General features: G+C 64.0%; 48 protein-coding genes and 4 pseudogenes (2 of these 52 only partly in view). 33 read left to right on the plus strand and 19 right to left on the minus strand.

All coding sequences use genetic code 11. The features are described from left to right. The 3 genes from GAA2_RS05255 to GAA2_RS05265 form a co-directional block, all read left to right on the plus strand. On the plus strand, window positions 1-1,256 hold the 3' portion of the coding sequence (locus GAA2_RS05255; protein ID WP_182155247.1) for an Hsp70 family protein. Its footprint begins 547 nt before the window's first position; the window shows 1,256 of its 1,803 coding nt (coding positions 548-1,803); its start codon lies off the left edge, out of view; the stop codon is at window positions 1,254-1,256. 111 nt (window positions 1,257-1,367) lie between these two features. Further along, window positions 1,368-1,805 (plus strand): hypothetical protein, encoded by a 438-nt coding sequence (locus GAA2_RS05260; RefSeq protein ID WP_248664704.1) that lies wholly within the window; start codon window positions 1,368-1,370, stop codon window positions 1,803-1,805. Window positions 1,806-1,807: 2 nt separating this feature from the next. Beyond that, window positions 1,808-2,698, plus strand: a complete 891-nt coding sequence (locus tag GAA2_RS05265; protein ID WP_191834768.1) for a universal stress protein — start codon at window positions 1,808-1,810, stop codon at window positions 2,696-2,698. Between the two features lie 7 nt (window positions 2,699-2,705). Here the strand turns inward: GAA2_RS05265 and GAA2_RS05270 are convergent, their stop codons facing one another. Beyond that, on the minus strand, window positions 2,706-5,054 hold the full coding sequence (locus GAA2_RS05270) for a heavy metal translocating P-type ATPase (protein WP_191834976.1): 2,349 nt from the start codon (window positions 5,052-5,054) through the stop codon (window positions 2,706-2,708). Window positions 5,055-5,071: 17 nt separating this feature from the next. Next, complete coding sequence (locus GAA2_RS05275) at window positions 5,072-5,491, minus strand: Hsp20/alpha crystallin family protein (protein ID WP_191834769.1); 420 nt, start codon at window positions 5,489-5,491, stop codon at window positions 5,072-5,074. A gap of 183 nt (window positions 5,492-5,674) precedes the next feature. On the opposite strand from GAA2_RS05275, the gene GAA2_RS05280 reads away from it, so the two are divergent. Continuing rightward, entirely contained in the window at window positions 5,675-6,190 is a 516-nt protein-coding gene (locus GAA2_RS05280) for a flavodoxin domain-containing protein (RefSeq protein ID WP_191834770.1), read from the plus strand. Between the two features lie 25 nt (window positions 6,191-6,215). Here the strand turns inward: GAA2_RS05280 and GAA2_RS05285 are convergent, their stop codons facing one another. Further along, entirely contained in the window at window positions 6,216-6,770 is a 555-nt protein-coding gene (locus GAA2_RS05285; protein ID WP_191834771.1) for a hypothetical protein, read from the minus strand. A 244-nt stretch (window positions 6,771-7,014) separates the two neighbouring features. Between GAA2_RS05285 and ppsA the strand changes: the two genes are divergently transcribed. Next, entirely contained in the window at window positions 7,015-9,336 is a 2,322-nt protein-coding gene (gene ppsA, locus GAA2_RS05290; protein ID WP_024499829.1) for a phosphoenolpyruvate synthase, read from the plus strand. A 16-nt stretch (window positions 9,337-9,352) separates the two neighbouring features. Here the strand turns inward: ppsA and GAA2_RS05295 are convergent, their stop codons facing one another. After that, on the minus strand, window positions 9,353-10,294 hold the full coding sequence (locus tag GAA2_RS05295) for a 1-phosphofructokinase family hexose kinase (RefSeq protein ID WP_024499830.1): 942 nt from the start codon (window positions 10,292-10,294) through the stop codon (window positions 9,353-9,355). A 249-nt stretch (window positions 10,295-10,543) separates the two neighbouring features. Here GAA2_RS05295 and GAA2_RS05300 point away from each other — a divergent pair, with 249 nt between their 5' ends. Then, window positions 10,544-10,924, plus strand: a complete 381-nt coding sequence (locus tag GAA2_RS05300) for a PadR family transcriptional regulator (RefSeq protein WP_024499831.1) — start codon at window positions 10,544-10,546, stop codon at window positions 10,922-10,924. Here the strand turns inward: GAA2_RS05300 and GAA2_RS05305 are convergent. The 3 genes and pseudogenes from GAA2_RS05305 to GAA2_RS05315 form a co-directional block, all read right to left on the minus strand. Further along, window positions 10,918-13,665 (minus strand): cation-translocating P-type ATPase, encoded by a 2,748-nt coding sequence (locus GAA2_RS05305; protein WP_191834772.1) that lies wholly within the window; start codon window positions 13,663-13,665, stop codon window positions 10,918-10,920. The two genes, GAA2_RS05300 and GAA2_RS05305, sit on opposite strands and share 7 nt — an antisense overlap. 12 nt (window positions 13,666-13,677) lie before the next feature. After that, window positions 13,678-14,241 (minus strand): hypothetical protein, encoded by a 564-nt coding sequence (locus GAA2_RS05310; RefSeq protein ID WP_191834773.1) that lies wholly within the window; start codon window positions 14,239-14,241, stop codon window positions 13,678-13,680. Continuing rightward, window positions 14,219-14,905, minus strand: a pseudogene (locus GAA2_RS05315) (DUF4389 domain-containing protein); the annotation flags it as partial. The pseudogene GAA2_RS05315 and the gene GAA2_RS05310, both read right to left, overlap by 23 nt. 336 nt (window positions 14,906-15,241) lie before the next feature. On the opposite strand from GAA2_RS05315, the gene GAA2_RS05320 reads away from it, so the two are divergent. Both GAA2_RS05320 and GAA2_RS05325 read left to right on the plus strand, forming a co-directional pair. Further along, entirely contained in the window at window positions 15,242-15,979 is a 738-nt protein-coding gene (locus tag GAA2_RS05320; protein ID WP_159405508.1) for a hypothetical protein, read from the plus strand. Window positions 15,980-16,045: 66 nt separating this feature from the next. Then, a complete protein-coding gene (locus tag GAA2_RS05325) occupies window positions 16,046-17,182 on the plus strand; it encodes a DNA polymerase IV (RefSeq protein WP_191834774.1) in 1,137 nt (378 codons plus the stop codon). 150 nt (window positions 17,183-17,332) lie between these two features. On the opposite strand, the gene GAA2_RS05330 is transcribed toward GAA2_RS05325, so the two are convergent. Both GAA2_RS05330 and GAA2_RS05335 read right to left on the minus strand, forming a co-directional pair. Further along, window positions 17,333-18,508 carry an alkaline phosphatase family protein gene (locus GAA2_RS05330; protein WP_191834775.1) on the minus strand — a complete coding sequence of 392 codons (1,176 nt, stop codon included), beginning with the start codon at window positions 18,506-18,508 and terminating at the stop codon, window positions 17,333-17,335. Next, entirely contained in the window at window positions 18,505-19,350 is an 846-nt protein-coding gene (locus tag GAA2_RS05335) for a GNAT family N-acetyltransferase (protein WP_191834776.1), read from the minus strand. The genes GAA2_RS05330 and GAA2_RS05335 overlap by 4 nt, the downstream gene beginning before the upstream one ends. Window positions 19,351-19,435: 85 nt before the next feature. On the opposite strand from GAA2_RS05335, the gene GAA2_RS05340 reads away from it, so the two are divergent. The 4 genes from GAA2_RS05340 (at window position 19,436) to GAA2_RS05355 (ending at window position 22,198) form a co-directional block, all read left to right on the plus strand. Then, on the plus strand, window positions 19,436-19,957 hold the full coding sequence (locus tag GAA2_RS05340; protein WP_191834777.1) for a YtxH domain-containing protein: 522 nt from the start codon (window positions 19,436-19,438) through the stop codon (window positions 19,955-19,957). Between the two features lie 83 nt (window positions 19,958-20,040). Beyond that, window positions 20,041-20,763, plus strand: coding sequence for a YcnI family protein (locus tag GAA2_RS05345; protein WP_191834778.1), 723 nt, complete (start codon window positions 20,041-20,043; stop codon window positions 20,761-20,763). Further along, window positions 20,756-21,307 carry a copper resistance protein CopC gene (locus tag GAA2_RS05350; protein WP_191834779.1) on the plus strand — a complete coding sequence of 184 codons (552 nt, stop codon included), beginning with the start codon at window positions 20,756-20,758 and terminating at the stop codon, window positions 21,305-21,307. Before GAA2_RS05345 ends, GAA2_RS05350 begins: the two co-directional genes overlap by 8 nt. A 3-nt stretch (window positions 21,308-21,310) precedes the next feature. Further along, on the plus strand, window positions 21,311-22,198 hold the full coding sequence (locus tag GAA2_RS05355) for a copper resistance D family protein (protein WP_024499842.1): 888 nt from the start codon (window positions 21,311-21,313) through the stop codon (window positions 22,196-22,198). A gap of 100 nt (window positions 22,199-22,298) precedes the next feature. Here GAA2_RS05355 and GAA2_RS05360 read toward each other — a convergent pair whose 3' ends face one another. After that, complete coding sequence (locus GAA2_RS05360) at window positions 22,299-23,216, minus strand: alpha/beta fold hydrolase (RefSeq protein WP_191834780.1); 918 nt, start codon at window positions 23,214-23,216, stop codon at window positions 22,299-22,301. Between the two features lie 30 nt (window positions 23,217-23,246). Here GAA2_RS05360 and GAA2_RS05365 point away from each other — a divergent pair, with 30 nt between their 5' ends. Continuing rightward, window positions 23,247-24,146, plus strand: coding sequence for an alpha/beta fold hydrolase (locus tag GAA2_RS05365; protein WP_191834781.1), 900 nt, complete (start codon window positions 23,247-23,249; stop codon window positions 24,144-24,146). Window positions 24,147-24,598: 452 nt separating this feature from the next. Here GAA2_RS05365 and GAA2_RS05370 read toward each other — a convergent pair whose 3' ends face one another. Continuing rightward, window positions 24,599-25,858 (minus strand): HNH endonuclease, encoded by a 1,260-nt coding sequence (locus GAA2_RS05370; protein ID WP_248664705.1) that lies wholly within the window; start codon window positions 25,856-25,858, stop codon window positions 24,599-24,601. 314 nt (window positions 25,859-26,172) lie between these two features. On the opposite strand from GAA2_RS05370, the gene GAA2_RS05375 reads away from it, so the two are divergent. Beyond that, window positions 26,173-27,408: an ISL3 family transposase gene (locus GAA2_RS05375; RefSeq protein WP_191834435.1), complete on the plus strand. Its 1,236-nt coding sequence runs from the start codon at window positions 26,173-26,175 to the stop codon at window positions 27,406-27,408. An 88-nt stretch (window positions 27,409-27,496) separates the two neighbouring features. Then, entirely contained in the window at window positions 27,497-27,736 is a 240-nt protein-coding gene (locus GAA2_RS23415) for a hypothetical protein (protein ID WP_410471362.1), read from the plus strand. Here GAA2_RS23415 and GAA2_RS05380 read toward each other — a convergent pair. Beyond that, window positions 27,719-28,434, minus strand: a pseudogene (locus GAA2_RS05380) (integrase core domain-containing protein); the annotation flags it as partial. The gene GAA2_RS23415 and the pseudogene GAA2_RS05380 overlap by 18 nt on opposite strands. Before the next feature lie 435 nt (window positions 28,435-28,869). Between GAA2_RS05380 and GAA2_RS05385 the strand changes: the two are divergent. Beyond that, window positions 28,870-29,574, plus strand: a complete 705-nt coding sequence (locus GAA2_RS05385; RefSeq protein WP_191834783.1) for a hypothetical protein — start codon at window positions 28,870-28,872, stop codon at window positions 29,572-29,574. Window positions 29,575-29,632: 58 nt separating this feature from the next. Here the strand turns inward: GAA2_RS05385 and GAA2_RS05390 are convergent, their stop codons facing one another. Beyond that, complete coding sequence (locus GAA2_RS05390; protein ID WP_191834784.1) at window positions 29,633-30,460, minus strand: SGNH/GDSL hydrolase family protein; 828 nt, start codon at window positions 30,458-30,460, stop codon at window positions 29,633-29,635. A 94-nt stretch (window positions 30,461-30,554) separates the two neighbouring features. Further along, window positions 30,555-31,781 carry an alpha/beta hydrolase gene (locus GAA2_RS05395; RefSeq protein WP_262411017.1) on the minus strand — a complete coding sequence of 409 codons (1,227 nt, stop codon included), beginning with the start codon at window positions 31,779-31,781 and terminating at the stop codon, window positions 30,555-30,557. A 66-nt stretch (window positions 31,782-31,847) separates the two neighbouring features. Between GAA2_RS05395 and GAA2_RS05400 the strand changes: the two genes are divergently transcribed. Genes GAA2_RS05400 through GAA2_RS05410 form a run of 3 tightly spaced genes read left to right on the plus strand, consistent with a single transcriptional unit; the run spans window position 31,848 to window position 35,930 of the window. Beyond that, window positions 31,848-33,617: a glycosyltransferase gene (locus tag GAA2_RS05400; protein ID WP_191834978.1), complete on the plus strand. Its 1,770-nt coding sequence runs from the start codon at window positions 31,848-31,850 to the stop codon at window positions 33,615-33,617. Next, complete coding sequence (locus GAA2_RS05405; protein WP_191834785.1) at window positions 33,614-33,796, plus strand: cellulose synthase (UDP-forming), glycosyl transferase family 2; 183 nt, start codon at window positions 33,614-33,616, stop codon at window positions 33,794-33,796. The genes GAA2_RS05400 and GAA2_RS05405 overlap by 4 nt, the downstream gene beginning before the upstream one ends. A 16-nt stretch (window positions 33,797-33,812) precedes the next feature. Next, window positions 33,813-35,930 (plus strand): acyltransferase family protein, encoded by a 2,118-nt coding sequence (locus GAA2_RS05410; protein ID WP_191834786.1) that lies wholly within the window; start codon window positions 33,813-33,815, stop codon window positions 35,928-35,930. 251 nt (window positions 35,931-36,181) lie between these two features. Here GAA2_RS05410 and GAA2_RS05415 read toward each other — a convergent pair whose 3' ends face one another. Together GAA2_RS05415 and GAA2_RS05420 are read right to left on the minus strand one after the other, a co-directional pair. Further along, window positions 36,182-36,472, minus strand: coding sequence for a hypothetical protein (locus GAA2_RS05415; protein WP_191834787.1), 291 nt, complete (start codon window positions 36,470-36,472; stop codon window positions 36,182-36,184). A 62-nt stretch (window positions 36,473-36,534) separates the two neighbouring features. After that, window positions 36,535-37,539, minus strand: coding sequence for a glycoside hydrolase family 26 protein (locus tag GAA2_RS05420; protein ID WP_191834979.1), 1,005 nt, complete (start codon window positions 37,537-37,539; stop codon window positions 36,535-36,537). A 646-nt stretch (window positions 37,540-38,185) separates the two neighbouring features. Here GAA2_RS05420 and GAA2_RS05425 point away from each other — a divergent pair. From GAA2_RS05425 to GAA2_RS05450, 6 genes are all read left to right on the plus strand, one after another. Beyond that, window positions 38,186-39,703, plus strand: coding sequence for a sugar transferase (locus tag GAA2_RS05425; RefSeq protein WP_191834788.1), 1,518 nt, complete (start codon window positions 38,186-38,188; stop codon window positions 39,701-39,703). A gap of 123 nt (window positions 39,704-39,826) precedes the next feature. Next, the gene (gene gmd / locus GAA2_RS05430) at window positions 39,827-40,852 is read left to right on the plus strand and encodes a GDP-mannose 4,6-dehydratase (protein ID WP_191834789.1); all 1,026 of its coding nucleotides are present in this window, start codon (window positions 39,827-39,829) and stop codon (window positions 40,850-40,852) included. Further along, a complete protein-coding gene (locus tag GAA2_RS05435; RefSeq protein ID WP_191834980.1) occupies window positions 40,852-41,832 on the plus strand; it encodes a GDP-L-fucose synthase family protein in 981 nt (326 codons plus the stop codon). The genes gmd and GAA2_RS05435 overlap by 1 nt, the downstream gene beginning before the upstream one ends. A gap of 28 nt (window positions 41,833-41,860) precedes the next feature. Continuing rightward, window positions 41,861-43,141 carry an O-antigen ligase family protein gene (locus GAA2_RS23420; protein WP_410471357.1) on the plus strand — a complete coding sequence of 427 codons (1,281 nt, stop codon included), beginning with the start codon at window positions 41,861-41,863 and terminating at the stop codon, window positions 43,139-43,141. A gap of 196 nt (window positions 43,142-43,337) precedes the next feature. Continuing rightward, complete coding sequence (locus GAA2_RS05445; protein WP_191834791.1) at window positions 43,338-44,744, plus strand: polysaccharide biosynthesis tyrosine autokinase; 1,407 nt, start codon at window positions 43,338-43,340, stop codon at window positions 44,742-44,744. Between the two features lie 168 nt (window positions 44,745-44,912). Continuing rightward, window positions 44,913-45,989 (plus strand): glycosyltransferase family 4 protein, encoded by a 1,077-nt coding sequence (locus GAA2_RS05450; protein ID WP_191834792.1) that lies wholly within the window; start codon window positions 44,913-44,915, stop codon window positions 45,987-45,989. A gap of 365 nt (window positions 45,990-46,354) precedes the next feature. Here GAA2_RS05450 and GAA2_RS05455 read toward each other — a convergent pair whose 3' ends face one another. After that, window positions 46,355-47,809, minus strand: a complete 1,455-nt coding sequence (locus GAA2_RS05455; protein WP_191834793.1) for an oligosaccharide flippase family protein — start codon at window positions 47,807-47,809, stop codon at window positions 46,355-46,357. A 293-nt stretch (window positions 47,810-48,102) separates the two neighbouring features. On the opposite strand from GAA2_RS05455, the gene GAA2_RS05460 reads away from it, so the two are divergent. From GAA2_RS05460 to GAA2_RS05495, 8 genes and pseudogenes are all read left to right on the plus strand, one after another. Continuing rightward, window positions 48,103-48,858 (plus strand): SGNH/GDSL hydrolase family protein, encoded by a 756-nt coding sequence (locus tag GAA2_RS05460; RefSeq protein ID WP_191834794.1) that lies wholly within the window; start codon window positions 48,103-48,105, stop codon window positions 48,856-48,858. A gap of 42 nt (window positions 48,859-48,900) precedes the next feature. After that, the gene (locus GAA2_RS05465) at window positions 48,901-50,163 is read left to right on the plus strand and encodes a WecB/TagA/CpsF family glycosyltransferase (protein WP_191834795.1); all 1,263 of its coding nucleotides are present in this window, start codon (window positions 48,901-48,903) and stop codon (window positions 50,161-50,163) included. A 141-nt stretch (window positions 50,164-50,304) separates the two neighbouring features. After that, entirely contained in the window at window positions 50,305-51,240 is a 936-nt protein-coding gene (locus tag GAA2_RS05470; RefSeq protein WP_191834796.1) for a polysaccharide pyruvyl transferase family protein, read from the plus strand. Between the two features lie 622 nt (window positions 51,241-51,862). Further along, window positions 51,863-52,474 (plus strand): glycosyltransferase, encoded by a 612-nt coding sequence (locus GAA2_RS05475; RefSeq protein WP_191834797.1) that lies wholly within the window; start codon window positions 51,863-51,865, stop codon window positions 52,472-52,474. Between the two features lie 533 nt (window positions 52,475-53,007). Then, complete coding sequence (locus GAA2_RS05480; protein WP_191835045.1) at window positions 53,008-53,316, plus strand: hypothetical protein; 309 nt, start codon at window positions 53,008-53,010, stop codon at window positions 53,314-53,316. 95 nt (window positions 53,317-53,411) lie between these two features. Beyond that, a complete protein-coding gene (locus tag GAA2_RS05485) occupies window positions 53,412-54,758 on the plus strand; it encodes a Mu transposase domain-containing protein (protein WP_024498618.1) in 1,347 nt (448 codons plus the stop codon). Further along, complete coding sequence (gene istB / locus GAA2_RS05490) at window positions 54,755-55,615, plus strand: IS21-like element helper ATPase IstB (RefSeq protein WP_024498619.1); 861 nt, start codon at window positions 54,755-54,757, stop codon at window positions 55,613-55,615. Before GAA2_RS05485 ends, istB (GAA2_RS05490) begins: the two co-directional genes overlap by 4 nt. A 770-nt stretch (window positions 55,616-56,385) precedes the next feature. Next, window positions 56,386-56,725, plus strand: a pseudogene (locus tag GAA2_RS05495) (transposase); the annotation flags it as partial. 62 nt (window positions 56,726-56,787) lie between these two features. Here the strand turns inward: GAA2_RS05495 and istB (GAA2_RS05500) are convergent. Together istB (GAA2_RS05500) and GAA2_RS23095 are read right to left on the minus strand one after the other, a co-directional pair. Continuing rightward, entirely contained in the window at window positions 56,788-57,552 is a 765-nt protein-coding gene (gene istB / locus GAA2_RS05500; protein ID WP_191834798.1) for an IS21-like element helper ATPase IstB, read from the minus strand. 6 nt (window positions 57,553-57,558) lie between these two features. Then, window positions 57,559-57,671: pseudogene (locus GAA2_RS23095) on the minus strand (IS21 family transposase) (its annotated part continues 58 nt past the right edge of the window); the annotation flags it as partial.

Consider the following 57,671-nt stretch of genomic DNA (forward strand, 5'->3'; position numbering starts at 1 on the left):
CCTGTGACGTCGCCGTCCTCATCCGCGCCGGGGCCGACGGCTTCACGGTCACCGGGTCCGGCGGCGACAACAACCTCGGTGGCCGCGATCTCGACGCCCGCATGACGCGCTGGGTTCTCGAGGAAGCGGCCGAACTGGACCCCGAACTCCCGGCCCGACTCCGCGCCCCGGCCGCCGCCATCGCGCTGGCCGACCACGTCCGCTCGGCCAAGGAAGCCCTGTCCGACACCGCGCAGGCCGTCATCGAACTGCCCGGCACCCGGCACACGCTGTTGCTGACCCGCCGCGAGTTCGAGTCGATGATCGCGCCGTTCGTGGAGCGGGCGGTCGAACTCACCCGGGACGCCATCGCCCGCGCCGACGCCGCCGGCACCGGCCCGAAGGGACCGGTCATCGTCTACGTCACCGGCGGCACCAGCAGCATCCCGATGCTGCAGTCGGCCTTGTCGTCGGTGGGACGCGTCGCCCGGATCGGCGACCCGAAGGTCGTCGTCGCCCAGGGCGGCCTGCTGCGCTCGACCAACGTCGTGCCCGGCGCCGAGACGGGGAAGGTCGGAGCCCGACAGCACCGGGCCCAGCCGTACGAGCCGCGCCCGAACGACCAGCCGTCGGCGACCGCGGTGGACGCCTCGGCACGCCGGATCGCCTTCCCCGCACTGCCGCCCGGCTCGGTGATCAGCGGCGTCCTCGCCCGCACCGGCCAGATGGTGCGGGCCGGCGAACCGCTCGCGACGCTCGAATCGGCGTCCGGCCGGCTGACGGTCGACGCCCCGGCGGCGGGCGTACTGCACGGACTCGATCTGCGTCCCGGGGTCGTCGGCCAACCCGGCGTCGTCTTCGGTGCGGTCGGTCCGGCCGATCTCCGCCCCGAGCAGTGGGCGCAGCTTCACCGCGCGCCGGCCGGGGTGTCCGCGGCCCCACCGGTCGCGCCGCCCCAGCCGGTCCACGCGCCATCCCGACCGCCGTACCCGCCCCCGCCCCCGCAGCCCGGTTATCGTCCGATGGAACTCGCTGGGGCACAGCCGGTTACGGCGTCCTCGTCGGGTGTCGACACCTACGGCCTGGCGGGACTGATCGTGGGCATCCTCGGGTTCCCGATCTGTCTCGGCACCATCGTCGGCATGGCACTGACCGTCATCGGCATCAACCGGACGGAGGGCCGCCGCGATGCCCTGCTGATGGCGGCGCTCGGCGTCAACATCCTCGGCACCATCGCCTGGGTCGGGTTTCTCATCTGGATCCTCGTCAGCGGCTGAGGGAACCCGCGCCGGTACAGGACTTTCCGCCCGACACCGGTGACCTTCGACTACGGTGTCGGTATCGGCGCCACAGCGACGATGAGAGGTGCCGGAGAGGAAGGGCTGACCGTGACCACCTCGGAGTCTTTGTCGCACCACCGGCCGGACGCCATGCGACGGCGGGTCGGTTACTCGGTGAGCATCGTCGTGAACTCCGTTCTGCTGGTTGCGATTCTCGGGGTGCCCGGGTGGGATGTGCTTCCCTTCCTCACCGATGATTTCCGTCAGGTCCTCGGCTGGGTGGTCGCCGGGCTGATCGCCGGGGTGGTCGCCAATGCGATCTACGTCGTCGCCGACCCGCCGGCGGTCAAGACCCTCGGTGATCTGGTCATCGACGCGCTCGGACTGGTCGCCCTGATCCGGCTCTGGCAGGTTTTCCCATTCGACTTCGGGGACAGCACCTTCCCGTGGTCGACGATCGTCCGCGTCGTGCTCATCGTGGGTATGGCCGGCACCGCGGTGGCGATGATCGTCCTCATCGTCCAGACGGTTCTACGGAGGAGATGAAGATGGCAGATGCAGGAACCGACCCGTCCGCACTGATCGTCGTCGCCGTCGACGGCTCGGAGTGTGCGCTGGCCGCGGTCCGGTGGGCGGTGGGTGCCGCCGGGCGCGAGAAGCGGCACCTGCGGGTGCTGTCCGCGGTGGGGATGGTGCCGGGGGCCTATGCGCCGATGGTGATGATGACCTCGCCGGCGGTGGTCGAGGCCATGCAGGCCGAGGCATCTCGTGCCGTCGACGCGGCGATGGCCCTGGCGAAGGAGATCGACCCGGACGTGTCGGTCGACGGCAAGATCGTCGGCGGCTCACCGATGCTCGCCCTGCGGCACGCGTCCAGCGAGGCGCACCAGCTCGTCGTGGGGCGTCGAGGGCTCGGCGGGGTCCGGGGCCTGTTGCTGGGCTCGGTCAGCGCCGACGCCGCCGCGCACGCCGAATGTCCGGTGGTGGTCGTCGGTGGCGAACCGCCCACGACGGGGCCCGTCGTCGTCGGCGTCGACGGTTCGTCGACGTCGACCGCCGCGATCGAGCATGCCTTCCGTCAGGCCGACCTGTTGCAGACGTCGTTGCTCGCGGTGCACGCGTTCGGCGGTTTCTCCGGTGCGGCCTTCTACGGCCGCCAGGAAGAGCAGATCATCCGTCAGCTTCGCGACGAGGCCATGGAACTGCTGGGCGAACAGCTGGCCGGATATCCCGAGGACTACCCGGACGTGCAGATCGAACGCCGCGTGGAGATCGGGTCACCGGCGGACGAGATCGTCGACGCCGCGGAGTCGGCGCAACTGGTGGTCGTCGGGACGCGGGGTCGTGGTGGCTTCCGGGGGCTGCTGCTCGGATCGACGAGCCGGGCGGTCCTGCAGGTCGCGTCGTGTCCGGTGATGGTGACGCACCACAAGCCCTGAGCCGCGATCAGGGACTCGTCGTCTCGCCGGTCACGGGATCGGCCGGTGACGTGCTGGCCAGCGCGAAGTAGGTCTGCTCCTCCTGCGAGAAGTGGAGACGCAGCAGCGCATGCAGTCCGTACAGGGTCGCGATGACGTCGATGCGCTGGTCGTCGGTCACCCGGCCATATCGATCCGCGCGCAGACGATGAGCATGCACCCGGCGGCCCAGGCGGTCGATCTCGGCGTGCATGCGACTCATGGTCACCGTGGCTTCGCTGCTGCCCAGAGGTTTGGCCAGTGCCGGGTAGAGCAAGTCCTCCTCGGCATGCTCGTGGGGCAGGATCGTGGTCGTCAGCAGGTCGTCGACCTCGCGTAACCCGTTGAGCTCGGCCACCTCGTCGGTGGTCTCGGGATGGTGTGCGGAGTACAGGTCGACGAGCCGTTGAGCGGTGATCGTCAGCAGTGCGAGTTTCTCCCGCAGCGCATCGTGTTCGGCGGCGAACCGGTGCAGCAGCACATCGGTCGACTGGTCGATCTTGATGTCGGTCTGTGGTGCCCGGAGCGCGCGCAGCGCGTTGAGGATGACCGCGACGTCGATGGCCTCCTGGAGCAGGGCACCCGCGGTGGGCGGCAGGAATCCGAACGCCGCCACGATCATCGCGGCGAGGGACAGGCCCATCCCGACCCCGGCGCTCTGGAGCGCGATACGGCGGGAACGGCGGGCGATCTCCATCGCGGTGGCGAGCGGCTCGATGCTGTCGGTGGTGAGGATGACGTCGGCGGCCGCCGCACTGGCCGTCGACCCGCGTGCGCCCAGCGCGACCCCCACGGTCGCGCCGGCCAGGGCCGGGGCGTCGTTGACCCCGTCGCCGACCATCACCGTGGACGCCGCCGCCCGTTCCTCCCGGACGTGGGCGACCTTGTCGGCGGGACTCTGGTCGGGGAACACCTCGTCGATGCCGAGCAGGGTGCCGATCTCCACGGCGGTGGCCGGATGGTCGCCGGTGAGCAGCACGATCCGCTCGATCCCGGCGCTGCGGAGGCGGCGTAGTGTCCGCGGTGCGTCCGGGCGGATGGGGTCACTCATCGCGATGGCACCGGACGGCCGGCCGTCGACCTCGATCCAGGCGACGGCGGCACCGTCGAGTTCGCTGCCGCGCGCGACGGCCCGCGCCCAGTCGCCGTCCGGGGTGCTCCGCGCGCCCACCTCGACGGCGCGGCCGTCGACCAGGCCCGAGACGCCCCGTCCCGCACTTTCCTGCACGTCGGTCGGGACGGTCAGTTCGAGACCGCGACGGTTCGCCTCGCCGACGATGGCGGTCGCGAAGACGTGCGGCGACAGCTGTTCCAGCGACGCGGCCAGTCGGAGGAGTTCGACGGGGTCGTCGCCGGGGGCCGCGGTCACCGCGACCTGCTCCGGCCGGCCCGTGGTGAGGGTGCCGGTCTTGTCGACCATCAGCGTGTGGGCGCGCCCGAGGCTCTCCAGTGCTCCGCCGTCGCGGATGATGACGCCCATCCGGGAGGCCCGCGACAGGCCGGCCACGATCGCGATCGGCGCGGCCAGCAGCAGGGGACACGGCGTGGCCACGACGAGGACGGCCACCGCCCGGGTCATCGAACCGCTGACCAGCCAACTGATGCCCGCGACGCCCAGCGCGAGCGGAACGAACCAGACGGCGAGACGGTCGGCGATCCGGACGACCGGCGCGCGGTCGGCCGCGGCGTCGCCCGCCATTCGCACGATCCCCGCGAACGTGCTCTCCGCGGCAACCGAACGTGCGGTCAGCTCGAAGGTGCCGCCGGCGTTGACCGCGCCGGAGCGGACGCCGTCTCCTCGTCCACGGGTCCGCGGGAGAGGTTCGCCGGTGAGGACGGACTCGTCGAGCACCGCGTCGTCGTGCAGCCACCCGTCGGCGGGAACGATCTCGCCGTTGCCCACCGACAGGACGTCCCCGGGCCGCACGTCGTCGACGGCGATGACCGTGATCTGGGCACCGTCGCGGCGGCGGGCGAGGGACGGGGACCGGTCGATGAGGGCGCTGAGATCCTTGCGTGCGCGGCGGGAGGCGGACGCGTCGAGCAGCCGGCCGGTCGCGAGCATCACGCCGATCAGCGCTCCGGCCGCATATTCGCCGACGATCAGCGTCCCGGCGAGGGCGAGGGACGCGATGATGTCGACCCCGAAGTTCTGGCGCCGGAGGCCGGCGACGACCCACCACAGCGACGGGATGAGCGCGATGACGGTGCCGGCGATCCACAGCCAGTCAGCGGGCCGGTCCGACCCCGCCACCCAGAACGCCCCGCCGACGACGAACGCGGTGACGGTCGCCGCCAGCAGGAGCGCCTCGGCCGAGGGTTTGGCCGGCAGGCGCATGCGAGTGCTCAAGTGTCTCAGGAGCTTTCGATCTTGATCTGCTTTCCGGGGTTGCTCGGTGCGGTCAGTGGCACCGTGACGGTGAGTATCCCGTCGCGGTAGCCGGCCTTCACGTCGTCCTCGACGAAGCCCTTCGGCAGGGACATCGACCGGGTGAACTCACCGTAGGAGAACTCGGAGCGGCCGTCGTGGCTGCTGCGTTCGGTGCGCTGCGCGGTGATCGTCATGATCCCGTTGAGGATGGTCACGTTGATGTCCTTGGCGGGATCGATGCCAGGGAGTTCGGCGCGCACGACGTACTTGTCGTCGGCGAGCTCCTCTTCCACCCGGATCAGGTGGCCGCTGGGGCGGAGCATCCCGACGGCGGGGATGGTCGAGAAGAGGTCGGCGATGTCGGGCAGGAGGGAGCGGGTCGTGTGGTGTGCTGGTGTGGCCATGATGGTCCTCCGTCGTCGCGAGTGAATGGGGACACCACCATTGAACGCTCGGGCGCACCCCCGGCAGGAGGGTCGAAGGACATCTACCCGACCTCTTGGCCGAGCGGGCCGTTGTGAGCCCGGAGCGCGGGTGAACGGGGATACCATGACGGCGTCGTCCAGCTGAGAGATCGGGGTTTCGACATGCACACCGTGGTCGCGTACGGGAGCGCTCATGGAGCCACCGAGGGAATCGCACAACGGATCGCCGACGGGTTGCGGAACGGCGGGGACTCGGTGGAGTTCTGGCCGCTGCAGAGCGACCGGAGCCCGGACCGCGCCGACCGGCTCGTGATCGGCAGCGCCATTCACAACGGGCAATGGCTGCCGGACGCCGAGCAGGTCGCCGAGTCGGTGGCGAAGGACTCCGCAAGCCCGGTGTGGGCGTTCTCGGTCTCCTCGGTCGGCGCGACCTCGACCTTCCTGTCACCGCGGGTCGCACGCTTCCTGCGTCCACGCACTCCGCTGCCGCGCGCGGTCGCCGCGATCGAGGCGAGCGGGGCCCTGCGATCCCATCGTGCGTTCGCCGGTGCCATAGCGCCGGGTGACTGGCCGGGATTCGGCCGGATCATGTTCCGGCTCATGGGTGGGAAGTACGGTGACGCCCGTGACTGGGACGACGTGGATCGGTGGACCCGGGAGATTCTCGACGCCGGCTGAACAGCCCCGCCTCATCCGCCGTGCCTCATCCGCTCACCGGTCGCCACCACTCACGCTGATCCGGGACGGGGCCGCCACCGGCCAGGAGCGAATCCCGCGTCCGGTCGCCGACCACGTGATAGTGGATCGAATCCCGTTCGGCGACCACCATCAGCGGCCACCACAGGGCGTTGACGTAGTCGACGGCGCTGTCGTACCCGTCCCAGTCGTAGATGCCGCGGTAGCGATTGTCGCCGTCGGCGGTCATCCACAGCTTCGACACGAATCCGTCGAAGCCCGCGAACAGGACGGTGTTGCACACGCTCTCCACCCGGAAGATCCGGTGCGCCAGCCGGTTGCCGTCGACCCACCGCAGCCGGAAGCAGACGACGAGGCTGACCGGCTCGGTGACCGGATGGTTGTCGCGACGCGTCTCGCGGTAGACCGCGGCGGTGGTCCCGTCGGCGAAGGCGACGACGCGCCCGAGGTTCGGCGGCGGCTGGTGGAGTCGCCGCCCGATCAGGGACCGCAGAACCTCGGCGAAGCATCGCCCGAAGGCGATCAGCGCCCGCGGCCACGGTGTGGGATGCGGAGTGGCCATCTCAGGTGCGAGTCGAGTCTCGGAAGTTCACCATGTTTCCCCGGCTTCCGTCGGACGGTTCCGTCCCAGTCATTCGACCCCGCCGACCCGCCGCGGCTCAAGTGCCGAACGGCCTCCGGTCGGTAGAAGAAGGTCGGAACACACCTCGTGTCGACCTCGTCGAACCGAAGACATGGACTTTGGTCACTTCCGCCGTCGCCGTTGGTCACTAGGGGAAGGCCCGAGGAAAGACCATCGTGGGTATATGACGCATGTGCTGACCTTCTCGGAGCTCGGATTCGATCAGTTGTCACTGGTGGGGGGCAAGGGTGCGAACCTGGGCGAACTCGTCACCGCGGGACTCCCGGTGCCGGACGGATTCGCGCTGACCGCGGAATCGTTCGCGGTCTCGATGGAACACGGCGGGGTTCGGGCCGAGTTGCTCGCCACCCATCGGGAGGCGCTGTCGGCCGTCGGCGACGACGCACGCATGGCCGACCTGAGCAACCGGATGGCGGAGATGGTGACCAAGGCGGGTATCGCGCCGCAGATCGCCGCCGAGGCGCTCGCTGCATACCGGCGGCTGGCCGACGGCGGCTCCGACGTCAACGTAGCGGTACGGTCGTCGGCGATCGGCGAGGACGGCAAGGACGCCTCCTTCGCGGGGATGAACGCCACGTTCACCAACATCGGCGGTCCGGACGATCTGCTGGTCGCGATCGTGCGGTGCTGGGCATCGCTGTTCTCACCCCGCGTGATCACCTATCGCGCGGAGAAGGGCCTGACCTCCGAGCCCCTGATGGCTGTCGTCGTGCAGAAGATGGTGGCGTCGGCGACCGCGGGCATCGTCTTCACCGCCGACCCGGTCACCGGGAACCTCGATCATCTGGTCGTCGAGGCCGTCGAAGGACTCGGCGAGGCCGTGGTGTCCGGCGCGGTCACCCCCGACACCTTCCTGGTGTCGAGAACAGACTGTTCGATACTGCAGACCAGTCTGGGCAACCAGGAGTTCCGGATCGTGCGCGGTGACGACGGCCATGATCGCCGTGAACCGGTGGCGGCCGGCCGGTCCGAGCCGGTCATCGATCCGGCGACCGTGCAGGCCATCGCGCGGATGGCGTTGCAGGCCGAACAGCACTACGGGCGCCCGCAGGACATGGAATGGGCCGTCGATCCCGAAGGTCACATCTGGATCGTCCAGTCGCGGCCCATCACCACGCTGTCCGATGAGCAGACCACGACGGGCGGCGCCGATACGCAGGGGTCGGTGGCGCCACCCCGCGCGAAGGTGCTGGTGCACGGCCTCGCGGCCGCCCCCGGGATCGCCACCGGACAGGTCCGCATCCTGCATTCACCGCGCGACGGGCACCAACTCGTGGACGGCGAGGTGCTGGTGGCCCCGATGACCGACCCCGACTGGTTGCCGACCATCCGGCGCGCGTCGGCGGTGGTGACCGATCGGGGTGGCATCACCTGTCACGCCGCCATCGTCGCCCGTGAGGTCGGCGTGCCGTGCATCGTGGGAACACGCACCGGGACAACCGATCTGCAGCAGGGTGCGACGGTGACCGTCGACGGCGGCTCCGGTGAGGTCACCGCCGGCCGGACGGCGCGGCCCGCTGTCGCAAAGACGACGGAAGCCTCGGCGCCGCAACCGCGTTCGGATGTGATCACTGCGACCAAGATCTACGTGAACCTGGCCTCCGCCACGCATGCCGCGGAGGTCGGGGCGACCGACGTCGACGGCGTGGGCCTGCTGCGCGCCGAGTTCATGCTGACCGAGGCGCTGTCGGGCCGTCATCCGCGGGCGGTCATCGCCGCCGGCGAGTCGGACGCCTTCGTCTCGGCGATGGCCGACACGTTGTCCTCCATCGCCGGACCGTTCGGGTCCCGGCCGGTGGTGTACCGGACGACCGATCTGCGCAGCAACGAGTTCCGTGGCCTCGACGGTGGTGCGGAGTTCGAGCCGGAGGAACGCAATCCGATGATCGGTTTCCGCGGCTGTTACCGATACGTCCGCGAGCCGGAGGTCTTCCGGCTCGAGCTCGAGGCGCTCGCACGGGCCCGCGAGAGCCACCCGAACCTGCATCTGATGCTGCCTTTCGTGCGGACCCGCTGGGAGCTCGAACGCTGCCTGGAGCTGATCGACGAGAGCCCTCTCGGTGATCACCGCGGGCTGCATCGCTGGGTGATGGCCGAGGTTCCCTCGGTGATCTACTGGCTGCCGGAGTACGTCGACGCGGGCATCGACGGGGTGTCGATCGGCAGCAACGACCTCACCCAGCTGATGCTCGGCGTCGACCGTGACTCCGAATCGTGCGCCGAACTGTTCGACGGCAGCGACCCGGCGGTCCTCGACGCCATCGCCCAGATCATCTCGACGGCCCGCCGCTGCGGGATCACCTCGTCGTTGTGCGGGCAGGCTCCGTCCACCAACCCGGCATTCGCGGAACTGCTCGTGAAGATGGGGATCACCTCGGTGTCGGTGAACCCCGACGCCGTCGCCGCGACACGGCTGCACGTCGCTCGAGCCGAACGGCGCCTGCTCGTCGACGCGGTGCTCCACGAACGGCTCGGGGACTCCTAGTCGCCCGCCCCGGTGGTCACGCCGACGACACCGGGGATGTCTGCCCGTACAGCCGATCGACATCCTGTGCCCGGCACGGCTCGGTACCCGGGGTGAGCATCGCCGCGGCACCGGCCGCGGTGCCGTACCGCACGGCGTCGACGATCGGCCATCCCCGCGTGAGGGCGACCGCGATGGCGGCGACCATGGCGTCGCCCGAACCCACCCCGGTCCCCACGCCTGCCGGCACCGGCACCCCGGCGACATCGTGATCCTCGTCGGCGGTCACCACCAGCGCGCCCTGCGCGCCCAGCGACACCACGACGACCTCACTGATGTGGTGACGGATCAGGTCCCGGGCGGCCGCGACCTGCGCGGCACGATCGGGTAGTGGGGCGCCGGTCAGGTCGCGTAGTTCCCGCACACTGGGTTTGACGAGATAGGCGCCGGTCACCCAGGGCAGCGCGGCGCCGTTGGTGTCGACGACGAGGAGGCACCCGTGATGAGCGGCGATGCGCGACACCGCGCCGAAGAAACCCGGTGAACACCCCGGCGGGAGGCTGCCGCTGACCACCAGCATCGAGGCCGCCGAGGCATTCTCGTAGATGACCTTCAGGCACCGCAGCTCCTCGTCGGCCTCGAGGTGGGGACCGGGCAGTACGAACCGGTAGCACTCGCCGCTGTGCTCGTCGACGATCACCAGTGACTCGCGGGTGGGTTCGGCCACCGGTACCGGGCATGCCTCGAGGGGGTCGGCGGCGAGCAGCGACTCCACCCGCTGCCCCGTGTACCCGCCGGTCGTGAAGACCGCGGTGGCGGTGACGCCGAGCCGCGTCGCCGCGCGAGCGACGTTGATACCACCCCCGCCGGGGTCGTAACGCGGATGGCCACAACGCATCTTGGAGCTCGGCAGCAAGCGCGGGACGGTCGAGTGGATGTCCAGCGTGGGATTCATCGTGACGGTCAGTATGTGCGGCACGTGAATCACCTCCGGGAAGGGTATGCGGTCGCCAGATGGCCTCCGATCCAAATCTCCTCCGGTCCGGGCCGTCCCGTAAGGGCATTTCGACTCATGCCGTGGTGTCCGGCACCGGGGAGGAGTTCGGGGCTCCTCGACGCGGGCGGGCTGACCTGCGCTCACACCCGTCGAATCGGGGCACTGCGACCCTTTCGGGCACACCCGATCCGGTGCATTGTGGAAGGACCCCCGACGAAGGGAGGAGCGTCGATGAAAGCGATCGAACGCGCCGCGATTCGGGTGCACATCCTGGGTATCGCATTGCAGCCGGGCACGCAGGACCGAGTCCTCGAGGAGCTGGTGCGCCGCGGCTACCGGGTGCAGCCGAGCGACCTACATCTGGTTCTCGACGAACTCATCGGACGCGGCCTCCTCGCCGCCCAGGACGAGATGATCGGATACCAGAAGCGCCGCACCTACGAGACGACACCTGCCGGACGGATGTCCTGGGCCGAGGAATGTCGCGCACTGAGCAAACTCACCCACGAGGTGTTCGGAACCCGCCTACCGCCGTTGCCTCCGCACGTCGGCATCGACGATTCGCAGGCCTGGTTGTCCGGAGCCGACCTCGAGGACGTGGACGATCAGTGAGCGGAGCGGGCATCCGCCTGCCCTCGGCGCCGCGCCCACCGGTACAGTTCGTCGGCACCCCAGACCACGACGGGCATGGGTAGCAGCCACACCAGGAGATCCGCCGGCGGTGTCGTCGTGCCGAAGAGGTCCTGACACGCCGGCACCGTGACCACCACCACGACGAAGGTGAGCTCGAAGGCGAAGCCCCACAACAACAGCCGATTGCTGAACACGCCGATCGAACTCAGCGGTGCGCGTTGGCACCGTGAGGCCATCGCGGTGCCGAACTGGCAGGCGACGATGCCGAGGAAGGTCATGGTCGTGGCCAGTTCCCACGTCGAGTGGAGGGGGCCGCTGTCCACCGGGTCGCCGAAGTGCCAGCCACCCCGCCACAACGTGCCGAGGAACAGGGCCACCACCAGGATCGTCGACACCCCGCCGAGGAGTCCCCACGACCGAAACAGAAGTTCCCGGTCCACGACGTTCTGGGTCCGGCGGCGCGGTGCCCGGTTCATCAGACCGGGTTCGGCCTTCTCGCGACCCAGGGCCAGGGCGGGAAGTGTCTCCGTGCCCAGGTCGATGGCGAGGATCTGCATGACCGTCAACGGAAGTGGGATGTTGCCGCCGGACAGGGCGTACATCAGGAACGGCACGACCTCCGGGGTGGCGTGCGCGAAGATGTACACGATGAACTTGCGGACGTTGTCGTAGACACGACGACCCGCGGCCACCGCGGTGACGATGGTGGCGAAGTTGTCGTCGGTCAGCACCATCGTCGCCGCCTCCCGGGCCACGTCGGTGCCGTTGCGTCCCATCGCGACACCGATGTCCGACCTGCGCAGCGCGGGTGCGTCGTTGACCCCGTCCCCGGTCATCGCCACCACCTCGCCCAGATCGCGCAGCGCGTCGGTGATCCGCAGTTTGGCCTCGGGGGAGGTGCGGGCGAAGACCAGTTCGGTGCGGCGCTCCAGGAGCCGGTCGAGTTCGGTCTCGGGCATCGCATCCAGATCGGGTCCGCTGATCACCTCGAGTCCGTGATGGGAGCCGATGCCCACACCCTCGGCGATCCCCCGTGCGGTGAGGGCATGGTCGCCGGTCACGACCATGATGCGGATGCCCGCGCGATGGCAGACGTCGATGGCCTCACGGACACCCGTGCGGGGAGGGTCCATCATCGCCACGATGCCGTCGAGCGTCAGATCACGTTCGGCGCCGGCACGGTCGATGGTGCCCACCTGTGCCGGGCCGACGGACTTCGACGCCACGGCGAGCAGCCGCAGACCCTGACCGGCCCAGCGGGCGATGAGCGCGTGGAGTTCCGCACGGTCCGTGGCGGTCAGCGCTCGATCGGCGAGGTGTGTGCACAGCTCGAGGACCTCCTCCGGTGCGCCCTTGACGTTGACCCGTCCGCCGTCGGCGGTCGGCACGACCGTGGACATCCGCCGCAGTGCCGGATCGAAGGCGAACGTCCGGCGCACTGCGGCCGGCCCGCCCGTGGTGCGGGAGGCCGTGGAATCGCCGGCACGGGGCGGGGTGACCCCGAGACCGGACGCCGCCCGGAGCAGCGCCAGCTCGGTGGGGTCGCCGAACTCGGTGATCGTCCCGGACTCGTCGACATCGATGGTCGCCGAACAGCAATCGGTCATCACCTGTGCCACATGTCGGAGCGAGGCCGACGGGGTTCCGTCGAGGGGGAGTCCGACGACGCCGGCCGGTGTCCAGATCTGCGTGACCGTCATCCGATTCTGTGTCAGGGTGCCCGTCTTGTCGGTGCAGATCACCGTCGTCGACCCGAGTGTCTCCACCGCCGAGATCCGTTTGACCAGCGAACCGTTGCGCGCGAGGATGCGAACGCCCAGCGCCAGGGCGAGGGTGATGGTGGGCAGCAGTCCCTCGGGGACGTTGGCCACCAGCAACCCGATCGCGAAGTTGACCGAATCGCGCAGCGAGAGGCCGGCCAGCGCCGTGCCGAGCGGGATGAAGGCGAGTCCCATCGCGACGGCCACGGCGGCGATCAGCCACGCCACCCGTTTCACCTGCCGCTCCAGCGGACTCTCGTCGTGACCGATCCGCTGCGACAGCGAGGCGATGTGCCCGAGTTCGGTGTGCATCCCGGTGGCGAACACCACCGCGCGGCCGTCCCCGCCCACGACATTCGTTCCGCTGAACACGATGTCGGTCGCCTCGACGATCGGCCCGGTGCCGGCGGCGGCCTGCGTCTGCAGGTGCACGGGAACCGACTCACCGGTCAGCGTGGACAGATCGACCTCGACGGAACCGCCGATGAGTCGCGCATCGGCCGATACCCGGTCGCCTTCGGCGAGGTGGATGACGTCACCGGGCACCAGTTCGGAGGCCGGGATCTCCTCCTCCGGCCCCTCCCGGATCACGCGGGCCGTCACCGGGATGATGTCGGCCAGCGCCTCCACCGCCCGTTCGGCATGGCGTTCCTGGACGAAGGCGAAGGCCGCGTTGATCACGATCACCACGACGATCGCCACGGACAGCGGCTGCGAGCCGCTGATCCACGCCAGCAGCGCGGCCACCCACAGCAACAGCGCGAGGGGGTGGGTCAGCTGGCGGAGCAACTGACCGAACCAGCGGCTCCCGCGGGTTCTGGTGAGTGTGTTGGGTCCGTGGATCAGGCGTCGCCGCTCGACCTCCCGCAGGGACAACCCGTTCGGGGACGATCCGAGGTCGCGCAGCAGCTGCTGGATGTCTTCCTGGGGATCGACTTCCATCTCGTCGGGCACGGTCATCGTGGCCGGCCCTCAGCGGTGGCTGTCGATGTCGAACTCCAGCCACTCGGCCTCCCACCGTCGCATGCGATGCCGGTCGGCGGCCGCCCGGACCAGAAGGACCAGCCCCCACCAGCCCAGGGTGGTCAGCATGACGACACCGAGTCCGGCCATGATGCCCTCCACGACGGCGTCGGTGGTGGTGGTGCGCGGCGGGTCCGCCGGCTTGTCCTCGTCGTCGAGCCAGATGATGCGGACCCGGCCGACGCGGTCGTGCCGTTCGGTGTCCACCGCGGCGGTGGCGCGCGAGCCGTCGGGCCGCCGCCAGGCGACGATGGTCGAATCGTCGTCCGGCTTGGGCATCGTGACGACGGTGGCACTCACCGAATGTCGCGGTCCCTGGACCTCGACGGCGGCCTTGTGGGTGGCATACGTGTTGCCGCCAATGGTCAGTGCGACGAGTAGGCCCGCCAGGGCCGACACCCAGAGCGCCAGCAGCACAAGTGTTTCCACCCGGTCCGTCGGACGGACGAGCCGGTTGGACGAGGCGTGCATCAGCCGCCAGCTGTGCAACTCACGGGAGAGGAACCGCAACATCGCGGGCTCCTGTCGAGTCGGTCGGTTCGTCCCCGCCCTGATCGAGCCGGAAGGGTGGGTACTCGTCTCGCATCAGCGCCGCATACGCCCACACCCGGTACTGCCACCGGTTGATGCCCATCGCGAAGTCGAACAGTCCGCGCGGGTACGCGCCGGTGAAGAGCAGCGCGACTGCGGCGAAGAACGCCACGAGCGCCAGCACCGGCGCGATGGTCACCCGGCCGTCGTCGCCCTGGGCCACATATCCGACGGCCAGCGGGCCGCCCAGCCACCCGCCGGCGAGTACCGCGAGGATGAGGTAGTGGGGGATTGCCAGCAGCCACCACTTCACCAGCACGAGGCCACGGGACAACCGCTCGGGGTACACGACATCGAAGTCGGCGGGATAGTCGGTTCGACGCAGCGCGAACGGCGGATACCGGTCGGTGGCGAACGCGGAGTGCGTGTAGAAGGCGACGCGCCAGTTCCACCGGATGACCCCGACGTTGAAGTCGAACAGGCCACGCGGATAGCGACCGGTGAACAGGATCGCGAAGCCGGCCACGACGGTGCAGAAGAAGAACGCGATGTCCAGCGCGATCAGTATCAGGAAGTGCGGTATCGCCAGCAACCATTTGATCAGCCACAGCCACCGCGACAGCGGTTCGTCGAGATGTCCGGTCAACGTCACTGCGTGCATCGTCTCGAGTCCTCCCGTCGAAGCCTCTGAATCGAGTGAAACCCGCCGGGCGCGGGAAAGGAAGGGTCTTCGGTGAAGTGTCGGGGGGCCGATGTGCCGACCGAGTCTGGGTAAAAAGGCCCATTGCGCTGCGCATCGGTATCCGAAATGACCGAATTCCGCAGTTTTCAGTCATTCGACTCACGGTTTGTCCGAATCCTCGCTATTGTGATCGTGCGCTTCGTTAACGGCATCGAAGGGGGTGTCGAAGCGTAGGGGGTCAACACCGGGGTGGGAATTCCATTTCGGAGCATCAGTGGTCTACATGTGTGGAGGGCTCAGTTGACCAGGACTCTGTCGGCGCGCGCGTCCAAGCGAAGCGTCCGCAAATTTCTCGAACCGTCGGCAATCGCCGAGGCCATCGCCATCGAGCAGCACATCGTGCTGCCCGGATATCAGGCGCTGACCCACTATTCGTCGACCTTCGGACTGACCGAACATCTGGTCCGTGAGATCGACGACGCGGCGCGACGCCACCAGGCGATCGTCGCCCAATTGCAGCGGATGCATGCCGATGCGCTTGCCGCGGAGACGGTTTCGTCCGCTCAGCAAGAGGTGTTGGCTGCACTGGGGCTCCTCGAGCCCGGCTCGGGCGAGGCTGCCGATGCCACGCCGCCGCGCCCGGTGCAGGTGTGCCACCTCATCCAGTCGTATCCGGGCCGGGCGGGGGAACCCACCTCGCGGGCCGTCGTCTCGCTCGCTTTCCTGCTCGTCGCGGTTCATGCGCTCACCGATCCGACGAACTGTGGAACAGCTTCTCCCGCACTGAATCTGGTTCCGCCGCCGCTGCATCGTGACCGTGCGCTGCTGGAGAAGGTGCTCACCCACACGGTGGCCGCATTCGACGCATCGTCGCTCTCGGCGCTGACCGGGTTCATCGCCGAGGCGGGTGAGTCGTTCGCCGGCTGGTCGACCGAGACGAACCGCGGGTTGTCGGTGCTGCGCTACAACCCGCATTCGCTGCGCACGTCGTGCCGGAGCGTGGGACTCGGCGAGATCGACGTCCGTATCGCTGTCTGACTTCGGCGACCGACTGCGGTGACTGACTGCGGCGACTGATCGCCGGTCCGTGGTTACCCTGGCGGGGTGACCACGTCGGTTTCGCAACGCTATCGGTGGCTGTTGCACGTCGACCTCGACCAGTTCCAGGTGTCGGTCGAGCGGCTGCGCAGTCCGGAGCTCGTCGGTGTCCCGGTCATCGTCGGCGGCAACGGCGATCCGACCGAGGCCCGCAAGGTGGTGACCTGCGCGTCGTATGAGGCGCGGGATGTCGGCGTGCGGGCCGGGATGCCGCTGCGTGCTGCCTACCGCAAGCTGCCCGACGCGGTGTATCTGCCGCTGGACATGGGTGCGTACGACGCCGCGTCGGCCGACGTCATGGATGTGCTGCGCGGGACCGGTCATCCCGTCGAGGTGTGGGGCTGGGATGAGGCGTACCTCGGTGTCAGTGCGCGGGGTGCCGAGGTCGACCCGTTCGACGATGCCGCCATCGTCGACTTCGCCGAACGGGTACGGCAGGAGATCCTCGAACGGTGCGGTCTGACCAGCTGCGTTGGTATCAGCGACAACAAGCAGCGCGCGAAGATGGCCACCGGTTTCGCCAAGCGGCCGCCCGGAGCCACACCCGACGACGGCGTCGGCGCGCCACGCGTGTTCCTGCTCGACGACCGCAACTGGCTGGACCTGATGGGTCAGAGGCCGACTCGCGACCTGTGGAGCGTCGGGCCGAAGACCTCGGCCAAACTCGCTGCCAACGGTGTGGAGACCGTCAACGACCTCATCGCGACACCACGCGACGACCTGATCGCCACCTTCGGTCCGCACCAGGGCAATTGGCTGTACGTCCTGTGCCGGGGCGGCGGCGACTCGACGATCACCGCCGAACCGTGGCTCGCCCGTTCGCACTCCAAGTCGCGGACCTTCGCCACCGACATCGCAGATCCGTCCGAGATGCGCACCGCCGCTGCCGAACTGCTGCGTGAGCTGCTCGACCAGGTCGTCGCCGAAGAACGCCTACCGTTCCGCGTCGCGGTGACCGTCCGCACCACGACCTTCTACACGCGCACCAAGTCCCGGAAACTCCCCGCGCCGAGCCTCGACTTCGATCAGCTCGAAGCCGTGGTCGCCGACCTGCTCACCAAGTTCGACATCGACCGCCCGGTCCGCCTCCTCGGCGTGCGCCTGGACCTGGTGACCGACGAGGAGGACGCGCCGGTGGCGTGACCTCGATACGCGGCGTCCTCGCTGCGCTCGGTCGTCGCTACTCGGCCAGCAGGGGGGGGTACCCGGCCAGCGTGGGCAGCTACCGGTCAGCGGGGGCTGCTCGGTCAGCGGGGGCTGCTCGGCCAGCGGGGGCTGCTCGGCCAGCAGGAGTCACCCCTGCGCAATCACTAGCGGCACAAGCTGTTCCGCGGCCGTCCAGGCGCCGTGGTGGCCGATCATCTTCGACTCCATCGTCTCGCTCGTGGAGCGTGTCAGCGTCACCGAGTCCCGCGCCACCGCGACCACGTCCCCGATCCGACGCGCCACGGCGTCAGTCACCTCGGGTCCGAACCACCCCTCGTCGATGGTCTGCTCCCGCGTGACGACGTGCGCCGCGTCGCCGAGATACCCCGACCATGCCTTCAGGACGTCATCGGCAGCACCGGACGTCGCGTACACGTGCCGCGCACGCGCCTCACCGGCCACGGCGTCGACACCGTCGAGAAGTTCTGGCGCGGTGTCGATGTCGATGGCGCGGTCGGCGGTGATCATCCCGTGGTCGGCGGTGACGAGCAGTGTTGTCCCGGAGGGCAACTCGGCGGCGAGATCGGCCACGAGCCGATCGACCATCCGGAGCTTCTCCAGCCACTCCGGAGAACCAGGACCGTGGATGTGTCCCGCGGTGTCCAACTCGCTGTAGTAGGCGTACACGAACCGGCGATGACGACTGTGTCCGCGCACGGCGGCCAAGACGCCGTCGCGCACCCCGTCGGGGGTCACCGCCGGCACGTACTGGCCGGGCGCGCGGAACGCTGCCAGGGTCAGACCCGTGCCGCGGAACTCCCCGGGCATCACGTACGTCACCCGAGCGCCCTCATCCGCAAGCGCTTCCAGGCTTCCCGGGTGCGTCCGCACCAGAGCCGGGGGATAGGTGACCAGCGCCGAGGGGCCGTGCGCGTCGTCGAGACTCCAGCGCAGCGAGTTCAGCACCCGGCGTGATCCCCGTGTCCGACAGTCGTCGTCGGGCCGGAAGCTGTATCCGATGATCCCGTGCACGCCGCACGCCGCCCCGACCGTCAGACTCAGGATGCTGGTCGCCGTGGTCGCCGGGAATCCGGCACGCAGCGTGGTCGCGGTCAGCTCGCGCAGCGTCGGCGCGGAATCCGCGTACTCCTCCAGCAGCGTCGCCCCGAGCCCGTCGATGAGCAACACCACCACCGAATCGCCAGGTGGCACAACCAGGTCCGACGATGCGGACATTCCCAGCGCAGAGGACACCGCGGGCAGGACGTCGGCGAGTGTGTGCGGGTACCGGTCCCAATCCGCGGGGGTCAGTTCGACGCTCACCGCACCCCCGACCCCGCCGGACCGAACACGTAGTGACCCGACCGCAGGAACCGCACCGACCGTCGCGCCTCACCTTCGAGGAGCAACGGCGACATCGCGTCCCGCAGCGCGATCCGCCACCGCGCCGCGTCGAGCGGATGACTCACCCGCATCGCTTCGACGTCCCGCGGCAACGCCACCACCACGGTGGCGTCCGGGGCCACCCGCTCGTGATGGGCGACCGGACGCGACCGGTCGGAATCGTCGATCACCGGCACCGCACCGTCGGCGATCAGCGCCTCCACACTCCCGACACCATCGACGGCCTCGGGCAGCCCGTCCTCGAGCGCCCACGACACCAGCACCCGGTCGGAGTCGGCGTCGCCGCCCAGCTCGTCGCCCATCTCGCCGTAGAAGTCCTCGTAGTAGTGGACCGGCAGCGCGCCCAGCTTCGTGATGTTGAAATACGCGTTCCGCGCGACCAGCGGATCGAAGGTCCACCTGATCGTCGTCAGTCCACGCGCCAGCGCCCACTTCCGCTGATGCATCTTCAGCAGGTAGCCCACATGGTGGCCGCGTCCGCGTCGGGAGACCCCGGTGATGTGACTGTGCAGGGCCTCGCCGGCCGGCGCCGACAGGAACGCTACACTTCCGCCTGCCAGGTGATCGCCGATAAAAGCGCCGGACACGTAGTTGCCCGAATGCGACAACGCCCGCAGCATGTCGATGCCCACCGGGCGTCTCGTCGGGTCCGGCCGCCACACGTCGTCGAAGATCCGCATCAGTTCTTCGAGTTCGTCGGGCGAGGACAGCTCGCGGACCTCGACCGTGCGTACCTCGACAGGAGCCGGTGAAAGCGACATGCTGTCGATTCTTTCACCGCGCACCGACGAGTTGGCCGGGTTGGGTGAGTCGGTTGCGCGGGGACCCACTCCTTAGGATGGGGCCATGTCACGCACCGTCCGCACGCCCGACGTGTTCACACGCGTCGCCGCGGCCGGTGTGGTGCCCGCCGTCGCGATCGCCGCGCACGGTGCCGCCGGCGGCCAGATGCCCAGCTCAGGTGGCCTGGTGCTCACCGCGGCGATCGGCGTGGTCGCGGCGATGCTCCTGCAACCGGCGACCCGAGGCCGACGCCTCGCCCCGGCCACCGCGTCGGCCGTCGGCATCCTGACCGCCGCGCAGGTCGCGGGTCACTGGTCGCTCGCCGCCGACGCCGCACACGCCGGCCACGACGCCCCGGCGTTGCCGATGCTGTTGACGCACCTCGTCGCGATCCCGCTCAGCGCCGTGCTGATCGTCGTCGGCGCGCAGATGCTGGCCGTCATCGGGTCGGTCATCGCGTCGCTGATGCCGCCCGCCGCATTGCTCGCGCCCGGTGCACGCCCGGTCTTCTGGACGCAACGCGGTGTTCTCGCCGCTCCGCCCGTCGGCGGGACCGGCGTTCGTGGACCTCCGCTCGGCTTCTGACCCGCGCCACCACACCGAACCCTCGACGGTTCGGTGCTGTCGTGCGCAACGCCAGACTTCCGAACTCTTGAGAAAGAACCCAGATGAAGAACCTTGTCCTGACGCGGGCCACGACCGCTCGCCGCCTCGTCCTGCCCGCCGCCGCTGCCGCAGTCGTCGGTGTCGCCTCCCTGACCGGGGCGGGAGCGGCGTCGGCGCACGTCACCGCCAACGCCCCGACCGTCACCCAGGGTGGGTACGGCGTCGTCACGCTGGTCGTCCCCAACGAGTCCGACGCGGCTCCGACGACGTCACTGCGCGTGACCCTGCCCGGCCTGAAGTCGGCGCGCCCGGAGGTGATGAGCGGCTGGAAGTCGGTCGTCACCAAGAAGGACGATCTGGTCACCGAGATCACCTGGACCGCCGAACCCGGTTCGCCCGGGGTCCCGGTCGGCCAGTTCGGGCAGTTCCGCTTCTCCGGCGGCCCCTTCCCCGAGCAGGAGACCGTCACCCTCCCGACGCTGCAGACCTATGCCGACGGCGAGAAGTCCGACTGGAATCAGCCGACCCCGGCCGACGGCACCGAGCCCGAGAAGCCCGCACCGACCATCACCCTCGCGGCGGGCGGCGACGGACACGGCGCACACCATGTCGCAGCGCCCGAGGCCGGCACCGACGCGCCCGAGTCGCAGGCGACGAAGACCGCCCAGGCCGACTCCGCAGCCCGGTGGCTCGGCGGCATCGGACTGGTCGTCGGCGCGCTGGGCACCGTCTTCGGTGTCGCGGCGCTGATGGTTGCCCGACGCAATGGACGTGGCAATGCGTAAGCGCGCACTCCCGCTCAGCCGTTCGGTCCTGTTGACCTTGGCCGTGCTCGCCTGCCTGGGTCTGGTCGGCACCTGGTCGGCGCCCGCCGCGTCGGCGCATTCGCGTCTGGTGTCCTCCGACCCCGCCGACGGCGCGAGCCTCTCCGCTGGTCCGCCGACCGTCACCCTCACCTTCAACGAGGGAATCCAGTCGGCGTACGCGGTGCTCAACGTCGTCGGACCCGACGATCATTTCTGGCAGTCCGGTGACCCCAAGGTCGACGGCAGCGTTGTGAGCGTCGGCGTGCGTGAACTCGGCCCGACCGGGAAGTACACGATCAACTACCGGGTCACCTCCGCCGACGGACACGTCATCAGCGGGCAGCGCAGCTTCGAGCTGACGGTCGCCGGCACTGGTGAACCGGGTCCGCTCGCCGATGCCTCCGCTGACCAGTCCGATGACGGAATCCCGGTGTGGTACTTCATCGTCGGTGCCGTCGTGGTACTGGTCGTGGGTCTCGGTGTCGTGTTCTGGCTGACGCGCCGCCCCAAGACGCGGAGCTGACGCGTGAGGGTCGTGGCCGGTGTCCCGGCCCTGTTCGCCGGACTGCTGGTGAGCTGGTTGCTCGCCCGCCCCGACGGACCGGACACGGTGGCGATTCCCGCGACCCTCGCGCTCGGCGTCTGCGTCGTGGTTCTCGGCCTCGGCCTGTTGCCGACGGTCGACGCCGAGCCGTCGTCGAGACTGATCGGTGCACTCGCGGGCGTCTGGGTGGTGGCGACGCTGATCAGCGCCTGGGTGCGCACCGCCGATCGGTCCGGCGCGGACGTGCTCGACGTGAGTGCCGGCGACTTCGGTGAAGTCCTCAACTCCGGCGCCTCCGAGATGGTCGCGCTGGTCGCGGGTCTACTCATCGTCGTCTGGGCGGTGCTCGATCTGCTGACCGCGGTCGAGATCCCGGTCCTCGTGGTCGGGGTGCTCGCGGCGGTCGGGGTGCTGGCCACCGCGATCGCCGGGCACGCCGGCAACGACGCCTTCGGCCCCTTTCTCGTCGGCGCCCACGCGCTGGCCGCCGCTTGGTGGTGCGGTCTGCTCGTCGCGATGGTGATCGCGGTCCGCGGCCGGTCCGGGTGGGCGCGCAGTCTGCCGGTGTTCTCACAGCGTGCGCCGTGGGCCGTCGGCGTGATCGCGGTGACCGGCGTGGTTGCCGCACTGACGGAGATCGACGGCCTGTCAGCCCTGTTCACCACCGGTTACGGTCGGATTCTGCTGGCGAAGGTCGTCATCCTGGCGGCGCTGGTGGGCGTCGCCCTCTGGCATCGACGACGATGGGTGCCCGCCGCCGAACGCCACCGACTGACCGAGGCCGCGTCGATCCGCAACGCCGTCGTCGAACTGGTGCTGATGGCCGTCGTGCTGGGCCTCGCTGCGGGGCTCTCGGCGACCGCGCCCTGACCTCTGGCTGCCTGATCCGAAAGTAGCGACCCGACCCCTCGCTGCCTGAGGTGCGAGGAGCGCGAGCGACGAGCCACGAAGGCCTGGTGAGGTCGACCCCCTACTTCAACGCCCGCGCCTGATCCCAGATCGCGAGCAGTTCGTCGATGATGTCGGTGGCCATGTGGAGGGTGCTGAGATGGCTTTCGCCGGGCAGTTCGAACAGCTTGGCGTCGGGAAGCAACGACACCATGTGCTCACCGTGGGCGTAGGGAATGATGTGGTCGTGGTCGCCGTGCCACCAGCGCACGGGGACCTGGATGTCGGAGACGCGGAAGCCCCAGTCCTTGGCGAACACGACGACGTCGGCGAACGGCGCCTCCATCGCACGTCGGCCGCCGTGGAGCAGGTCGTCGAGGAACATCGCCCGGAACTCGGGCCGTTGCAGCAGTTCGCGGTCGGCGGCGGGGGACAGCCGTCCGTAGACGCTGATGGCCGGTTCGGCGACAGGCCGTGCGAAACGGAGCGCGACACTGAGGACCTGCCCGATCTGCGACCCCGCGACACCGACCGCCGGCGCCAGGAACGAGCCGAGTTTCATCGCGCCGCCGGGGATGCGGTCGGGGCCCACGGTCGGTGCGACACCGCCGAGAATGCCGACCGCGACCACCCGGCCGGGCATGGCGTGAGCCACACCGAGCGCGTACGGTCCGCCGCCGGAGAGTCCGATGATCGCGAACTCGTCGATGCCGAGTGCTTCGAGTACGTCGGCGAGGTCGGGCGCGAAGGCGGAGATGTTGTCGTACCGGTACGGCGTCGACGACCCGACACCCGGCCGGTCCAGTCCGATCAGACGAACCCCCCGTTCAGCGGCGAATCCGCGGGCTTCGACGGGGATCTGCCGCCGCGCTCCGGGTGTGCCGTGGAGCCAGATGATGGCTCGTCCGGTGGCTGATCCGTATTCGGCGAATCCGATGCGACGATCACCGTCGGCCACGGCGATCGACCCCTCGATCTTCGGACGGGCGATGTCGATCATGTGACCAGCATCTCACGTAGCTTTGTAAACGTGATTCCCGAGTTTCTCAACGGTGCCGCCAGAGCGGTCCGCCACGTCTTCAAGCCGTACCCGGCGACGGACATTCCCAAAGGTCAGATGCTCGACCTGCCCGGTCGCGGCCGCGCTTACGTCACCGATTCGGGACCCCGCGACGCGCCGGCGGTGTTCCTGCTGCATTCGGTGCTGACTACCGGACTGCTGTGCTGGTATCCGACGATCCCGGCGATCAACGACCGCTACCGGGTGATCACCCTCGACGCCCGCTGGCACGGTCGCGGTATCGAGTCGGAGAACTTCGATCTTCGTGACTGCGCCGACGACGTGGTCGCTGTCGCCGACGTCCTCGGCATCGACCGGTTCGTCGCCGCTGGCTTCTCGATGGGCGGCGGCATCGCCCAGCTGGTGTGGCGTCGTCATCCCGAGCGGGTGTCGGGCCTGGTGCTCTGTTCGACGGGACCGTTCTTCAGCACCCGCGACCCCCGGCACCAGAGGTCATCGGAAAGGACCGGTCGCATTCTCGTGCCGCTCTACCGGATGCTTCCGCGCATTTCCGACAAGAGCCTCGACAAGACGACGTCGCACACGTCCGTCTGGGCGCTGCGGCAGTTCTTCTCGACGCCGCTGTCACATCTCGGCGAATTCGGGAACGGATTGGGGCGATTCGACTCCCGCGGTTGGCTCGACGAGATCGACGTCCCGACCGCCGTCGTGGTGTCCACCCGCGACCGCGTCGTCGAACCCGAACGTCAGCAACTGCTGCTCGACGGCATCCCCGGGTCGCAGCGCTTCGAGGTCGACGGTGGTCACGCCTGCTGCGTCCTCGGTGCCCGGTTCTTCATCCCGCCGTTCACGGACGCGCTCGACGCGGTGACCACGCACGCGGCGGTGAGACCGAGCAAGCGGCGGTGAGGGTTTCGCCGACAGCCCCCGCCGGCTGAGCGGGGGCATCACGCCACCATCGGTCGCAACGCTACACCTGTCGTTAGCCCCGCAAAGTTGTTTCGCCGTGCAGAACTGGTCACGCGGTTTGTCGTCATTGGTCCGTGCGGAGGCTCGACTTCTGCGCGCCGCAGTGCGGCGCCGAACCGGACATACTGAATTACCCTGCTCTTGGCAAGATTTCAGGTCAAGAAGGTTCTGAATCCGGGCTGCCGTCCTCGACGGGCTACAGTCCTCCGCGCTGCGAGACTCTCGGCGACCGCGCCGTAGTCGCCGGACCCGTTCCCGCCCATCGATGCTGGTCGGGAACGGAACCGATTGAGCCGCCGGTGTTTTCACTGTGGAGTTGTCAAGGTACGGATGCGGTCCCGGTTGATGTTCGGTGAACGCCGGGTGCGGAAGGTGCTGCGCGAGAGTGTGTGTCAGGCGGCGATGTCGTCGAGTCGCATGGTGCGGCGGTTGTAGGCGGGTAGGGGTCGGCGCTGGGGGTCGATGTCGGCGGGTGGGATCAGCCACGGGTGGCGGTCGAAGCCCAGCACGATGTCCCAGCCGTTGTGGTGGACCTGGGTGTGGCACCGTTGACAGAGCAGGCAGCCGTTGTCGAGGTCGGTGTCACCGTCGTCGGTCCAGTGCAGGATGTGGTGGATCTGTGTGTGTGAGGGCGGTGCACCGCATTTGATGCAGGTCTGGTCGCGGACGATGATCGCTTTGCGCAGATGTGGTGGGAACAGGCGCTTTTCGCGGCCCATGGCCAGGGGTACGGTCTCGCCGTCGATGATGATCTCGGTGAGGGTCCCGTCGCAGGACAACTGTTTCGCAGTCGCTTGGGTGACCGACCCGGTCCAGGGCAGGAATGCGGGATCGCCGCCGTCGGCGGGGATGGTCAGCACTGTCTGGTTTCGCGGGCTGCCGATGGTGTCGATGGTGGCTCCGATGGCTGCTTGATCGAGCAGTACTTCGAGTGCGTCTGCTCGTCGTTGGGTGGCCGAGCGTGGGTCGGGGGAGCCGTCGGGTTCGGGGCGCGGTGTGCTGCGTTCGTCGACCATGGCGATGAATTTCTCGCCCACGACTTGTGTCACGGTGGCGTGGATCTCGACGCGACTGTCGTCGGTCGTGTGGTGGGAGAGCGTGTCCAGGGATCGGTCGTCGCTGGCGGGGATGCCGTCCTCGGAGGCGTCGGCGATGGTGTTGCCGATCATTTGGGCGTGCTTCTGGATGTCGGCAGGGGTGGCCCCGGACAGGGCCTGGGTGAGGAGTTCGGTTTGGTAGATGGTTCGGTCGTCGTCGGAAAGTGATGTGGGGGAGCGTTTCTCGATCGTGGACATCCCGCGGACGATGGCGTCGACGACTTCACCCGCGAGGCGGCCGTCAGCTGCGCAGGTTTCGATCTTGTCCAGCGTGCTGAGGTGGTCGGCGATGCGGGCGGTACGAGTGGCTGCTGCGGGTGGGAGTCCCATCTCGATCAACAGGTTTTTGGTGGTGGAGCCGGCTTTGGCGGCGACGCCGAGCTCATCGAGTTGTGCTGTGAACGAGGCGATGCGGTGATCGGCGAGGTTGCGCAGCTGTATCCATCGGCGCAGCTGTGAGTACGTGTGGTCGCCGGTGGGGTCGTCGGTGGGTGGGGTGATCTCGACGAGTTGATCGAGGATTGCGTCGAGTGGAGTCGTGTCGGTGTCGATCATGACGGCAGCCATCCCTCTTCTGAGGTGTACAAGCGGTTGAGTGGGACCGTCGTTGACTGCTGCTCTGGAATGAATTCTTCGTGTGTCTTCAGTTCTACATCGGGGGTCTGACAAGAACTGTGGACGGGTTGCACCTACGGTTTTGATCGATGAGGTGGTCGAGAGGTGTGGTGAGCTCCGCCACGACTCCAAGGTACACGAACGCATGTGGCACTCTTGACGGTTCTGTGGGTGCTTTCCGGTGCGCCTAAAGGGCGCAACGCCCTGTCTCACATAAGGTTTGGTTTGCGAAGACTAAACCGAGGAGCAGGGCGTTGCGTGGTACCAGACTACTGCAGAAGTTACTGAAGATCGAGCACCTGGTGGTGCTCGACGTTGCCTTTGAAGACGATGATGACGGCCGGCTATTAGTTGTCTCGGTGCGTGCACATCGCGCACAAAGCTCGCGGTGCCCGCACTGCCGACGGCGCCGGCCGGGCTATGACCGTGGGACCCAACCCCGGCGTTGGCGGCATCTCGACCTGGGCGGAACACGCTGCTACCTGCAGGGATATGTTCACCGCGTGGACTGCGCACACCATGGCGTGGTCACTGAGCACGTGCCATGGGCACGGCCCGCCGCCAAGATGACCCGAGCCTTCGACGACACGGTCGCCTGGCTTGCTGCGCACAGCCCGGCCTCAGCGGTGTGTGAGTACATGCGGGTCTCGTGGCGTACGGTACAGCGCATCATCGCTCGTGTCGTCGCCGATCACACCGGACGCACCGATCGGCTGAATGGCTTGCGCAGGATCGGGATCGATGAGATCGCCTATCGGAAGGGCCGACGCTATATGACGGTGATCATCGATCACGACACCGGAAGATTGGTGTGGGCACGCGAGGGGGCAACCAAGAAGACTCTTCGCCAGTTCTTCGACGAGCTCGGCGTCACACGCAGCGCAGAGCTGACCCACGTGAGTGCCGACGCAGGTCAATACATCGAAACTGTTGTCGCAGAACGTGTTCCCGACGCTATCCGATGCATGGATCCGTTTCATGTCGTCCAGTGGGCGACGCGGGCCGTGGACCGGTGCCGCAGCCGAGTCCTCCACCGTGTCCGCGGACTCTCGAACACCGATCGTCGGCATCTGAGATGGGCGTTGTTGAAGAACCCCGAAAACCTCACGCCAGCTCAACAGCGGACATGCGAGCTGGTCGTCAAACGCGCCAATAGCGAACTCGCCCGCGCCTACCAGCTGAAAGAGGAACTCCGCCACATCGTCACCGGGACCCATTCTGGTGCGTGGCGACGGCTCGAACTCTGGCTGCATCGGGCAGAACACAGTCGAATCATCGAATTCGTCGGTCTATCAAAATCGGTACGACAGCAGCAGGTCCAGATCTACAACTCGGTTGTCGTGGGCTTATCGAACGCCCGGGCCGAAGCCACCAACACCCACCTGAGAGCGCTGACCAAACGAGCCTACGGATTTCACTCCCCAGAAGCTCTCACAGCCATGGCCACCCTCACCCGAGGCGGTGCATGTCCCGTTCTGCCGCACCAATAGTGGCCCACGAAAACGTCAAGAGGACCACGCATGTTCGAGTGCCAGGTTTCTCCACAGTCGACGTCTCGTGTGATGTATCGGGTCTTCGATGACAGTTCTGCATCAGGACTTCGGTGACAGTTTGTGCATCAGGACTTCGGTGACGATTTGCGTGAGTTCGTTCGCGGACCGCAGGTTGTCCGTTACCGACGTGCTTGATGCCCGGGCTGGGTCGGATGTGCTCAGTGAGTACTTCGCCCTCGGTGTTGGCCACGATGATCGTGTCGGCCTCGGCGAAGACCAGTACCTGCTCGAAGGCATGGCGCACATCAACCATGTAGATGACTGACTCGAATGAGAATGTGCCTAAGTTGTTTATCCGTCGCACTACGGCGCCTTCGGGCACGTGCACGGGTTCTTGCGGCTCGGGGACCGAGCGCGTTGGGAGTTGATCAAACAGGGGCGCAATGGATTTGGGATCGGGGCGTGGTGGATCGGCTTTCTGTGTAGTGCACCATGCAGTCAGTGGTGTGACCCGCCCGGGGAGGCCCTGGTGTGGCCGCTCGGTGTTGTAGACGTGGTCGAAACGCGTCGACCTGGGCTTGAAGTTCGGCGACGTTGTCGGCCAGTGGCTGCTTGTCCAGATATCGGAACAGTGTCTGGTGGAAGCGTTGTTCTTTCCTTCTTGCGTCCGCCGGCCAGCACGTACTCGGTGCCATCGAACTGCCAGCATGCGTTCGGAGCGGGATAGACAAATCGTCGCCACGCGCAGCGGGGCTTCTTCTTCGGCTCACGGCGCGCCACGCCCGCCTCTCGGAAGATTCGCGCCAGCGACGCTGTGGATGGGACCTCATCCAGCCCCATCGACCGCATCTTGTCGTGCACGCTGATTGGTCCGTGATCAAGCCCGGATGCCTCCAGCGCTGCCCGCACCGCCAGGGCCTGCGCCTTGACCTCATCACTCAACATCGATGGACTCGACTTCGGGCGGCGAGTCCGCGGTTCCAGCACCGCCGACGGATCCTCGGTCCTCGCGCGTTTACGCAACTCGTAGAACGATTATCGGGAAATTCCATGCTCGGCGCAGAACGTCGAGACCGCTCCACGCGGCGCATCGTCACGCCACTGAGAGATCGCCAGCCGAACTACAGGATCGCTGGGTCCATTGACAGCCACCGAAAACAGCCTCGGTGGGAAAGTGTCACCACCAAGACCCCCAACACTGTCACCGATGTCTTGATGCAGAACTGTCACCGATGTCCTGGGAGATAACAACAGTCGACGTCTCGGTCAAACCAGCGGTATGACGACGTCTTTCGCAATGCGAAAGCAACTCGCAACACTGACGCACCGGTCTGCGACCTTCAACTTGTGGTTCCTCCGGGACGCACGACAGGTGATCTGTCGGAGTCGCTTGTTAGTCTCGCGTCCTCATCTGACAGAGCGGATACGGGGGATGTCCCAATCCGAAGGGAGTTCAGGGTGGCAATTCCTGTCGACCCGCAATTCTATGTGGGGCTTCTCGCTGCGCTCGTCCCGGCGTTCTCTGCGCTGGGGGCCTTGTACATTCGGCAGAAGCAACGCCGATCGCACTATGAACAGGTAGAGCAACTGATGGCGTTGCTGCCTGATGACGATGTCGATCCCGCCGTTGCGTCGCTCAAGCAGCGTTATCGCTGGGCCGAGGCTCTCCGTCGATTCGACATGATCACGCTGCCCCGTCCTCAGCGCGGGCGCGCATTTGTGTTCTCCACTATTGGCTGGGGTAGCGCCTTGATCGGTAGCGCCTATTTTGTCAGCGCTCTCGTACCCGGCGTGCTGACGGCTTCGTCGCGGGTACTGGCGGTCCTGTTCGCGCTGGGGATGCTTATCTGGGCCTGGCTCGCGTTGCTCACAGCCCACGATTTCCGGCAACCGGTGTACCGCCTCGCCGGCCTTCCTTTGCCCGCGTACTCCCCACATGCCACGCAGATTCGACGGATACGGGCAGATTACGGACTCTCCACGTCGCTCGACGACGCCGCCGAAGAGGTGACCCGAAAGCGGATTGAGCGAGGTCGTCGAGCTCGTCGGTGGTACACCCGCAGGCGCTACGAATTTCGTTCGGTGGCACTGGTTTTGAGAAGGCCTGTCGCAGTACGCGCGTTCCGCGTGAGTCGGCAGGCTTCCGCCAGAGGGGCACGATAGGCACGCTCGGTCAGACGAACCTGCAGCGCGTCAAGAGTGGCCGTCGTGACGCTTGAACCTACGCCTGGACTTCGAAGGCCTTGAGAACCGTCGTCGTCCAGATCTCCTGTCCGGCGGGACTCGGGTTGACGGTGTCCTTCAGCAGCGGCGCCAGCGACGCGTTGTCGGTGGGGAAGGCGGAGTAGACATCGATCACCTGGATGCCCTCGGCGTCCATGGCCGACGCGAAGCCGGCGGTCACTTCACCGGTGTTCTTGTCCTGCGCCGGGCTCTGCTTGATCGCGACGAGGTCGGCGTTCGGGTATTCCTTGCGGAGCTGAGCGATGAGCGGCTGCAGCTGTTCGGCGAGCGCGGTCTTCGGATCCTGCGTATGTCCGAAATTGAGCATGATGAGATCCGGCGAGGCATCCGCGGGAATCATCTTGTCGAGATTTTCGAGCGCGTAGTTCGCGTCTTTTCCGGAAGCGCTGCCATTCCAGAATCCGATCGGGCCGTTCGGGCCGTCGCCGAGTCCGACCATTGCGCCGTAATCGTTGGTCGTGGTGTTCCAGAATTTGGTGGCCATCGGCCGCTGGAGGGTCTGGCTGATCGCGGTGCCGACCTTGGGTGCCCAGCCGTCGCGGGCGGCACCGGTCGAATCGCCGAGCAGCACAATTGTTCTCGGCTCAGCCGCATGTGCCTTGGCATCTTCCATGAAGGCAAGGGTGGCGGGCTGCTCGAGCGGGGTCGAGCTGGTCGGGGTCATTGCCGCCGCCGCGTCCGACGTCGGAGCGGTTCGATTACCCGACACGATGAGACCGACAACGAGCACCACGGCACACACGACCATGACGATCCAAGCCCAGATCGGCGCAGAACCTGCAATGCGCTTTACGGCATTGAACATGTAACAAGTCTCCCAACCCGCGTTTCTCGTCTAGCGACTTTGTCACCATAGCGGCCATTTACCGGCCACGCGCGAGGCGTCGGGCTCGTTTGTTTCAACAATTACTCGGTGCGGGCAATCCCGCAACTCGGTCGCGGACCCAGGTCGCCATAGCGGGACCAGGGTTGACGATATGCCCCTGCTGTTCTTGCCGGACACTCAGTACCCGATCCCCGGCCTCGCATGCGCGTCGAAGTGTGTCTTCCATCACATCGAGAGGGATGACGTTGTCGGCCGCGCCGTACACCGCCAGGATCGGCACCTTCGTCGCAGTGCGGGGGAGGGTATAGGCCGCGAGGCGTGCGTGCAGGGTCTGGGCGGCTGCCGGCGTCACGGCGCCCAGCGAGGTATCCGCGGGCACCGACAGCAACGACACCGCGGTGCGGTCATCGCCGCACACCGGCACCGCGGAGCTGTTCAGCGCGGAGAGGTGGTCGCCGGATTTCACCGCCGGGTCGGCCTGCGAGACCCCGTGCACCACCAGCGGATACAGGTGCTGCTGGGCGCGCGTGAGGGTGTTCTCCTGTGCGCGCGTCGCGAAGTACCGGGGATCGAGCAGTGGCGCGACGGCCACGACGCCCAGTAGTTCGCCACTTCCGCCGCCGTAGCCGGCGAACTCCTCGGCGGTCGACCAGACCGCCGCGCCACCCTGCGAGCGGCCTGCGGCCAGCCAGCGCGGACTGATACCGAGACCTGCGGACTGGGCCGCGCGGGCCGCGTCGATGACGTTGAATGCGGCGGTGCGCGGTTCGAGATACGGGTGCGGCGCCTGACGACCGGTACGCGTGCCGAGTCCCTGGTAATCGGTGGTGACCACGGCATATCCCGCGTCGAGGAAATCCTGGACCGCGGTCAGATCACCGAACATGTCCGCCTGGTCCGACGGCGCGCAGTCGGGGGTGATGCCGGTGGTTCCGTGCGCATAGGCGATCAGCGGCCAGCCGCCGGCCGGGGGAGTAAAATCGGGAACGAAAACCGCCCCGCTCACCGAGGTCGTCGACCCGTCGACGCCGGAAGTGGACCGATAGACCAGTCGTTTGGCGACGGTGCCGTATGGCAATGACCAGGAGTCGGGAGCGTCGTCCGTCCGAACAATCTCCCCGCGCTGCTCGACCGCCTCCGCGCTCAGCACGACGCTCGTCGACGACGCCGTCGAACTCGGCGTTCCGGCCGTCGAATCGCCCCCCGACGTCGACGCGCATGCCGAGATCCCCATCCCGAAAACGGACACGACGGCGACACATACGCCGACGTACCGCACTCGCCCCCACCTGGAATTCACCCGAGAACGGTAACCCGTCGATTCGGGCGGTTTGCGTCGACGTATTCGTTGAATGATTCTGGGTGGGTGGAGTTATCCGTCGGGGTTCGGAGAACAGGTGTGTCATCGGCTGATGGGCCGGTGCTGGTCGACGTCGATCAGGCACGGGTGCCGAGTTCTCGACGCCACGCTGAACCTCCTGCGCCGCAGCATAACCCGCTGGCCGTGTCCGCGCCGGGCGACGACGAGGTCTACGAATACCTCGGTCCCCAGATGCGTTGGATTCAGCTGGTTCTGGCAGCTGCGTTCGTGCTGGTCGCCGTCTCACTCGTCGCATTCGCGACGACCCACCCGTGGCTCACGCCGGTTCTCGTCATTCTGCTCGCGAATGTGATCGGGAACACATTTTCATTGTTGACCGGCATGAACAAACGGCGGGTGACATGGTCGTCGCATCAGGAGCGCGTGACTTCCTGGAATCCGCCCGACGGCCGATATCCCAGCGTGGACGTCTTTCTGCCCACCTGTGGTGAAAGTCTGGAAATCCTGCGCAACACCTATGAGCATGTCGTCGCGATGAACTGGCCCGGGAAGCTGTTCGTCTACGTCCTCGACGACGCGGCGCGCGAGGAAGTTCACGATCTTGCAGCATCTTTCGGTTTCGACTATGTGGTCCGCCCGGACCGCGGGCACCTCCGTAAGGCCGGCAATCTGCGACATGCCTGTCGGATCAGCCACGGGGAATTGATCGTCATCTTCGACGCCGATTTCTGTCCCCGCCCCGATTTTCTCGGCCATCTGGTCCCCTATTTGGACGACCCTCAGGTTGCGATCGTGCAGAGTCCGCAATGCTTCGCCACCACCGAGTCGATGAACTGGATTCAGCGCACCGCCGGCGCGACGCAGGAATTCTTCTATCGCTGGGTGCTGCCGTCGCGGGATCGGATCGGCGCGGCCAACTGCGTCGGGACGTCGGCGATCTACCGGCGCAGCGCGATCGAGCGGGTCGGTGGTTTCGCGGCGATCGAGCACAGTGAGGATCTGCACACCGGACGTCACCTGCAGCAGGCCGGTTACACGATCCGCTATGTGCCGGTGGTGTTGTCGCGCGGGCTGTGCCCGTCGGATCTCGCGGGCTTCCTCAACCAGCAGTACCGCTGGTGTCAGGGGACGTTGACGGGCGTGCGCGCGCTCCCCGGACTGCAAACACCGCATTTCCCTTCGCTCCCTGAGGAGGCCCGGAGCTTGCGGAGGGCCGTCTCGAAGGGCACTTTCAGGCAACGCATCGCCCGATGGGCCGGCGTCCTCTACTACATCACCACCGCGATGAACGTCTTCCTGCTGTTCCTGCCGGGCGTGATCATGGCGGTCTTCTATCCCGAGGATGTGCGGCCCGCGCAGCTGGTCCCGTTCCTGCTCGGCCTGTGGGTGTATGTGGTGCTGTTCCCGCTGGTGTCGCGTACCCGCTGGCGTTTCGAGGTGCTCCGTATCCAGATGGCCTACAGCTATGCGCATGCGGTGGCGATCTGGCACAAGATCATCGGCCGTGAGATCGGCTGGGTGCCGACGGGCGTGATCGGCCAGTCGAACTCGCTGGCCCGCTCCATCTCCTGGCTCGGCGCCACGGTGCTCGGGGCGTCGTTGGTCGCGTTCTGGGTGTCCATCGTCTGGGACGTGATGGAGTACGGGCTGGCCCAGTTCTGGATGATGGTCGGGCTGATGCTGGCGTACACGTATCTGGCGTTGCCGCTGTTCGTCGAGTTCGTCAAGATCCTGATGCCGCGGCGTCGTAGCAGTGTCGCGGAGGCCGACCCGCAGGACTTCGCGGACACCGAACCGGGGGAGACCGCCTCATGACGCCGGTCGGTCCCGAACCCGACAACGCCCGCCCAGCAGCCCATCCCAAGCGCCCCGCCCCGACCAACTGGAATCGCATCTCGGTGTGGGAGGTCGTCGGCTACACGCTGGTGATTGTGTTCATCGCGGCGCTGGCGCTGGGCTGGTTCGACCTCATGCTCCCGTGGGACACGAAATGATCGGCCGGGCGAGCTGATGACCTACGAAGCCCCGACCAAGCCGATGCGCGCGCTGCCCGCGGTGCCCGACGAGGCGCCCACCGTGCCGATGCGGGTGGCGCCCACGACCTTCTTCGACGACATCGCCGGCCTGCGCGGTATCGCGGTGCTGCTGGTGGTGCTGTTCCATTCGCACGTTCCGTACCTGACCGGCGGTTTCGTCGGTGTGGACGTCTTCTTCGTGATCTCCGGATTCCTGATCACCGGCCTGCTGGTCCGCGAGTACGAGCGGCACGAGCGGATCTCGTTGCGCGGCTTCTTCGCCCGCCGTGCCCGTCGCATCATCCCGCCGGCCGCCCTGGTGATCGTGGTGTCGATCATCGGCGCCGCGATCTTCATGCCGCTGCTCAAGGTGTTCAAACAGGCCCTCGATCTGCTCGCCGCAGCAGCGCAACTGGCGAACTGGCACTTCATCCAGCAGAACGCCGACTACCTGGCCGGCGCAATCGACGGCAGTCTGGCGACGCACTTCTGGTCGCTCGCGATCGAGGCCCAGCTCTACTTCGTCTGGCCGTTCCTGGTGATCGGTGCCGGCGCGCTCGCGACCCGGACGCGGTTGCGTAAACGCCTGTCGGTCCGCTGGTCGGTCGGCATCGGGGTGCTGCTGGTCAGCGTGGCGTCGCTGGTGTGGGCGATCGTGCTGACGCCGACCGATCCCGCGACCGCCTACATGGCCACCTACACCCGCGCCTGGCAGTTCGGCGTGGGCGGCCTGGTGGCCATCGGGATGCCGGTGCTGGCGCGGTTCGGTGCTCTGCGCGCGGGTGGTCCTGTTGCCCTGGTCCTGGGTTGGGCCGGTCTGGCCGGCATCGTCGTCGCGGCGTTCATCGTGAACGCCCACACGCCGTATCCCGGTACCGCGGCGCTGCTCCCGACCGCGGGTGCCGCGCTGGTCATCGCCTCCGGCTGTGCCGTCGGGACGGGTTCGGTGTTCGTCGGGCGCCTGTTGGCGACGCCGCCGCTGAAGTTCCTCGGCCGGGTGTCGTATGCCTGGTACCTCTGGCATTGGCCGGCGATCGTGCTGTTCGAGGCGGTCGTCGGGTCGTCGAGCTGGCCGGTGCTGCTGGCCGTGTCGGCGGGTTCGCTGGTGCTCGCAACCATTTCGACCCTGCTGTTCGAGGAACCGCTGCTGCGCAACCGCGAGCTCAAACGCAATGACTCGGCGTCGATCTCGCTGGGTCTGACCGGCGTCGTCGCAGCGTTGGCGGTCACGATGACCGCCGGTGTGATCACCGTCCAGGTGGCCAGCCGCGACACCGTCGCGAACGCATCGCTGACGTATCAGTCGGTGTTCGGCACCGACAGCGGTGAGCAGTCCGGCCCGGTGACACCCAATCCGTTCCAGGCGTTCGACGACAGGCCACAGCCGTTCGAGTGTCTGATCCCGGTGGGGGACACCGCACCACGCGAGAACTGCGTCTTCGGTCCGGCCAACGGCATCCCGGTGGTGCTCTTCGGCGACAGTCATGCCGACCAGTGGGCGGAGTCGATCCGCAACATCGGCGCCGACCACGGCTGGCGGATTCACCAGTTCACCAAGGCTGCCTGCCCGGCCCAGCACCTGCGGCCGCAGTCCGGCGTCCCGGACCCGTATGTGAAGGCGGACTGCCAGGAGTGGCGCGAGGAGACGCTGAAGCGCATCGCCGAGGTGGGGCCGCGGATCATCTTCGTCTCGTCGCTGTCGACCTATGTCCCGGATCGTGTGGTCGCCGAGGCCGCGTGGACGCACACGATGATCCAGTTGCGGAACACCGGCGCCAAGCTCGTGTACATCGCAGACACTCCCTACCCGGGTTTCCAGGTCGCTGACTGCATCTCCGGATCGATGGACGACTGGACCAAGTGCGAGTTCAACTTCGACGACTACCCACGCATCGAACCGATCATCGACGCCGTGTCACGACGCGAATATCGGGATGTCACGACGCTGAGCGTCAACGACCTGCTGTGTGAGGGCAACTCGTGCTTCGCCGCGCACAACAAGATCCTCTTCTACCGCGACGACTCCCACCTGACAGCCACCGCCGCGCGGGTCCTCGAGCCGGCGCTGCGCGCGCAGCTGGACAAAAAGAGGTTCGATTACAACGCGCGGTGAGCGCCTCTCGCTCCCTTCGCTCCCACCCGCCGGTTGAGTAGGGGAGGAGCGAAGCGACGACCCGCTCCCGCCGGTTGAGTAGGGGAGGAGCGCAGCGACGAGCCCCCTCCCGCCGGTTGAGTAGGGGAGGAGCGAAGCGACGAGCCGTATCGAAATCGCGTCCCTCGCTCCCTGAGGTGCGACGAGCGTTAGCGAGGAGTCTCGAAGGGTAGGTGACCGGACGACTCAAACTCCAGCCCCACACCACCCACCTACTCCTCGTACCGCCGACGTTCTCGGGTGCGCGTGAAAGTGATTGCTGCGATTCCTACACCGAGGATCACGAGGATATCCGACTCCGTGAAGCCGCGATTGATGTTGATCGAGATCAACACCCGTCCTTCAACCGGCCCGTTCCACATGAACCACGCTACGGATGCTGCTACGAGCACCGCAGCCGCCCTGTAGGTGGGCCGTGCGAGGCACCACGCTCCTGTAACAAACAGCAGGTTCAGCAGTACCAACGCATAGAACACAGAAGGATCGACGGGTTGGTCAGGCATCGCACCAGTATCCCTGTCCCGATTCCTCCTGCAACCCGACGGTCCAACAACGTGCAGACGTACTAGGTAGGACGACCGCTGCTCATCCATTGAGCAAGCTCGTCGCGAAAACTCTTGGTGCTGGCCAGCGTCGAGTTGAACCTCCAGTCGCGTTCCTTGTCCATCTGGAACCATAGGAAACCCAGTACATCTGGATGGTTTTCGATAACACGGAAGAAGTCTGCGATCCACTGCGCTTTGAGATTCGGAGTGGCGCCGTCAGCGGATCCGACCTCGGTGACGAGAATGGGCCGGCCCGGGCTGATCCGGCTCAGTGCCTTGAGGCTGTTAGAGAAGAGCTTGTCGGCGGATTGCCACTGGTGGCCAGGAGACTGGCCCCAGTTGTAACCGTCCAAACCGAGGTAGTCCACGACACCATCTCCTGGATAACAGTCGGTGAAATCACGAGTCCCCTCGGTGATTGCGTTCGGAGCCCATACGAAGCGGACGTGCGGTGCTTCACTACTAACGATCGAGTGCATCCTCGACCATGCCTTTCGGTAGTCCGCCGCCGTGTTGGTGTTGACTCCGACTGACCAGGGGTACCAGGTCCCGTTCATCTCCTGGGCAAACCTCAGCAGGAGTGGATGCGGCCAAGCGGCGAGCTGTGTTGCCCAACGAGACAGGTCTGAGTCGTGTTGACCAGTAGAAATGGCCGCGAGCGAATACCCAGGCTGATTGCGCCCCGCGTCAGGGCGCCACGGTTCGAGAGACAGGATCGGTGTCGATCCGCTGCCACGGACAAGATCTAGGGCTGCGACTGGGAGCAAATCCTGGGTAGCAGCGAATAGGTGTACGAAACTTGGCTTTGACCCGGCGAGGGTCGCTAGTCGCTCGATCGAAGCGAACGTCGACCGACTTGTACCAGCGACACCTGGTACGAACGCGCCCCAGGAACGGCTACTTTCTAGCGGCTCCTGCTCCCCATTGTGGTCTGCGCTGCACGAAGCGGCGCCCGCAATCGCCGCCGCCATAGTTGCCATGAGAAACGCGCGGCGCGGGAGTCTTGCACCCAACTCGCTCGGCATCGCGATCTCAACCACCTAGTCATTCTTAACTGTCGCCAAGCTTCATCCGGAACCGGGGGATGTCGCTACATGTAGCCAACGGGTCGTTCACGATACAGAAACCAATAGTCAACGCTATTGGAAAATTGAGACCAAATGTGTCTCCTGCGTGTCCGATTTCCGGTATTTGATACCCGTAGTGGCCATGTAGAGAAGATTAAGGCTCTGGCGTCATAGTTGCCCGCTGCTCAGGCTTGTCATGCGAGGAGAGCTCAACGCTGCCACGAGGTAGCGTCGGGGCCGCATGGTGACATACGTCACATTGTGTTTTAATGTGGCTTAACGTGGTGAAACCATTGTGGCACTAAGGGATTCAATGGCGATCTCGACCGTATTGCGCAGGATGTGGGCCGTACTATGACGCAGTGGCAGCAGTCGGAGCCGAGGTGGTGGCTCCTCTTTGCTAGCAGGATGTTCATGCAAAATAGTAACCGAAGTGTCATCCGACCGGACCACTCGCGTTCAAGTTGTACATATGACCGCACTGAAATACGCTCGCTAACATCCGCGAAGCCAATTGCGGGCGGACGTCGTCGACGTTCTGGTGGTTGGGCGCAGGGGCCGATCGCCGCCTTCGAGTTCATCTTTTTGTTTTGGGAGGTTGGCAGTGGCCCATCGTCCGGCCTATGACTCATTGGGACGGAGTTCGGAGCGCACCCCCCTGCGACTGCGGTTCGCAAGCAGCGCGCGGGAGCGTTCACGCTCCTGGATTCACGGATACGTCATCCGGCTAGCATGGACCGATGCAGTGATCGTCCTCGCAGCAGTGGGCACAGCACAATTCGCGCGATTCGGTGCAGAGGACGCGCTCGCACCAAACGGAGCCGCACAGGCTCCGGCCGCATATGTCTCGTTCGCTCTTGCGGTTGGTTGGCTGCTGTCGTTGCGGGCCTTCCAGACGCTAGACCGCAGAATTGTGGGCTCAGGGTCTCAGGAGTATAGCCGGGTCATAACCGCATGCCTGGCGTTGTTCGGCGTGCTCGCCATGGTTGACCTACTGTTCCGCCTAAATATTGCCCGTGGATTCATTGCTATAGCGCTGCCTGTAGGCACGGTGGGTCTGCTGGTGTCGCGCTGGCTGTGGCGACAGCGGTTAGGGCATCAACGTCTGAGGTCAGAGAACGTGGAACGTGTGCTTGTTGTTGGTAGCGAGGCGTCCGCGGTCCCCATGATTGAGCGGTTCCTCCGCCAACCCAGTCTCGGGTATCGGGTGGTAGGCATCTGCCTCCCCAGCAAGCCGGCCCGTCGCCAGTTCGTAACAGTTGGCGATAATGCGATCCCCGTTCGTGGGACATTTGATGATGTCTGCGAATCAGTTCTTAACTCAGAGGCAACGACTGTCGCTGTGACTTCAGCCGAGGCGCTTGGGCACGATGCAATGCAGGCCCTGTCATGGGACCTTGAAGGACTGGACGTTGACATGGTGGTGTCGCCGGGCGTCACGGATGTCGCCGGCCCACGCGTCATGGTTCGCCCCGTCGCGGGCTTGCCGCTGCTCCATATTGACAAGCCACGGTACGAGGGTGCTAACCGATTTCGTAAGGCCCTCGTCGATAGGGTTGGAGCGGCCTTGATTCTGGCCGTACTCGCACCGGTGCTTCTTGTCGTCGCTATAGCGATTAAACTCGACTCTACGGGACCGGTCTTCTATCGTGCGACTCGGATCGGAATCAATAATACGCCATTTGCGATGTGGAAGTTTCGATCGATGATCGAGAACGCGGACAACCTCAAAGACAACCTGCGGGCCATGAACGAGGGTTCCGGTGTGTTGTTCAAGATGCGGGATGACCCCCGAATCACGAAGGTTGGGGCCACAATTAGGCGTTACAGTCTCGACGAGTTGCCGCAGCTATTTAATGTCCTTACCGGAACAATGAGTCTTGTTGGCCCGAGGCCTCCGCTCCCGGATGAGGTCGAGCGCTACGACGGGCGGGTTGCTCGAAGGATGCTCGTCAAGCCTGGAATGACAGGCTTGTGGCAGGTGTCAGGCCGATCGGACTTGTCGTGGGAAGAGTCTGTGCGACTTGACCTTTCATATGTCGAGAACTGGTCGATTATGCAGGATGCATTGATCCTATGGAAGACTGTGAAGGCGGTCGTAGCCAAAGATGGCGCCTACTAGCGCCTAAGCACTCCATCCGGTGACTCGAGGCATTGATGGTGATGCCGTTCTCATTCACAAACTTTGAGACTACGCGTAGCCCGAATTGTGTAGCACGCGTAAGACATTCACGACAGGAGAGATATGAAGAAGGCGCTGATCACGGGCATCACAGGGCAGGACGGTTCGTACCTTGCCGAATTGTTGCTGGCAAAGGGCTACGAGGTACATGGCCTCATCCGACGCTCATCGACCTTCAACACGTCTCGAATTGACCATTTATACGTGGATCCTCACAACCCTGAGGCGAAGCTATTCCTGCATTACGGCGACCTATCCGATGGCGCCAGGCTAGTAACGCTCGTCGCCTCCATCGACCCTGACGAGGTCTACAACTTGGCGGCTCAGTCGCACGTGAGAGTAAGCTTCGACGAACCCGAACACACCGGCAACACAACCGGTATCGGCTCAATCCGCCTTTTGGAGGCGGTCCGGTTGGCAGGAGTGGACTGTCGCTTCTACCAGGCGTCCAGTTCCGAGATGTTCGGCGCGTCACCGCCGCCTCAGAACGAAGACACACCGTTCTATCCACGATCGCCGTACGGTGCCGCGAAGGTCTACTCCTACTGGGTGACCCGCAACTATCGCGAAGCGTACGGAATGTACGCGGTCAACGGCATTCTGTTCAACCACGAATCGCCCAGACGCGGAGAAACCTTTGTTACTAGGAAGATCACCCGGGCGGCTGCCCGGATCAAGGCAGGCGTCGAACAGTATCTCTACATGGGCAACCTAGATGCGGTACGAGACTGGGGTTATGCACCTGAGTACGTCGAAGGCATGTGGAGAATGCTCCAGGCCGACGAGCCTGATGACTATGTTTTAGCGACAGGCGGCAACTACACAGTGCGGGACTTCTTGGTCACCGCGTTCGAACATGCCGGGTTGAACTGGGAAGAGCACGTCCGATTTGACGATCGTTACCTCAGGCCAACCGAAGTCGACGCCTTGGTCGGAGACGCTTCAAAGGCTCATCGTCTCCTTGGCTGGAAGCCGGAGGTTATGACTCCTGATCTTGCACGAATTATGGTCGACGCGGATATTGCTGCGCTTGAGTGCGAGGGGCGTCCGTGGATCGATACGCCGACACTGGAAGCTTGGGCATCGTGATGAGCGACAATACTGGCACTCTCCGACCGCGGGACCCGCTTGACAGAGATCAAGTCACGTATATCGCGGGCCACCGTGGCTTGGTAGGGTCTGCGATCTGGAGGCTCTTCGAGAAAGAGGGATTTACCCGGTTGATCGGTCGAACTAGTCGTGAGCTCGACCTAACGAAGCGGGATGAGGTCTTCGCCTTCTTCGAATCGACGCGACCGCGCATCGTTGTCGTCGCGGCGGCGAAGGTGGGTGGAATATTGGCTAATAGCACCTATCCGGTCGACTTCATCTCGCAGAACTTGCAGATTCAAACAAACGTTCTTGACGCAGCTGTAGCCTATGACGTGCCACGGTTGCTATTCCTGGGATCCTCGTGTATCTATCCAAAATTCGCGCCCCAGCCGATCAAGGAGGACTCCCTCCTCACTGGTCACCTCGAACCGACCAATGACGCATATGCGATCGCGAAGATCGCCGGCATTATTCACGTCCAATCGGTCCGCCGCCAATACGGTTACCCATGGATTTCGGCTATGCCCACAAATTTGTACGGACCTGGCGATAACTTTTCCCCCACCGGTTCACATGTACTTCCCGCTCTCATCATGCGATATGACGCAGCAAAGCAGGACGATGCCGACTACGTGGTGAACTGGGGTAGTGGCAACCCTCGGCGAGAGCTTCTGCATGTAGACGACATGGCCTCCGCCTGTCTCCACTTGCTCGATAGCTACGACGCCCCTGAACAGGTCAATGTTGGAACTGGGCAGGATCACACGCTCCAGGAAATCGCTGCACTAGTAGCAGAACAGGTGGGCTTCAGCGGTGAGACCCGATGGGACACTACGAAACCGGACGGAACTCCGCGCAAGCTTCTCGACATCTCCAAGTTGAGCTCTACTGGGTGGGCTCCCTCCTACTCGCTCGAGGACGGGATTGCCCAGACCATTGACTGGTACAGGCAGAATGTGAACTCCTTACGTGTCTAGTGGAGTTGAGGCCGGAAGGGTCCCGGGAATGGTGCAACCGGTTGCCGTTCGCCCGGCGTGGTCCAACGCAGTCGTGGGAAGGCGGACATCAGTGTTCGTCCGTCTGTCGCTGCTCATCCTGGTACTCGCTAGCACTGCAGTCAGCATACGACTGGGATCCACGCAGTGGTATGTGTTCGCGGTTGCTGCGTTGACGGTAGTGATTCTAAGTGACCGGCCCTTACTCCGGCAGACCCCGGTCAGCTACCGTGCCATCGGGGCTCTAGCCCTATTCGGGTTCTTCGGCTGCTTGTATGGGCGCTTTATCGAAGAACAAAATGCAAATTCGCTGGCGCTCTTCTTTCCACTGCTAATTGTCGCCGCGGATTCGCTTGCATCAAGGGCGATCGATGTCTCGCGTGTACTCCCAATCTTAAAGACGTGCGTGTACGCATATTGTATTTCCGCACTCGCGACTCTGGTATTGGGCTTGCCAATTGTGCCCGAACACTATTTCCGACACCAGTCTAGCTTCTACCTATTTCTCGGCCTGGCTATCGGTGTACTCGGGAAAGACTATATCCTATTAATAGTCTCTGTCGCGACATCGATAATCTGCGTACTGAATTACCCGGCACTCACGTTCGTGTACGTTGCAGCCACTGTCTTGCCGGTGTTGCTCACACACTTCGTTGATCGAAAGACCATGCGGTGGCTGATCGCATCTTACGTGGTGCTCGCAGCTGTCCTCTACACATTGAAAGACTACTTGGAGCGCTTGGGCGGCCTGTACTACCAAGCGACTGGAAAGATCGACAATACTCGAACTCGCGAGATACTGTACGACGTCGGAATGAACCGTCTATCCGAGAGTCCGTATTGGGGGTCATTCTTCGTCGATGACATTTCGATTGACTCTCCACTGGGTATTACTGGTCCGGTTCTGCGTGTTCCGCTTCATAATGACTATTTGCAGTTGGCGGTTGGCGGTGGCGTATTCTGGGTCGCAGGTTTTGTAATCGCGATCGTAGTATTCCTGGCCAGCCGACTTCTTTCCCTAGCGGACTTGCCGAGATCGAATGATCAAAGAATTAGCATGACAGTTGCGGTTGCGACTTGCACAGCAATTCTCACTACCGCGATCTACAATCCAATGCTAATTGCATCGCAGAACGCAATTGTGCTAGCTCTCCTACTCGTAGTGATAGCCAATCTCCGCGACACGAGCGCGCGAGTGCCGAAAGACACTTATAGCAACCGTGCTTTCGTCTCGGGCGATAAGCCGACCACGACTGAGAGGCGGTCGGGATGGTTCACTGCAGTCCGATGAGCTATCCACCCTATGAGGCCAACTCCCAAAGCGGTATGCTGCTCGCCAGGGTGAATGTGCCGATCTTGGGGATCGGTAACGAGCCAGCCTTTAGATTTCGGGTACCCACCGCTAACCCTTATCAGACACGAGGTGCTTTGTGACACGTTTTACTAATGGCGACGCTCGCGCACTGTACGGCGATGGAATCGCAGGGGTGAAGACCGCAATCCGCAACGGTTGGTGGCTGATGGCGATCCTCTCACTCGCGGGCGGCGTTAGCGCGTTGGCGCTCTCCTGGGTACAGGTTCCCCAATACGAGTCGACCACAACGCTTTACGTCACGGCCGGCGGGGAAGGGACTGCCCAAGCTGCGTACCAAGGTTCGATGGCTTCGCAAAACCGGATTGCTTCGTACGCCGATCTTGTGACATCCGAGGCCGTACTGGCGTCGGCGCTGGAGACGGCTGGGTTATCACTCCCGGTAGACAAAGTCCGGTCAGCTGTTACCGCTGACACCGAGCCAGATAAAGTCCTGTTAAATATTGCTGTCAGGGATACAGATCCGATCACCGCCGCTCGTTTGGCGAATGGCATCGCAACCTCGATGACTTCCTACGTTGATTCTCTCGAGCGTCCGGCGGATGGAGGCCCGCCGCTTGCGAAGGTCACGGTTGTAACACCGGCCGAAGCATCGACTGACCCTGTGTCTCCACGCACCGGTCGTAACGTGATCTTCGGGCTATGTGTGGGCGCAATTTTGGGCTGCTGTGGTGTGGCGTTCAGGCAGCGACTGGACAATTCGGTGCGATCCCAGGACGATCTTGCTGACAACATTGCGGCACCCACCCTCGGCAACATTCCCCATTCGCGTGAAGTGGGAGACGGCGCTGCTATAGATTTCGCCGTTGGTTCCACGCCTGCTTCTGAGTCCTATCGCAGACTACGGACGAATCTGGCGTTTGTAGACGTGGATAATCCTGTACGGCGGATTGTAGTGGCCAGTGGTGGACCTGGAGAAGGAAAAACATCCACTGCTTTGAACCTTGCCGCAGCTATCGCAGAGTCGGGCAAGCGGGTCGTGATTGTTGACGGAGACCTTCGGAAACCAACTATGGATACGCGATTAGGCGTCAACCGGCGTATCGGCTTCACTAACGTTTTGCGAGGAGAGGTCGAGCTGGCAGACGTTATTCAGTCCACTGGCATCAGCGGTCTGGATATCTTGGCTAGCGGACAGGCCCCGCCCAACCCTGCCGAATTGCTGGGTACTCGTAAGGCCGCGGAGACCGTCAATCGGTTGAGCGATATTTATGACTTCGTCATAGTCGATTCGCCGCCGTTGCTCTACGTGACTGACGCGGCACTAATTGCGCAGTATGTCGATGGTGTGCTGTTCGTCGCTCGGGCGGGCGTGACTAAGCGGCGAGCAGTGGTCGAGGCGGCGAGCCAATTGGAGATGGCGCAAGCGCGCGTCATTGGGGCGGTGCTAAATGGTTCCTCTTCGGCTAGTGATGTGTACCGTGGCGGCTACTACGGCACATATCAAAGCACAGAGGTCCAGGTAGCTTCACCGCAAACCGATCGCCGCCGACTGGACGAGTCCGTGAATAGCTCATCGTAAACTGCGAAACGCAGCGTGTTGTGCGCGTGCTACGACATGCAGAAGGCTGCGGACACATGACTTGCTTAGGCCTCGCTGATCTCGCTTCAACTGTCGAAGACTCCCTTACCGGTGGCCGTCCGGCTTGTCCTCGCGATAATTCACTACGAAGCAAACGAGGGTATCTGAATGTCTGACAAAGTCATCGTAGTGAGTCAGGTTCCTCCACCGGTTCATGGCTCGACAATCATGACACAGCTCTTCCTCAAGAGTCTGCGTCGCATTGGCTACAGTCCTCGGCTGATCGACCGTCGGTATAGTCGAGATGTCAGCGAGGTCGGGACGATTACTCTGAGAAAAATTCTTGCTGGTCCAGTACTCGTTTTGAGATACGCTTGGGGATTACTGCTTGAGCGTCCTCGGCTGAGTGTTCTGTTCCTCACCAATCGCCCTGCTTCGTTTCTTTCCGATTTTGCGATCACAGTCGTTACTGCGGTGTTCCGCGTGCCAATTGTTCTTTATATCCACACATCTGGTTATACGAAGCTCGCGAGTCGTGGTCGATTATGGGACTCTGCGGTGCGTTTTGTGTTTCGTCAGGCCCGAGTAACCGTTTGCCTGGGTCCAAGCCTCAGTCGGGACGTAGATTCGTTCACTATTCAGAATCCTGAGTTTATTTCGAACTATGTCGAGGCACCTAGTAGTTTTGAGCGTACCGACAGTAACAGGGTTGTGTTTCTCTCGAACCTTCTACCCGAGAAGGGGGCTTTAACGTTTATCAAGATCGCGTCAAGGATAGCGGAAGACTATCCAGATTACTGTTTTGAGCTGGCGGGCCACGCTGGCTCGGAAGGCTACATGGTGGACGTGCGACGCGCAATAGATGAAACGGCGCTGGATACACGGCTGTCTTATGTCGGTTCGGTGGATGGCGAAGCGAAGTGGGCGTTTCTCGCGAATGCTCGCGCGCTGGTATTTCCCTCGACTTACCAGTTTGAAGCTCAACCTTTGACTATCCTTGAAGCTCTCGAAGTAGCGACGCCGGTCGTCGCGTTCGATGTAGGGGGAATCCGAGACCTCGCATCCACGGGTTCTGCTCTGCGGCTAGCTGAGCCCGGTGATCTAGATTCCCTAGAGAAGTTGCTTCGTCAAGTCTTGGATGGTGCCAATCTCGAAGAGCAGGAGATAGACGACCCGAAGCCGGGTGCCGAGAGATTTGACCGAGACTGGGAGATAGTAATTCAGCAGGCACTGTCTGGGCGCTAAAGACCTACTGACACGCTTTCTCCCGTGGTGAACTCGCTAACCGTCAGGCGGACGGGTGTAGAGGCAAGACGCTGCGCTTGGGTCATCAGTGTCGCTGCGACAAGCTTCAAGAGGGATCGCCTAGAGGAATACTCCTCGACGGCTTGGTGACCGTACCTCTCCGAGAAATTGCTGATGTCATCCGGTTGACCGCGTCGGGGCAGAGTAGTGGTGATGTGTCTAGATCGCGCGGTTCGCCGGCGCTGGCATCCGTCGGGGGATTTGCGAGAATGCCAGTCATGACTCGCCCCTGCGGTAAGTGTGGGGAAAGATTGGACGCTTTGTCGGCCGCTACGACGGCGGCTTTGCAAATTGACGCTAAACGTCTACTGTGACTTCCCGATCGACAGTTTGGCTGTGAGTGCCACGATGCGTACATCGTTCCTGACGGCCGGGATAAGTTGATAGCTCATAACGCATGTGGCTAAGGAGAGTAGTAGCGAGGCCGTGATTTTCACGATGGGATCAAGTTCGGTTGCCGAGAGTGCAAATCCTGGTATTGCCGCCGGCAAGGCGAACAACGTGAGAGCTCGCAGTGGTTCAACGAGAAACCGGCGCCACGAAAAGTTTGATGCGCGACATGCGGCGATGGTTGCTGCAGGCCAAACGAGAGCCCAGGCCAGGGTATTCATCACGGCGACGCCCTGAATGCCCCAGACTAGTCCAGCAACTGAAAGCGCTGCGATCCCCGGTTGCGACCACAAACTAAATTTTAAACCTTGACTGGTTGCGCCCTGAGCGATGAACTGCCACTGTACCGTCTGTGCTAGAGCGCGGAAAGCAGCTCCGATTGCAAGTACCTGTAACAATTGACCCGCTACGAGCCATCCATTCCCGAGTAGTAACACGACGAACTCGGTCGAAACGGAACTCAAAACGAAGAATCCCGTGCCAATGGTGTAGGCAACTACCAGTTGAGCTCGCGCCAAATACGCACGCATCCTGTCCGGAACGTCTCTCAACTGCGCCAGGACTGGAATGGCGACTCGCTGCAACTGATCGACAACGCTGTTCACGGGCATCACTGCAAGTTGCTGGGCTCGGTCGTACGCGCCAACCTCAGCAGGCGATGTATCAAGTGCAATCGCTGGGACGAGCAGTTGTCGAGACGCGTGCTGGAGTATACCGATACCGAAGGCTTGTACGCCGATCTTCAGCAGGTGCCGAACTTCAGCTTGGTTACCAGGCCGGGTCGGCCACCAGCGTGCGAGCAAAGCCACCAGCACTGTCTGTAGTACTACCGGCGCTAGCGCCTGTACGGCGATAGCTACGTAATCGCGTGTAGCCAGCGCATAAACGATCGCTATGGCCGTTCCAAGAACTGTACTTACAACCTCAATCACCGCCAGGGTCGTGAACTGGAGCTGACGCATCATTTGAACACGGAACTGCGATTGAAAGCCCATGAGGAAGGGCACAGCAGCAAGCCAGTACATCACTGTCTCTATTTGCGAGGCATCAAATAACGACGCTATCGTGGACGCGCCGATCACAAGAAGCATTGCGCAGACAGCACCTATGAATGAACTGACGTAGAGTAGCGCCGACGCAGCTTGATGTGATAGATCTCTCGCCTGCATCGCGGCAGCAGGCAGGCCCAACGCAACGATCGCTGTTACGAACATGTTGATAGCGGTCACGACAGCAACGAATCCGAAAACCTCAGGCGCGAAGATGCGGGCGAAAATTACGATCGTAACGGTGCGGATCAGGAGGTTAATGATCTGGGATGACGCCGTGACAAGACCACCCCTTGCGCCAGCTGCAGCCAGATTTGTCATCGGGTAGGTGTCTCCGAGTATTGGTCGCTAGTTAGGACAACAACCGCCTCGTGGCGAGCGACGATGTCCTGCCAGCTCTGGCGGTTATCAAGGTAGGGGCTGATGCTTCGAAGTGTGTCGCAGACGGGTACGGTGCCCCCGAGAGCGTGGGCGCCCGACCAATCTCACGGGTCTTCCCACGCAACGAAGTGTCTCTCAATGCTAATGGAAGGCCCGATCTTTTGGGGGTACGCCATAGCCCGGTCTGCACCGCCCGTGCTGCGATACAAAGGAAGTCGGGCATACTGATTTGCATGCGTGGACGTCTGGGCTGGTTCGTTGGTGTACTCGGTATAGGCGCTGCACTGATGTTAATTGCCGGCACGGCAGTCTACCTCGATAACTCGCGCCGGGTTGTGTCGGAAGCGTCGGACCCGTCGCGATCCACGTTCGCGCGCCCTGCTGCCCAGAAGCAGTTCGAGCGTGTCTCTCCATCCCGGGGGAGGGTCAAGCCGGTAGTAGCATTTGTTGGTGACTCCTTTGTGTCTGGGAAACCCGTCGACGGTGGCGATAGCGGTGAGGAACTCGTAGAGGAAATTGCTGATACCGCGTCGTGGACGCTGATGTACAGGGCTAGCCCTGCCGTCGGGTACGCGCATGGCACACTTGGTGAATCTCCATCGATCGTAGATCTCTTAGACGAGTCAACGCTCAGTTCACTGTCTCCAGATCTTGTGATCATCCACGCGGGGTGGAACGACCGAGAACGGCTAGAGCGCGAGACCGTAGTGGGCGTACAGAACTCGATCGAGTTCGTCCGGGCAAAGGCGCCGGGAATCCCGATCGTAGTTGTTGGACCCCTTTGGGGGAGGGGAACGATGCCAACTGAATTGCTTAGGGTGTACCGCAGTGTTGCGGGGGTTGCCCTCCACGCAGCGGGGGTGCATTTCGTTACCACCTACGATCTCTCGTTTCGCTCGCACCCTGTGAGCGGTCGTCCTGTCGGAGAGGGCAGGGACGAAGTCGCTCAATGGATTGTGCGCTCAATGAGTAACGTGGGCCTAGTGTGAAGTACTGCTCAGATCCGAATCGAAACCAAGGGAAAGATGCGAATGAGCGACGTCACAACTGCGGAAGTCGCGGGTGTTCCACTTCAAGTGACCTCCGAACATGAGGCCGTCAAAACCATAATTGGACTTGCGTTGAACCATTCCCCGACTCCGGTTCGGTTCTGTAATGCGCATACGATTGCTTCCGCGGACGCAAACGAAACTTACCGCTCGTCGTTGCAGTCGCGCGGGATAAACTTCCCCGACGGAACTCCGGTTGTGTGGGCGATGCGAAGAGTGTCTGGTGCTGGCATGGCTGAGCGCGTGAGAGGGCCATCAGTCTTCAACCATGTTCTTGATGGGGGTCGGGAGTACAACATTCGGCATGCTTTTGTTGGCACTACTTCCGATACGCTAAATCAGCTAAGGACCCGTATTGAGCTTGAGTATCCTGGAGTAGCAGTCGTGGCGGTTCATGCTCCGCCATATAGCGACTATTCCCCCGATTTTGTGTCTTCTATCGCCGATAATCTTCGGGATGCTGAATTTGACATACTCTGGGTTGGGCTGGGTGGGTCTAAACAGGATATGGCTGCAGATTATCTCAGTGATGAGCTCGGTGTCCCGGCGCTAGCAGTTGGAGCAGCATTCGATTTTGTGGCTGGGACACAGCCGGAAGCCCCTGTTTTCATGCGAGACCACGGGATGGAGTGGTTGTTTAGGTTTCTTTGCGAACCAAAGCGGCTCTGGCGACGCTACACCGTCGGGGCTGTGTCGTTCGCTCAAGCGGTACGGGGGTCGAGGCGGGATTCTGCTAAGCATCACGGAGGGGCGGCGGGGAAGCTATCTTTCCACAAGACTCTCTCGGCCGACCTGGCGAGAATTTCGGGCACTGTTACGCCTGTCGGCTTCTTTAGGGCGCTGCTGCAGGACCGGCGGTTTACGGCTGTCGTGCTCTATCGCATCTCAGAAATCTGTCATTCTCGATCGAAATTTGTATCTAACCTGATTCAGCGATTGAATCTCAAGATTACGGGTGCGGATATTCATCCTTCCGCCTCTTTGGGTTGCGGCGTTCTACTCTTGGATCCTGACGGAGTGACTATCGCTGATCAGACTGTGGTCGGCGATTTTGTCACAATCGGCTCAAAGGTGCGAGTGGGGGCACAGGCGATCCCGTCGATCCCGTCCCACAAAGATCTTCCGTCAGTAATCGGAGCGTGCGTGACGATCGCTGCTGGATCGACTGTCTTACGTGGCGTGACTATCGGCGACCATGAGATTGTTGTGACCGAGTCGCGGACGTATGGAGATGGGCAACGTTGACTTTAATCGCTTGTCGTCGGTGCGACCATTAGTCTGCTTTCGACCCGGATATTCGGAGCACCCTTTTCGTGACTAGAGCGTCAGGGCGGCGGGCTAGTTTCGTACTGGGCGAGACCTACGCAACGGAAGAATTGGGGAAGTATGATCGGCTGGTTGGACCCTAGTATCGGGTCGGAGAATACTGGCGACCAGATTATCGCCGACGCAGTCCGTACCGAGCTGACTGACGCGGGACTGGCGTTTCAGCGCTTTTCAACGAGGCGGAAATGGACCCGTGAGGAGTGTGATGCTGCCGCGCAGTGTTCGATGTTCATTGTCGGCGGAACAAATCTCATCAACGGTAACTACCCCTGGTACCGGCAATGGAAGTTCGACGCGAACGCTTTCCGATTGTTGCGCCGAAAGACGGTTGGTCTCGGCATTGGATGGTGGCAATACCAGCCTCGCACCAACCGTTTATCGCGATTCCTCTGGCGTGAAATCCTGGGGCACGGCGTAAATAGTTGTCGCGATGAATATACGTCGCTGAAGCTGGACGAATTGCGTATACGTGCGTTAAATACATCGTGTGTGACGATGTGGCGACTGCCTGAGGTCCTCAATCAAAAGGCGAGATCCTCCCGAGTGGTGGTTACCTTGACTGACTATAATCGTCACTTTGAGTCGGACTACGCTCTTCTGCGCTACGCGATAGAAAATTACCATGAGGTTTACTTGTGGCCTCAGGGTGTGAAAGATGAAGAATACTGCCGCAGGATGAAGTTCGATAGCCTGCAATTCGGCGATGTATCTCTCGCTTGGTTTGATGAAGCACTTGACAGTGGTGAGTTTGACTATATCGGTACCCGACTGCACGCAGGGATTCGTGCCCATCAAAAGCGGGCGAATTCGTTGATTGTGGCGGTTGATAACCGTGCGTTGGAGATATCGCGGGACACAGGACTCCCAGTTGTCACTCGGGACGAGGTTATTGCTGACTCGGGGGTGCTAGAGGTCCCCCACGATGTCAACTTGACTTTGCCGGCAGATGCGATATCGGAGTGGAAGGATCAGTTTCTGTCGACTGTTCTTAGGTAGTCCGGGTGTGGTCGTTCGGTCCCGATAAGGTAGGGCCTAGAGGCCGGGGCGTAGAGAATGCGTCCACGGGTCAATGAAACCTAGAGGGAAGCAAGGCTTCATGATTTCAAAAACAATCTTCTGTGAACTCGTGCCTCACAGGTCACGGTTGCATGTCCTGCTCCCGATGAGTAGGGGGACTAGGAGCAGCGAAACTGTCATAGTGATGCCGAACCGAGTCCCAGGACGCGACCTCGAGGACTTTGTATCAGGCTTAGATCGTGCTACCGCTATCCGATTGACCACGGATAGGCCTGTCCCATTTCCGGGGCGGGTTTCCCTTAAGGTGTTTTTGCGCACCGTACGTGCAGTGGTGTCAGAAGCGCGAGACGCTTCTCAACCTTGTGTCATAGTTTTCACTGCCATCGACGACTACACTCCGCTGTTGCCTTTATTGCTGATATTCCGACGCCGTCTTGGGCGGCATGCGTCTCGGATTATCTTTGTTCGCTATAGGGTTCCCGAGGCCTCGTCGAGTATGTCTCTAAAGCAGCGTCTTCGCGCTCTTTGGGTGTCGACAATTACATCGCTCTTCTCCGCTGAGACCTGGGTGTTCGACGAGCGCTTCCGTAGGGCTAATCACATGGTGATCCCCGATCCATGGACAGGCCCCTTTGGGCAGGAGGGTGGCGACACTGCTCGGCTCAGTCTCGGGTTGTCTGATGCGCCGATCGTTGGTCTAGTGGGTATGCAGAACCACCGGAAAGGGTTTGATGTCGCTGCGGATTCGATCGCGCAACTGGCGCTGAAGGATGGGGAGTTTCAGGTAGTAATCGTTGGCGACGTCGATCCATCACTGGCATGCAAGCTCGGCGAATTGGAGAGTCGTCTCGGATCGAGACTGACTCATATTACTGATTATGTGTCGGATTCCGTTTTAGCGCAGTTGATGGCGTCGTTCTCTGTCACCTTGCTCCCGTATAGTGCGGCGTTTACCTCGACGAGCGGCGTACTATCGAGATCTGTGGCTTCTGGTACTCCGGTTATTGCTAGTGATCACGGGCTAATTGCTCATCGTGTCGAAACTTGGGGGTTGGGAATGACTTTTCGGTACCCTGATTCGAACGCGCTACAGGTGTGTCTTGAAGCTGCTTTCCGTGGTGAGATTCGGCTGTCCAGTCGTGCACAGAGTTTTGTTTCCGGATGTACGGCTACCGCGTTAGAGGCGCGTGTTGTTGAGCTCCTGTCGGACTAGAACCGGGAAGCTGGTTCGGGGCCGGCCACGACCGAGGGTCATTCGGCATGAAGCGTCGCGGCAGCACTGAGGAAGCTGCCCGCTCTAAGCCGTTCCATCCAACCCCAGCGCTGGACGTTCTGTCACTGCACCGTCTTGCTGCGGTCCTACCGCTAAGGGTGGACGAGACAGAGCGCGAGCACGGCGGCGCAGCCGCCTAGACCAGTGTTATGTGCAGGTGAAGAGTACATCTGCTGCATACGCTACAAATGGCTCATCGAGGCCTGATTTCTCTGCCCCGTTCGTGGATTGGCGTCGCACGTGCAGATATCGAGTCGTCCGGTAGCGACTGAACCTGAAACTCGTACCCGCAGAAAGTGTCGTAGACGTTCAGACTGTCCCGCGCTCCAGACGTTCGATCGAACACTCGGCCGCGAAGAGGAGGTCCGGACTCGCTCAAGGGTGAACCATCAGAGCCCGATTACTCAAGTAGTCCACGAATGGAAATGCGAGGCTAGGCACCCACTCGCGCTGATCGGCCATACGAGGGCCAGGTGTCATTTGCCACCGTGAAGGGACCACCTGGGCTGATTGTTTGCCATAGGGATGGGACCACCTGGATTGCCAGTTATGGGACCACCGGCGCGTCGCGCTGGTGGTCCTTCATTTTGTCCGTTGACTCGGCCGTGACGATGTTCACGGAAGGGGCCGACGGCATGGGCTACGGGGAGGTTGCAGTGGAAGAGATCAGAGAAGTCCTGCGGTTGTGGTTGGGCCTTGCGGTGGGGTTACCGGCGCCGGGTCTGCGCACGATCGCCGCGCGTGACGGCGCTCATCGAAATTCCCCAGTGATGCTCATCTGAATTCCCCACCCGTGTGGCTCCGCCAGAGTAGGCGGGCCTCCCGTGATGCTGATGGTCTCTGACCACTCACCAGCAACCTCGGGAGGCCCGCTTTCATGTTGACACGGGAGAACGATGTGGAAGTACATGCACTGCACAACCGGGGGTGGACGATCTCGGCGATCGCCCGCCATACCGGCCACGATAGAAAGACGATCCGGGCCTACCTCAACGGTGAGCGCACCCCGGGCCAGCGCAAGAGGCCGGCGGTTGATCCGTTCGACCCCTACCTCGACTATGTCCGGGCCCGACTCGACGAGGACCCGCATCTGTGGTCACGCACGTTGTGCGATGAACTCGAGGACCTCGGCTACACCCAGTCGTATCAGACCCTGACCCGCCAGATCCGGACTCGCGGTCTGCGACCGAAGTGTGCGGACTGCGCGCAGGTCACCGAACGGGCGAATGCGATCATCGAACACCCGCCGGGTGAAGAGACACAATGGGATTGGGTGGAGTTGCCGAATCCTCCAGCGCAGTGGGGTTGGGGTTCGACCGCATTCCTGCTGGTCGGGTCACTGTCGCATTCGGGGCGGTGGCGTGGCTATCTGGCACCGGATATGACCCGCCCGCAGGTGATCGCCGGTATCGACCGCATCACCCGCCGCTTGGGTGGGGTCACCAAGTCGTGGCGGTTCGACCGGATGGCCACGGTGTGTCACCCGGCAACCGGCGCGTTGACCGCCGAGTTCGCCGGCGTCGCCAAGCATTACGGCGTCTCGGTGGCCGTGTGCCCACCCCGGCGCGGGAACCGCAAGGGTGTGGTGGAGAAGTCCAATCACATTGCCGCGCAACGCTGGTGGCGCACACTTCCTGACGAGCTGACCGTCGAGCAAGCCCAGACCAGTTGCGACACGTTCTGCCGGACCCGCTCGGATGTTCGGGTGCGCCGAACCAAAGATGGGCGCTCGAACGTGGCCACCATCGCCAAACGCGAACCCCTGAGCGCCCCGCCAGCAGCTCCGTACCCGACGACGGTCACCGAGGTGCGGAAAGTGTCTCGCCAGGCGCTGGTGGCATGGAAGGGCAACCAGTACTCGGTGCCCCCGGAGTTGGCGATGAGCGACGTGCACGTCAGTGAGCGTCTCGGTGACGGGCATATCGACATCGCCACCGACTCGGGCATCGTGATCGCCCGCCACCGCCTGGCCACTGCCGGCTCGGGAGCCCAAGTGCGTGACCACGGCCATGTCGTCGCCTTGGACACCCTGGCCCAGGCCGGCGCCTCATCGAGTCGCCGACCGCATCGCCGCAAGGAACGCATCCCACCCGGCCAGACCGCCCGACAAGCTGCAGAAGCGCTGCGCCGCGCAACCGCCCACCCCGCCACACCGACCGAGGCGTCGGTGATCGATCTGAGCGTGTACGAACGCGCCGCACAGAACAGGACCCAACTCCCATGACCAACAAGACCGACGAAACCACCACCACCTCCAATCCGAACAGTGATGCACCGCAGTCACAATCGGCGGTCTCGGTGTATCAGCAGCTACGTGGGCATCTCGCCGCACTCAAACTCGACTCCGCCGCGCAAGCCCTACCGCAGGTGCTGCAGACCGCCGCCGAGCAGGAGTGGACGATGACCTACACCCTCGAGCACCTCCTCGGCATCGAGGTCGATGCCACCGAGGCCCGCCGCCTGGCCGGGCGGCTGCGGTTCGCCTGCCTGCCCACCCCCGCCACCCTGGACGGGTTTGACTACGACGCCGCCCCCGGAGTCGACCGAGCATTGATCCGCGAACTGGGCACTTGCGCCTACCTCGAATCGGCCACCAACGTGCTGCTCATCGGACCGCCCGGCACCGGCAAAACCCACCTCGCCGTCGGGCTGGCGCATGCCGCGGTGCACGCCGGCTACCGCACGTATGTGACCACCGCCGCGGATCTGGCCGCCCGCTGCCACAAAGCCGCCATCGAGGGCCGCTGGGCCACCTGCATGCGATTCTTCGCCGGTCCCACCCTGCTGGTGATCGACGAACTCGGATACCTGCCGCTACCGGCCGAAGCCGCGTCAGCGCTGTTTCAAGTTGTGGCACAACGATATTTGAAGACAAGCATCGTGATCACCACCAACCGGTCAGTCGCCGAATGGGGTGAAGTCCTCGGCGACACCACCGTCGCCGCCGCCATGCTCGACCGACTGCTACACCGCTCCGTCGTGCTCAAACTCGACGGCGATTCCTACCGGCTACGCGACCACCACGCCCGCACCCAAAACCAGCGCACCGCCACCGCACCAACCCGACGGACGCTACAGTAGGAGCCGCCCACGGGTGGGGAATTTCAGTGAGCACACCTGGGGAAGTTTCTTGAGCCCCGTCACGCGTGCGGGTGTCGATAGGAAGACGGTGCGACGCTCTACATCGCGGCGGCGCAGGCGGCGGGGTTGACGCGCGATGTCGGTGCGTCGGCACTGACCGATGAGTTGCTCGGTGCGGTGGTGGCCGGGGTGCGTCCGGCGCGGCCGAATGGTCATGGCCAGGCGTGGGAAGCGTTGGTGCCGTTCAGCGAACAGATCACGCAGTGGGTGAGGGGAGGAACGCCGGAGAATCCAGAACCGTTGACGGTGACGAAGATTCACATCCTGCTGGCCCGTCAGGTGTGTGTGGTCCGTATCGGACGCTGGTGCGGTTCGCGACCGAGTGCTGTGGGTATCGCCGCACCACGACCACGGTGCGGGTGGCCGATGGGGATCCCGGGGTGGAGTGCCAGATCGACTTCGGCTACCTCGGGATGCTCGATGATGCGGCAACAGGTAAGCGCCGCAAAGTGTTCGCGCTGGTGTTCACCGCCGTGTACTCGCGGCACACGTTCGTGTGGCTCTCACACACCCAAACCCTGTCAACGATCCTCGAGGGCTGTTCAGCGGCGTGGGAGTTCTTCGGCGGCGTGTTCGCTGTGATCATTCCGGACAACATGAAACCTGTTGTCACCCAAGCAGACACCCTCAATCCGAGGTTGTCTCGGGGCTGGTTGGGGGTGTCAGATGGTCTGTGTAAGTCCAAGTGCTCATCAGTGAGAGGAAGATCTATGAGCATGGCCTTAGACGACAAGCGGCACGACAACGGCGACCGGCAGTTGCCTGAGCTGGCCGAGCCGCGTTCGACTGCGGAGGTGGCCGAAGCGCTGCAGGCCTCGGGCATGGTCGATGAGCTGTTGGCCCAGATCGATACCGGCCAGGTCCAGATCACTGGCGACGGCGGCCTGATCCCCGGGTCTGATCAAACTCGCCCTCGAACGCGGTCTCAAGGCCGAACTGACCGATCACCTCGGCTGTGAGAAGGGCGACCCGGCCGGGAGGGAGTTGCCGAACTCGCGGAACGGGTCGAGCCCGAAAACGGTGCAGTCCGAGGCCGGGCCGGTCGAGCTGTCAACGGCGGCCGAAAACTGACCCCTTATCGACGGTTGAAATTTGACCCCCTTTTGGTGTGGTTACTGGTCGGCGTTGACGAGTTGTCGTCGGGTCTTGGTGCGGTAGGAGTCGCCGTCGATGGTGATGACCTCGGCGTGGTGGACGAGGCGGTCGATGAGTGCGGCGGCAACGACATCGTCGGCGAAGACTTCGCCCCAGCGGCCGAATGGCATGTTCGAGGTGATCAGGATCGAGCCTTGTTCGTAGCGGCTGGCGATGAGTTGGAAGAACAGGTTGGCGGTATCGGAGTCGAACGGCAGGTAGCCGATCTCGTCGATGATGATCAGCCGGTAGCGGCGGAGCCGTTTGAGTTCGGAGGCCAGGCGGCCGGTGGTGTGTGCCTCGGTCAGGCGGGTGGCCCATCCGGTGGCGGTGTCGAAGAGCACAGGGTAGGCGTTGTGCGCGGCTTTGATCCCGAGCGCGATCGCGAGGTGGGTTTTACCCACTCCAGGTGGTCCGAGAAGGATCACGTTGTCGCTCGTGGCGATCCAGGTGCTGGTGGCCAGATGGGCGATAACATCGCGACGCAATCCTGGAAGGTGGTCGAAGTTGAAGTCCTCGAGTGTCTTGACCGCGGGGAAGCGAGCGCCACTGATCCGCAGCACGGTGCCGTTGGCTTCGCGTTCACTGACCTGGCGGTCAAGGATCGCTGCGAGGTACTGCTCGTGGGTCCAGTTGTCGGTGCGGGCCCGCTCGGCCAACTCGGCCCAGCAGCGGCGGATCGCTGGCATCTTCAACGCCCGCGCCGCGAACTCGATCTGCTTACCTGTGTGATTGTCGGACATGGTATTTCACCTTTCAGCGATAGTGGACGGGGTGGGTGGTTGAGCACCTGACGGGGTAGCAAAGTGCACCCCGAACAGGTCGTCGTAGTCTGGTAGCGCCCGGATCGGTACCTCGTGGC

The organism is Gordonia ajococcus (assembly GCF_012974285.1).
Lineage (GTDB): Bacteria > Actinomycetota > Actinomycetes > Mycobacteriales > Mycobacteriaceae > Gordonia > Gordonia amicalis.

Bases quoted from the DNA above. Each gene is read 5' to 3' on its own strand.
- GAA2_RS05275 (WP_191834769.1), bottom strand. From the start codon at position 5,491: ATGGCCACACCAGCACACCACACGACCCGCTCCCTCCTGCCCGACATC.
- GAA2_RS05310 (WP_191834773.1), bottom strand. From the start codon at position 14,241: ATGTTGCGGTTCCTCTCCCGTGAGTTGCACAGCTGGCGGCTGATGCAC.
- GAA2_RS05390 (WP_191834784.1), bottom strand. From the start codon at position 30,460: ATGTTCAATGCCGTAAAGCGCATTGCAGGTTCTGCGCCGATCTGGGCT.
- GAA2_RS05410 (WP_191834786.1), top strand. From the start codon at position 33,813: ATGACCTACGAAGCCCCGACCAAGCCGATGCGCGCGCTGCCCGCGGTG.
- GAA2_RS05470 (WP_191834796.1), top strand. From the start codon at position 50,305: ATGATCGGCTGGTTGGACCCTAGTATCGGGTCGGAGAATACTGGCGAC.
- GAA2_RS05265 (WP_191834768.1), top strand. From the start codon at position 1,808: ATGGCAGATGCAGGAACCGACCCGTCCGCACTGATCGTCGTCGCCGTC.
- GAA2_RS05475 (WP_191834797.1), top strand. From the start codon at position 51,863: ATGGTGATCCCCGATCCATGGACAGGCCCCTTTGGGCAGGAGGGTGGC.
- GAA2_RS05285 (WP_191834771.1), bottom strand. From the start codon at position 6,770: ATGGCCACTCCGCATCCCACACCGTGGCCGCGGGCGCTGATCGCCTTC.
- GAA2_RS05300 (WP_024499831.1), top strand. From the start codon at position 10,544: ATGAAAGCGATCGAACGCGCCGCGATTCGGGTGCACATCCTGGGTATC.
- ppsA (WP_024499829.1), top strand. From the start codon at position 7,015: ATGACGCATGTGCTGACCTTCTCGGAGCTCGGATTCGATCAGTTGTCA.
- GAA2_RS05350 (WP_191834779.1), top strand. From the start codon at position 20,756: ATGCGTAAGCGCGCACTCCCGCTCAGCCGTTCGGTCCTGTTGACCTTG.
- GAA2_RS05485 (WP_024498618.1), top strand. From the start codon at position 53,412: ATGTTGACACGGGAGAACGATGTGGAAGTACATGCACTGCACAACCGG.
- istB (WP_024498619.1), top strand. From the start codon at position 54,755: ATGACCAACAAGACCGACGAAACCACCACCACCTCCAATCCGAACAGT.
- GAA2_RS05420 (WP_191834979.1), bottom strand. From the start codon at position 37,539: ATGCCGAGCGAGTTGGGTGCAAGACTCCCGCGCCGCGCGTTTCTCATG.
- GAA2_RS05450 (WP_191834792.1), top strand. From the start codon at position 44,913: ATGTCTGACAAAGTCATCGTAGTGAGTCAGGTTCCTCCACCGGTTCAT.
- GAA2_RS05455 (WP_191834793.1), bottom strand. From the start codon at position 47,809: ATGACAAATCTGGCTGCAGCTGGCGCAAGGGGTGGTCTTGTCACGGCG.
- GAA2_RS05460 (WP_191834794.1), top strand. From the start codon at position 48,103: ATGCGTGGACGTCTGGGCTGGTTCGTTGGTGTACTCGGTATAGGCGCT.
- gmd (WP_191834789.1), top strand. From the start codon at position 39,827: ATGAAGAAGGCGCTGATCACGGGCATCACAGGGCAGGACGGTTCGTAC.
- GAA2_RS05360 (WP_191834780.1), bottom strand. From the start codon at position 23,216: ATGATCGACATCGCCCGTCCGAAGATCGAGGGGTCGATCGCCGTGGCC.
- GAA2_RS05465 (WP_191834795.1), top strand. From the start codon at position 48,901: ATGAGCGACGTCACAACTGCGGAAGTCGCGGGTGTTCCACTTCAAGTG.
- GAA2_RS05305 (WP_191834772.1), bottom strand. From the start codon at position 13,665: ATGACCGTGCCCGACGAGATGGAAGTCGATCCCCAGGAAGACATCCAG.
- GAA2_RS05405 (WP_191834785.1), top strand. From the start codon at position 33,614: ATGACGCCGGTCGGTCCCGAACCCGACAACGCCCGCCCAGCAGCCCAT.
- GAA2_RS05415 (WP_191834787.1), bottom strand. From the start codon at position 36,472: ATGCCTGACCAACCCGTCGATCCTTCTGTGTTCTATGCGTTGGTACTG.
- istB (WP_191834798.1), bottom strand. From the start codon at position 57,552: ATGTCCGACAATCACACAGGTAAGCAGATCGAGTTCGCGGCGCGGGCG.
- GAA2_RS05435 (WP_191834980.1), top strand. From the start codon at position 40,852: ATGAGCGACAATACTGGCACTCTCCGACCGCGGGACCCGCTTGACAGA.
- GAA2_RS05345 (WP_191834778.1), top strand. From the start codon at position 20,041: ATGAAGAACCTTGTCCTGACGCGGGCCACGACCGCTCGCCGCCTCGTC.
- GAA2_RS23420 (WP_410471357.1), top strand. From the start codon at position 41,861: ATGGTGCAACCGGTTGCCGTTCGCCCGGCGTGGTCCAACGCAGTCGTG.
- GAA2_RS05340 (WP_191834777.1), top strand. From the start codon at position 19,436: ATGTCACGCACCGTCCGCACGCCCGACGTGTTCACACGCGTCGCCGCG.
- GAA2_RS05335 (WP_191834776.1), bottom strand. From the start codon at position 19,350: ATGTCGCTTTCACCGGCTCCTGTCGAGGTACGCACGGTCGAGGTCCGC.
- GAA2_RS05270 (WP_191834976.1), bottom strand. From the start codon at position 5,054: ATGCGCCTGCCGGCCAAACCCTCGGCCGAGGCGCTCCTGCTGGCGGCG.
- GAA2_RS05280 (WP_191834770.1), top strand. From the start codon at position 5,675: ATGCACACCGTGGTCGCGTACGGGAGCGCTCATGGAGCCACCGAGGGA.
- GAA2_RS05370 (WP_248664705.1), bottom strand. From the start codon at position 25,858: ATGATCGACACCGACACGACTCCACTCGACGCAATCCTCGATCAACTC.
- GAA2_RS23415 (WP_410471362.1), top strand. From the start codon at position 27,497: ATGACAGTTCTGCATCAGGACTTCGGTGACAGTTTGTGCATCAGGACT.